The sequence below is a fragment of the Streptomyces sp. NPDC090032 genome (assembly GCF_044748025.1).
In the GTDB taxonomy this organism is placed as follows: domain Bacteria; phylum Actinomycetota; class Actinomycetes; order Streptomycetales; family Streptomycetaceae; genus Streptomyces.
Genome location: NZ_JBIVFF010000004.1, coordinates 57,672 through 115,342, shown reverse-complemented (window position 1 = coordinate 115,342; position 57,671 = coordinate 57,672). Strand labels below are relative to the sequence as shown.

Sequence of the window (57,671 nt, the reverse complement as noted above, 5' to 3'; positions counted from 1 at the left end):
AACAGTGACGCCTTCGCCCTTACTGGTACGCCACATGCTCTCCGCTTGCATGACGGTGAGGTACCACTGCTCATCGCGAGTCGAGTCCGCGAAGGCAGGCGCCGTTGCACCACCCACCAACAGCAAACCGAGGGCTGCCGAGGTGACCGCTCGGCGGCCGTACCGACTTCTGCTGGTGGGCATGTGCCTACCTCTCGCTGTTCTTCGGAGCGTTGTCGATGACCGGAGGCACAGTGCCGCGGTCGTCCGGCTGCCAGGTCTCTTCGTCCTCCACGAGGTAGTCGGGGCGCTCGCTCCTGTCTTCATCGTGGCGCCCATTGGGATGGGCTCCATGAGGTGTCATGCCGTTGCGGCCAGCCTGGCCCGCGCCGCGACTCTCCTCCGACGGAGTCCCGGCCGCGGCGGCGCCCTGGCCTCGTACCAAACCTGAGCCGCCTGAACTGAAGGAACGGGTGTTGGCACGGCCCTGCTGTTGCGGGCGACCACCGACGATGCCACCGTTCTCGCCCGTCGCTCCCGACACTCGGCGGCCCTGGGCACCACCGCGGGAACCACCGCTGGTGCCCGCGACCGTAGGCTTGGCACCCATCGGTGCCTGCCCCGGGGTGCCCCGACCACCCGTCGTGCCTTCGGTGCCCATCACCCTGCCACGAGGAATTCCCGTTGTGGGCTTGCCCGTTGTGGGCTGGGGGCGACCACCCGCCACTCCGTTACTGGTCGGCAGGCGACCCGGAGTGCCGGGGGTTCCTGCCCGCCCTGTGGCTGTAGCACTCTGACCCGGCATCATCGGCCCGCGTGCGCCCGGGAGCGTCGGGCGACCCGTGCCGCTCGTCCCGGGCGGGGTTCCGGTCCGGGACGTTCCTCCAGTGGAGCTCTGAGGCGCGGAGCCACGTGCAGTGAAGTTCGGTCCGGTGCCGCGGCCGTTGGTGAGGCCTCGTCCCCCGCCGTAGGCCGGAGGCATCCCCACGACAGGAGGCGCGCCGGAAGGGCCCGGTACATTCGGTCCAGCCTGTACGGGGCCCGTCGTGGTCGGGTGGGTCGGTGAAACCTCGGGCAGTGTCCCCACGGTGTCGATGCCCATTTGCGTGGGGGGCTCGTCAATGCTCGGGACCGCGCGCTCCGGCGTGACCGAACCCCGGTGCACCGAGGCCGTCCTGGAACCAATCGCGTGTCCGGTTGCTCCGGCCGCAGAGCCGACGCCACCGGTTCCGGACGACGCCTGAGCAGACCCTCCTCCATACCCATGCCCGGTTGACGAGTCACGCTCGAAGTGCTCCGGCACAAACGCCTGAGGCGGCGGCGGAAACTTCGGCCTGGGCAAGCTGTCCATCTGCGTGGAGGACAGCGAATACGCCTGCCCCAGCTTCCGCATCTCGCCGGCCGCTTCTTGCCGGACCTTCTCCTTGTTCGCCGCGATCGCCTGCAGCTCGCTCGATGACTTGCTCGCGACAGCGGCGGCATCCGGGTCGTTGTGGGCCGCGGTCGCCGCGTCCAGGTTCGCCTTGGCGCCAGCCTTGTCACGCGGGATGGAGGCCTGGGCGGTGCCGATCGCCTCCGATGCACGGGTCAGCCACGTCGACGAATCATGGCTGAAATCACCCAGCGCCAAAGTCGAATTGGCCAGGTCTCCCGACCAGGTGCGGAACGCCTCAGCGCCCTCGCCCTTCCACTTCACCCACTGGGGGCGGACCTTCAGGTCCTCAGCGATCGAATGGATCTCCTTGGCGGCCGCCTTGAGCCTTTCGGCAGCGGCCTACACCGATCCTGAGTTCGCTTGGTCGAGCCACTCCAGCATCGCCTCGTGGCTCATGCCTTCGAATGGGTCCATGAAGTTTCGTGGCATCAGGCAGCTCCATGCTTGTTACCAGCACTGGGCGTCGATTCGGGCTTGGGCGACGAGGTGCCCGCATCACCGGGCTTACCCTTCGTGTCCTCCGTGCCGATCTCATCCATCTTTGGCCCCTCACCGTGATGCCACAGCCGGGACTTCTCCGGGTCGTAGTCGCCCCCGTAGTGGTCCTTCGTCTCCGCGCTGATCGCCGCCATCCGGTCACGGATGTCGACGTCGATGTTCGCGTACCCCTTGTGCGAGGCCAGCACCGCGATGCCCATGCCCTCTATGGAGTCGGAGAGCACCTTCGACAGCTTCTCCAGCTCTGTGAGCACCGTCTGGTACGACGTGAACAGGCCGTCCGCCGCGCCCCAGCCGGCTGCGCCTCCGCCGAACTGGTGGCGGCTGAGCGGCTCTTGGCCGATCTTCTGGGGGCCGGCGTCGGATCCCTTCAAATCCTTGATCAGCTCATCAACCCGCTGCTGGAACTTGGTGAACGACTCCAGCTCGGTGACGACCTCCCCCACCGCCGCCTGCGCAGCCGCCACCGCGCCGAGAATGCCGAAAGATGCCCACGGCGATCCCCCGCCGCCGTCACCTGTTTCCTCTGCCATCGCGTCCTCCCCGTTCCCCCGTGCCCGCCGAAGGTCATCGGCCGCCGCCGTCGTCTGACGAAGTCTCGACAACAACTCTAGCCATGCACACTGTCAGTTCACACGCGGCCCGGTGCAGAGACCATCCACATCGCGTCACACAACGACACGTCGTGTCACAAGTTGCAACGGGCAAGGACAGTCGGTCTGTTGACGTCAGCCATGGCGGTGGCGGCCGTACTCGTCACCACCGCCACCGCCAAGCCGGTTCAGCCAGGGTCAATCCGTTGACGCCATCGCCGGAGCGGACGCGTTCGTCACCACTGCCGCCTGCGGGCGGATCGGGAGGCGGTTGACCGGGCGGCCTGTGGCCGCGCGGACCGCTGAGGCTACCGCTGCCGGGGACGCGACCACCGGGACCGCGCTTGCCGCCTTCGCTCCGAAGGGGGCCACCACGTCCCGTTCCTCGACCAGTTTCACGATGCGGATGTCGGGGGCGTCCAGGGACGTGGGGAGTGCGTAGCCCGTGAAGTCGGGGTGGCGGACCAGGCCGCGCGGGGTGCGGAGGTTCTCCGTGAGCGCCGCGCCGACGCCCTGGGTGACGCCCGCTTCGATACGGGCCGTCAGCTGGGCGGGGTTGAGGACGCGGCCCACGTCCTGGGCCACCGCGAGTTCCACGACCCGCACCGATCCCAGTTCGATGTCCACGTCCACCACCGCGCGGATCGCGCAGAACGCGAGGCCTACGAAGGCGTCGCCCTGGCCGTCCGCGTCGAGGGGTTCGGTGGGGTGCGGGCGGCACTGGGCCGTGGCCCACAGTTCCTTGCCGTCCATCGCCTCGGTGACCGTCGTCGACAGGACTCCGTCGTACGACGTGATCTTGCCGTCGGCGATCTGGAGCAGCTCCGTGGACATGCCGAACTTGTGGGCGAGGGGCTGGAGTAGCTGCGTGCGGACCATTTTCGCGGCCCGTTCGACCGCTCCGCCGGAGACCCAGGTGTGGCGGCCGCGGCAGCCGGGGCCGGCCGGCGGCTGGTCCGTGTCGACCGGGGCGACCTGGACCTCGTCGATACCGAGGGTGTCCTGGACGATCTGCCTCGCCAAGGTGGAGAAACCCTGGCCCGTCTCGACTGCCGCGCAGATGACCGTCGCGACGCCGTCGTGGACCTTCACCGTCGCCGTCGACACTTCGTCGGTGCCTTCCGCGCCGAGCATGTGCACCATGCCGATGCCGTAGCCGACACCGCGGCGCACCGCGCCGGGTTCGCCCGCACCCTCGGGGCCGCCGGGCAGCAGCCACTCGTCCTCGGGAGTGTCCCTGGGAAGCTCCGGGAGCGGGAAGTCCCTGACGGCGGACAGGAGTTCGGCGACGGGGGCCGGGCACGTCACCGTCTGGCCCGTCGGGAGTACGTCGCCCGTCGCCATGACGTTGCGCAGGCGCAGCTCCGCCGGGTCGATGCCGAGTTTCTTCGCCAGCTTGTCCATCTGCGCCTCGTACGCGGCGCAGACCTGGAGGGCACCTTCTCCGCGTACGTGGCCGGAGGGCGGGTTGTTCGTACGGACCGCCCAGCCCTCGATGAAGGCGTGCGGGACGACGTAGGGGCCGCAGGCGAAGGAGACCGCGGCGGCCAGTGCCTCCGAGGACGTGTCCGCGTACGCGCCCGCGTCGAGGAGGATCTGCGCCTCGACCTTGACCAGCTTGCCCTCGGCGTCCGCGTGGTGGCGGTAGCGCAGGAGCGTGGGGTGGCGGTGGGTGTGGCCGAGGAAGGACTCCTCGCGCGTGGCGGTGAGTTTGACCGGGCAGCCGGTCTTCAACGCGAGGAGCCCGAGCGGGAGTTGGAAGCTCTGGTCCTCGCGGTCGCCGGTCGCGCCGGGCACGCCCGTGACGACGACCTTCACGCGCTCGGGTTCGAGGCCGTAGCGGGCGGCGGCGAGGTCGCGGTCGCCGTGCGGGTCGGTGGAGGCGATGTAGAGCTCCACTCCCCCGTCGGGCCGCGGGACGGCGAGGCCGGCCTCGGCGCCGATGGGGGCCGGGTCCTGGCGGCCGATGCGGTACTGGCCCTCGACAACGACTTCGCCGACCGCGTCCTGGTCGCCGTGACGCAGGGGGATGTGGCGGATCAGGTTGCCGTCGGGGTGCAGCGGCTCGGCGGCGAAGGACTGCTCGGGGTCGGTGACCGGTTCGAGTACCTCGTACTCGACGATGACGGCCGCGGCCGCCATGCGCGCGGTGTCCGGGTGGTCGGCGGCGACGGCCGCGATGGCCTCGCCGTGGTGGCGTACGACGTCGGAGGCGAAGACCGGGCGGTCCGCGGCACGGTGGCCGGAAAGGGGCGCTCCGGGGACGTCCTCGTGCGTGATGACGGCGCGTACACCGGGCATCTCGCGCGCGTGGGTGGTGTCGATGGACAGGATGCGCGCGTGCGGGTGCGGGGAGCGCAGGACGGCCGCCCACAGCAGGCCCTCGGCCCACAGGTCGGCGGCGTACGGGAAGGTGCCCTCCGTCTTGGCGCGCGCCTCGGCGGGCGGCAGGGAGGCCCCGAGGCCGTGCGGCAGCGGCTCGGCCACGGGGGCCGGGGGCGCGACGGCTGCTGCTTCGTCACTCACGTCAGACCTCCGTCCTGAATACCTTCGGTCGCGCTGGGGCCGGCCTGGTGCGGAATGCGGGCCTCACCGCCGGGCCCGCGCACGGAAGCCGGCGGGTCCGTCGGGTTCGTCTCGTTCATCGGGTTCGGATTCGTCGGGGACGTCGCGCTGGTCGCGCTCGCCGCGGACGCCTCGCGTTCGGTGACGACCTGCTGTACGGCGTCCAGGATCCCGCGGTATCCGGAACAGCGGCACAGGTTGCCGCACAGCGCCTGGCGGGTCTCCAGCTCAGTGGGAGCCGGGTTGCCCTCCAGGAGGTCGTGCACGGTCATCGCCATGCCGGGCACGCAGAAGCCGCACTGGACGGCACAGCGGCCGGCGAGGGCGCGCTGCACGTCGGAGGGCTGTCCGTCGGCGGCCAGACCCTCGACGGTGCGTACTTCGCTGCCGGCGGCGGTGGCGCCGGGCACCAGGCAGGAGGCTACGAGGCGGCCGTCGACCTGCACGTTGCAGGCGCCGCACTCGCCCTGCGAGCAGCCGTCCTTGGCCCCGGCGAGGCCGAGGCGCTCGCGCAGGACGTAGAGCAGGGACTCGCCGATCCAGGCGCCGGTGACGGGGCGGTCGGTGCCGTTGACCCGCAGGACGTAGGAGGCGAGGGGGTGGTCGTCGTGGAGCGGCGCGACCACGGTGTCGGGGGCGGACTCGTCGGCGTCGACGGCCTCGGGGGCGAGGGCTGCGGTCTCGGGGGCCTCGGAGATCCCGGAGATCTCGGGGGCCTCGTCGGGCTCAGGAGCCTCGCGGACGTCAGCGATCCCAGCGACCTCACGGACCTCGACGACGTCACGGTCCTCAACGTCAACAGGCTCGGCGGCCGGCACCGGCACCGCCGGCTCCTCCGTCGACTCGGCAGCAACATCCTCAGCACCCGTTATGCCCGCGATGTCCGTGAACGCGTGCACCTCGTCGGCCACGGTCCCGACCGGCTCGTGCTCGCCGCGCACTCCGCGCTCGCCGCCTACGCCATGTTCACCGCCTACGCCATGTTCACCGCCTACGCCGTGCTCACCGCGTACATCCCGCGCCGGCTCCGGCGCGACCTCAGGCTCGAACGCCTCGCCCTCCGGGACCTCCTGGGCCTCCTGGACCTCAGTGGCCTCCCGCGAGGGCTCCCGCGCCCATTCCTCTGCCGCCCAGGGCGCCACCGCGCCACCCGGCAGCGTCGCCGGAGGTGTCCGGCCCCACTGCGCCGCGATGGACGACGTGGTGAACTCGCCGGACTCGTCCGGAAGATCACCCTCGGCGATGACCGGAATCGACCACTGCCCGGTCTGTCCTGCCCGACCCGTCTGCCCTGTCTGACCCGTCTGCCCAGCCGGTTCGGTCACCGCATGCCCGTGCCCGTGCTCCGGCTGGTGCCCGTGCTCCGGCTGGTGCCCGTGCTCCGGCTGGTGCTCGCGCTCCGGCTGGTGCCCGTGCTGATGCGCCGGCGCCTGCGCGTCGGAAAAGTCCCACTGCCCGGTCATCCCGGCGCCGTAGCCGTTGCCGTACGGAGGCATCGCCTCTGGGGTGCCCGGTGCGGGATGCCCCGCGTGTTCGGCCGGTTCGGGCCAGTGCACCTCGCCGGTCCCCGCGCCCGTGGGCGCCGGCTGCGCGCCCGTCACGTCGGGCGGCAGTACCCACACGCCCGTCGCCGCCGGGTCCGTGGCCGCGGGGCCGCCCGGCGCGATGGTGATCTGCGGCGGTACGTAGCCGTGCCCCGGCGCGGCCAGCGGCACGTCGGGGAGGCCGCCCTCGGGGAGCTGCACGAAGGCGGTGGCGTCCGCGTCGTAGTCGCCCTGGGGCAGCGGCTCCCAGCCGCCGCCCTGGTGGCCACCGTGGCCACCGTGGTTGTGCTCGTCAGTCACGACAGCGCCCTCCCAAGTGCACGTCGGGCCAGCGCGGCGACCGTGCGCCGCAGGTGCAGTACGGCGGGCGGCAGTTGTTCCTGGGTGCCGTCCGGGCCCGGGGCGGCGTCGGGGATGCAGGCCGCGGCGACGTACTCGCCGAACGCGGTCAGCGCCTCGGGTACGAGCATCCGCTCGCCGTCCCAGTCGATGAGCGAGGCCACCCACTGCTCGGCCTCCAGGGGCCGCAGCGGCATGGGCGCGATGGCGCCGACCGCGCACCGCACGCCGCGTCTGGCCGGGTCGAGGACGAGCGCGACGGACGCGAGGGCGCGCCCCGGGCCGGTACGCCCCGTGGCCTTGAGGAAGGTCTGCGGGGCGTGCAGGAGCGGCACGCGCACGAAGCCGATGAGCTCGCCGGGGCTGAGCATCTCCATGCCCGCGAGCAGGTGGGAGACGGGGACCTCGCGCCGCGTACCGCCGGGGCCCGCGATGACGAGGGTCGCTTCGAGGGCGGCCAGGACGGGCAGGGTGTCGCCGGTCGCCGCGGCGGAGGCGATGTTGCCGCCGAGGGTGCCCGCGTTACGGATCTGGGGCGGCCCGGCGGCGCGGGCCGCGGCCGCGAGGGCGGGGATCAGGGCGGCGAAGTCGGGGCGTCCGATGCGGGCGTGGGTGAGGCCGGCGCCGAGCAGAGCGTGACCGTCCTGGTACTGCCAGCCGCGGATCTCGCTGATGCGGCCGAGGCCGACGAGGGCGGCAGGGCGCAGCAGTCCGGCGTTGACCGAGGCCATCAGATCGGTGCCGCCCGCGACCGGGACCGCGGCGGGCATGGCGGCGAGTGCTGCCACGGCCTCGTCCAGCGAGCCCGGGAGCGTCACGGCCTGCGTTGCGTGCGTGGTCAAACCGGCTGCCCCTTCCCGATGTCCGGCACTTCGCCCGGCGGCTTCGGCCTGTGAACCGTCGTTCGCGCCGTTACGCCTGTTCCGCCGTACGGTACGTGCTGACAGGCCGGACGTGGCAACTCTGGCACATCTTCCCGGGGGCCCGGCGAGGGGGTCCGCTAGGAGGCTTTCGCCCCGAGGACCAGGGAGATGGGTCGGTTTCGCCCCTGGTCACCGGTCGGCGCGCATTGCCACTCTTCGGTGATTTTTGTAAGGCTTCTCGTGCGGTCCCACGGTCCCAGGGCCGGGGCCCCGGGGCACGCGTACGGCGGGCACCTCACACGTTCGGGGGCGCCCCCTCGATCGGGCGTCCGAGCACACCCGGTCGCTGCTGCCACGGAAGGGGTCCTGTGGGCGGGCGGTAGCTGACGCCGAGGGCGTCAAGCCGGGCGTAGTGGGCGGTCATCCGGCGCCGGAAGTCCGCGTAGTCGCGTTCGGCGGGTGCGGGCAGGGCGCTCCAGGCGACCTCGGCGAGGGCGGCCAGGCGCGGGAACACCTGGTAGTCGACGCGGGCCTGGCTCTCCATCACCTCGGTCCACACGTTGGCCTGGGTGCCGAGGACGTGCCGCGCCTCCTCCTCGGTGAGCTGCGGGGGGACGGGCTCGAAGCGGTAGACGTCCTCCAGGGTGCGGACGTAGCCGATGGGCATCGGCTCGTCGTCGCCCGGCGCCTGACGGTGGTCCAGGTACACCTGCTGCTCGGGGCACATGACGACGTCGTGTCCGGCTCGGGCGGCGGTGATGCCGCCCTGGTAGCCGCGCCAGGAGGAGACGGCGGCGCCGGGTGCCAGGCCGCCCTCCAGGATCTCGTCCCAGCCGATGAGGCGGCGGCCGCGTTCGGTGAGCCAGGTGTCGAAGTGCCGGATGAACCAGGACTGCAGCTCCTCCTCGTCCTTCAGGCCGAGTTCGGCGATCCGGGCCTGCGCGACGGGTGACTGCTTCCACTGGTCCTTGGGGCACTCGTCGCCGCCGATGTGAATGAACGGCGAGACGTCGGCGGGGAAGAGGCCGAGGAGTTCCTCGAACACGCCCTCGTAGAAGCGCAGCGTGTGGTCGGTCGGCGCGAGTACGTTCGGGGTTACTCCCCAGTTGTCCCAGACGGTGAGCGAGGCGGTGTCGACGACGTCCGTGTTGCCGAGTTCCGGATAGGCCGCGATGGCCGCCTGGGAGTGGCCGGGGACATCGATCTCGGGGACGACGCGGATATGCCGTTCGGCTGCATACGCGACGATCTCGCGGATGTCGTCCTGCGTGTAGAAGCCGCCGTGCGGACGGTCGTCCCACAGGGGTGAGGCGCGGTGGCCGAATTTCGTGCGTGCGCGCCAGGCGCCTTGCTCGGTGAGCCTGGGGTGGCGCTTGATCTCGACGCGCCATCCCTGGTCGTCGGTGAGGTGGAAGTGGAAGACGTTCAGTTTGTGCGCGGCGAGCAGGTCGAGATAGCGCAGGACTCCGTCCTTGGGCATGAAGTGGCGTGAGACGTCGAGCATCAGCCCGCGCCAGGGGAAGCGGGGTGCGTCCTCGACGGTGCCGGTGGGGACGGTCCACGTGCGGCCCGCTTCGAGGGGCGCGCGCCGGAACGCGTCCGGGCCGAGGAGCTGACGGAACGTCTGGGCCCCCCAGAAGACGCCTGCCGCGCTGCCGCCTTCGATACGGACGGCCCGTCGGTCGACGGTCATCCGGTAGGCCTCCGGGCCGAGTTCCGGATCGACGCGCAGTTCGATACGGCTGTCGCCGGCGCGCAGCTCAAGGCCGTTGTCCGCGTCGCGCAGGGCGAGGCCGGTGGCCGCGCCGACGGTCGAGCGCAGCCAGCGGGCGACGCCCTCGGTGCCCGCGCCGGCGGCGATCGCGGTGGCGTCGCCGAGTTCGTGGAGGCCGTCACCCGGCGCCGTCCGGCGGGGTGCGGGAATGAGATCTGCCGAGGTCACTGACGTCAGTCCTTAACCGCGCCGCCGAGCCCGGACACCAGGCGCCGCTGTACGAGTACGAAGAAGACCAGTACCGGAATGGTCATTACCGTCGACGCCGCCATGATGCCGCCCCAGTCGTTCTCGTCGGGTTTGAAGAAGACGAGCAGGGCCATGGGCAGGGTCGACTGAGAGGTGTCGCTGATGATGAAGGACTTCGCGAACAGGAAGTCGTTCCAGGTGGAGATGAAGGAGAAGACGCTGGTCGCCACGAGGCCGGGAAAGACCAGCGGGAAAAGGATCTGCCAGAGGAACCTGGTGCGGCTCGCGCCGTCGATGTACGCGGCTTCTTCGAGCGCTTCCGGGACGGCCTTCACAAAGCCCCGGAGCATCCACACGGCGAAGGGCAGGGAGAACGCGAGGTGCGGCAGGATCAGTGAGCCGAGTGTGTTGAGCTGCCCGAAATCCCGCATGAGGAAGAACAGCGGAATGGTGAGGGCCTCGACGGGCACCATCTGCGCCACCAGGAACATGATGAGAAGCGTCGTACGGAACCTGAAGCGGAACCTTGTCACCGCGGTCGCGGCGAGGAATGCGACGAAGGCGGAGAGTACGACGACGGTGCCCGCGACGATCAGGCTGTTGAGGAAGTACCGGCCGAATTCCTGCTGTTGGAAGACGCGCCGGAAGGAGTCGAGGGACGGCGCGAGCGTCCAGGGCCTCGGCTCGGCCGACTCGATCTCCCCGGCCGGCTTGAAGGCGCCGAGCACCATCCAGTAGAGGGGGAAGGCGACGACGAGGGCGATCAGGAGCGCGGACGCCTCGGCGGCGAGCCGCCACGGCCGCCGCACCCGGAGCCGTACGCGTACCCGTACGGAACTCACAGGGCGTACGGGACTCGCAGCACGTACGGAGCTCACAGCTCCTCCCCTCTGCGGCGCAGGATCCGCAGGTAGCCGAGCGTGACCGCGAGCAGGATCAGCAGCATGACGACGCCGATCGCCGAGCCGAGGCTGTACTGGCTGGACGCGAAGGCTTTCTGGTACGCGTAGACGTTGAGGACGAGGTTCTGGCCCGCGATACCGCCCCCGTTCGTCATGACATAGATCTGGGTGAACACCTTGAAGTCCCAGATGACCGACTGGACCGTGACGACGAGGAGGATCGGCCGGAGCATCGGTGCGAGCACCGAGCGCCAGATCCGCCACTGCGAGGCCCCGTCGAGAGCCGCCGCCTCGACGACCTCCGCCGGGACCGCTCTGATGCCCGCGTAGACGGTGACCATCACGAACGGGAAGGAGCACCACACGACTTCGAGCAGGACGAGCGCGAAGGCGCTGTAGCGGCCGTACGTCCAGGAGAAGTCGCCGAGCCCGAACACCCGGTTGACCGGGCCGAAGTCGGGGTCGAAGAGGAACATCCAGACCGTGGAGCCGGTGACGGCCGGGGTCGCCCAGGCGCCGAGCGCTGCCAGCATCAGGGCGAGCCGGGGCAGGGCGCGTACGCGGGTGAGCAGGACGGCGAGGGCGCAGCCGACGGCGAGGGTGGAGACGACGCACGCGGCGGCGAACAGGACCGTGGCGAGCAGGACCTGCCAGAACTGTTCGTCGGCGAAGAGCGTCGCGTAGTTCCCGAACCCCTGGAAAGTCGTCGGTTCGCCGCCGCTGACCTGGGCCTGGGTGTATTCGAGGAACGAGATCAGGCCGAGTTGATAGACGGGGTAGACGAGGAGTCCGCCGAGGAGGAGCAGGGCGGGGGCGAGATACAGCCACGGGGTCCAGGCGCCGGTGCGGCGGGTGGTGCGGCGGGTGGTGGCAGCGGTGGTGGCCACGTGGTCAGCCCGCTGCGCGGAAGGCGGTGTCCATCTTCTTCGCCGCGTCCCGCGAGGCGGTCGCCACGTCCTTACGTCCGCTGACGATCTCCTGGAACATGGTCGGCAGGACGAGCGAGGCGTCTATCTGGCCCCAGGCGGGCGATGCGGGCACGAACTTGGCCCCGGCGCCGAGGGTCTTGATGAAGGGCGCGACGAAGGGCTCCTTCTTCGCGACGCTCTCGCGGACGTCCGTGTACGTGGGCAGGAATCCCATCGCGTCGAAGAGTTCGCCCTGCGTCCTCTTCGAGGCGAGGCTCTTCATGAGGTCCACGGCGAGCGTGCGGTGCGAGGTGCTCTTGAGTACGCCGATGTTGTTGCCGCCCGCGAAGGCCGGGGCGATGTCGCCCTTGCCCGCGCCCGGCAGCGGCACGACGGCGTACGTGCCCTTCACCTTGCCGTCCTCCATGGCCTGGTGGCTGAAGTCGCCGCCGATGGCCATGCCGGCCTTGCCGGAGGCGAAGGCGGTGACGGTGTCGTTGCCGCCCATGCCGGCGCACTTGGCGGCGGGACAGTTGTCGCCGCCGAAGAGGGACGTGTAGGCCGCGATGCCCTTCTGCGCGGCCGGGCTGTCGATGGCGGACTCGTACGATCCGCCCTTCTTCTCGGCGAGTTCACCGCCCTGGGACCAGATGAAAGGCATCGCACCGTACGTGTACGCGCCGCCGACCGCGAGGCCGTACAGGTCCGGCCTCTCCTTGTGGATCTTCCGTGCCGTGGCGGCGAGTTGGGCCTGTGTCGTCGGGACGCCGAGCTTGAGGTCCTTGAAGACGTCGGTGCGGTAGTAGAGGGCGCGGACGCCGACGAAGTAGGGGGCTCCGTAGATCTTTCCGTCGACGGTCACGGACTCCTTGGCCGTCGGGTCGGTGTCCTTGGCCTCGGGCCAGGCGCCGAACTCCTCGGTCACGTCGGCGAGGCCGCCGTCCTTGACGTATCCGGCGGTGTCGGTGTTGCCGTACTCGATGACGTCGGGCGCGCTCTTCGGATCGTTGAAGGCGGCCTTGATCTTCTCGGCGCGGGTCTCGACGGGGATGTACTCGATCTTGACGTCGGCGCCGTCGTGGGACTTCTCGAAGGCGGCGACGGCCTCGTCGACGACCTTCTGCTTCGGCTGGTTGTTGACCTCCTGGAAGAGCCAGACGCGCAGGGTCCCGCTCTTGTCGTCCCCGGCGGAGCCGTTGTCGGAGGTCCCGGGGGCGCAGGCGGTGGCGAGGGCAAGTGCGGCCAGGGGCGCGGCCATCCGGACGGGGAGCTTCATGGGGGCAGCCTCCGAAGTGTCGTTGCAACATACGCAATAGCGGTTTTGCTGTGCACAACACAGAGGAGGCTAGGAGGTCCAGACCACTGAGCGCAACGGTTACGGAGGGGGCAGCACACGCAGCAGTCCTGGAGGCAGCACAAAGGCCCCCATGGCGCGACAGATGCGCACCTCGGGGGCCTTTCGCGGCAGACTCAGGAGTCTTTCGCGGCAGACTCAGGAACCTTCAGCGGCGGCGCGGGCCGCCGCTTCTCGCCCTCTGCGTTCCTGCCCACTACTACTTGTCCTTGCCGCCCTTGTCCTTGTCGCCGCCGGCGCCCATGGACTCGTAGATCTCTTTGCACATGGGACACACGGGGTACTTCTTCGGGTCCCGGCCCGGCACCCAGACCTTGCCGCAGAGCGCGACGACCGGCGTGCCCTCGAGGGCGCTCGCCATGATCTTGTCCTTCTGGACATAGTGGGCGTAGCGCTCGTGGTCGCCGTCACCGTGCGACGTCTGCGGCGTCGGCTCTACGAGGGTCCCCGTACCTGTCCCGCGCTCGGGCTCAAGAGTGCTCATAGAAGCCAAGGGTACTTAAGCGCCGGGGGAAAGGTCAGCGGCCTCGGGGCGAAGGGCCCGCACGCCCGGATCCCGCCGGTCACGGCACCGGCCGGCGGCCTCAGTTGAGCGACGGATCGTCCGGGTACGTCGCCACCATCGCCAGGTCGCTGCGCTGGCGCCGCAGCACAGCCCGCCACAGCCCCTCGGGGTCCGTCGACGAGACGTCACCCGGCTCCGACTCGACGACGTACCAGGCGCCGCCGGTCAGCTCGGACTCCAGCTGGCGCGGACCCCAGCCCGCGTACCCCGCGAAGATCCGCAGCGAGCCGAGCGCGGCGGCGAGCAGCTCCGGAGGGGCCTCCAGGTCGACCAGGCCGATCGCACCGTGGACGCGGCGCCAGCCGAGGGGCCCTTCGTCTCCCGGGATCACCGCGACGCCGAGCGCCGAGTCCAGCGAGACGGGGCCGCCCTGGAAGACGACCCCCGGATCCCCGGCGAGCTCGCCCCAGCCCTCCAGGATGTCCCCGACGCCGACCGGTGTGGGCCGGTTGAGGACGACGCCGAGCGAGCCCTCCTCGTCGTGGTCGAGGAGCAGCACGACCGCCCGGTCGAAATTCGGGTCCGCGAGGGCGGGTGTGGCCACGAGCAGCCGCCCTGTGAGCGAGGACACCTCGGTCATGCCAGACATGATCCCGCATCTTGCCGCCGAGCGGGGAGTCAATGGCCCTTCCGGGGTGCCCCCAGCTCAGGGACGCCTCACGCGCCCCGGGCGTGCGCCGTGAGCCCGTCCCGGAAGGTGACCCTCCGCGCCCGTTTCGGGACTTTTCGTGTTGTAGCGAAGTCATGACGTGCCCCCGGCGCCCTTGGGCTTACGGAAGGGGGGTAGGCGGCCCTTACGCTTATGCCTTGGCCCGCCCAGCGGCCCGGCCCGAAAGGCCTCGCCCGACGGCTCCGCCCTGCGGTCCTGACCATCTGTCCTGTCCATCTCATCGGAACGCGAGATTCATGACCGTCACCGACGATGTACTGCTTGTCCACGGCGGAACCCCGCTGGAGGGCGAGATCCGTGTCCGCGGCGCGAAGAACCTCGTGCCCAAGGCCATGGTCGCCGCGCTGCTCGGCAGCGAGCCGAGCCGGCTGCGCAACGTCCCGGACATCCGGGACGTCCGGGTCGTACGCGGCCTCCTCCAGCTGCACGGCGTGACGGTCCGCCCAGGTGAGGAACCTGGCGAGCTGATCATGGACCCGTCGCACGTGGAGAGCGCCAACGTCGCCGACATCGACGCGCACGCCGGCTCCTCGCGCATTCCGATCCTGCTGTGCGGGCCGCTCCTGCACCGGCTCGGCCACGCGTTCATCCCGGGTCTCGGCGGCTGCGACATCGGCGGCCGGCCGATCGACTTCCACTTCGAGGTGCTCCGCCAGTTCGGCGCGACCATCGAGAAGCGGGCGGACGGCCAGTACCTGGAGGCCCCGCAGCGGCTGCGCGGCACGAAGATCCGGCTGCCGTACCCGTCGGTCGGCGCGACCGAGCAGGTGCTCCTGACGGCCGTCCTGGCCGAGGGCGTGACCGAGCTCTCGAACGCGGCCGTGGAGCCCGAGATCGAGGACCTCATCTGCGTGCTGCAGAAGATGGGCGCGATCATCGCCATGGACACCGACCGGACCATCCGGGTCACGGGTGTCGACAAGCTCGGCGGCTACACGCACCGCGCCCTCTCGGACCGTCTGGAGGCCGCGTCGTGGGCGTCGGCCGCCCTGGCGACCGAGGGCAACATCTACGTCCGCGGCGCCCAGCAGCGCTCGATGATGACGTTCCTGAACACGTACCGGAAGGTCGGCGGCGCCTTCGAGATCGATGACGAGGGCATCCGCTTCTGGCACCCGGGCGGCTCGCTGAAGTCGATCGCCCTGGAGACGGACGTCCACCCCGGTTTCCAGACCGACTGGCAGCAGCCGCTCGTCGTGGCCCTGACGCAGGCCTCGGGCCTGTCCATCGTCCACGAGACGGTCTACGAGTCCCGGCTGGGCTTCACGTCCGCGCTGAACCAGATGGGCGCGCACATCCAGCTCTACCGCGAGTGCCTGGGCGGCTCCGACTGCCGCTTCGGCCAGCGCAACTTCCTGCACTCCGCGGTCGTGTCGGGCCCCACGAAGCTCCAGGGCGCCGATCTGGTCATCCCCGACCTGCGTGGCGGCTTCTCGTACCTGATCGCCGCCCTGGCCGCCCAGGGCACGAGCCGCGTCCACGGCATCGACCTGATCAACCGCGGCTACGAGAACTTCATGGAAAAGCTCGTGGAACTCGGCGCGAAGGTCGAGCTGCCGGGCAAGGCACTGGGCTAGCAGCCACCGCCCGCAGAACACACAGGCCCGCAGAACACACAGAAGGGGCGGCCACCCGAACCGGGTGGCCGCCCCTTCTGTTGCCTGGCTTACTTGCCCTTGGCGGCTTCCTTGAGCTTGGAGCCCGCGGACACCTTCACGCTGAAACCGGCCGGGATGTTGATCGGCTCGCCGGTCTGCGGGTTGCGGGCGGTGCGAGCGGCACGGTGCGTGCGCTCGAAGGTCAGGAAGCCGGGGATGGTGACCTTCTCGTCGCCCTTGGCAACGATCTCGCCGACGGTCTCGGCGAACGCGGCCAGCACGGCGTCGGCGTCCTTGCGGGTCACCTCGGCGCGGTCGGCCAGCGCGGCCACCAGCTCACTGCGGTTCATGTTTGTACTCCCGTGTTCTTCTTGCCGTTGAGGCGTGCCACGCGGCGGAGCCGCATGTTGGGCACAGCGAAGCCGATGCTGCCAGGGTCCTCGGTCAGGCCCCGGACCCGGGTCCGTCTTCAGACCCTCGCGCCCGAAGACGCATCCTGCCCCCACCAGCGGCGGGAAAGCCAATCCGGCGCCCTTGGGGGGCACCCGAAATGCGTCGCCGTCCCGGATTGGGGCGGGGTCGGGGCCGTGCTTCCCGGCCACCCTAGAGGGCGGCCAGGGGCCCCGCATTCCGCGACGCGCCGGGCCTCAGGAGGCCGTGGCGCCTGTCACAGCGGCGCCGGCGGCCTTCGCGGCGTTGCGCACCGCTCCGGCGACGGCGCCCGCGACCTTGTCGTTGAAGACGCTCGGAATGATGTAGTTCGGGTTGAGCTCGTCCTCGCTCACCACGTCCGCCAGGGCGGCCGCGGCGGCCAGCATCATCTCCGTGTTGACCGTACGCGACTGGGCGTCGAGCAGGCCACGGAAGACGCCCGGGAACACGAGGACGTTGTTGATCTGGTTCGGGAAGTCCGAGCGGCCCGTGGCCACAACTGCCGCCGTCTGGCGGGCGATTGCGGGGTCGACCTCGGGGTCGGGGTTCGCGAGCGCGAACACGATGGCACCCTCGGCCATGGCCGCCACGTCGTCGCCGTCGAGCACGTTCGGAGCGGAGACCCCGATGAACACGTCGGCGCCGCGCACGGCCTCCTTGAGCGTGCCCGTGAGGCCCTCGGGGTTGGTGTTGTCGGCGATCCATCGCAGCGGCGAATCGGCCTTGGCGTCGACGAGGTCGGCGCGGTCCGCGTGCACGACGCCGTGGATGTCGGCGACGACCGCGTTCTTGACGCCGGCCGCGATCAGGAGCTTGAGAATCGCCGTACCGGCCGCACCCGCACCGGACATGACGACGCGGATGTCGCCGATGGCCTTGCCCGCGACACGCAGGGCGTTCGTCAGGGCGGCGAGGACGACGATGGCCGTGCCGTGCTGGTCGTCGTGGAAGACGGGGATGTCGAGGGCCTCGCGCAGGCGGGCCTCGATCTCGAAGCAGCGCGGGGCGGAGATGTCCTCGAGGTTGATGCCGGCGAAGCCGGGGGCGATGGCCTTGACGATCTCGACGATCGCGTCGGTGTCCTGGGTGTCCAGGCAGATCGGCCAGGCATCGATGTCGGCGAAGCGCTTGAAGAGGGCCGCCTTGCCCTCCATGACCGGCATGGCGGCCATCGGGCCGATGTTGCCGAGGCCGAGCACGGCGGAGCCGTCCGTCACGACCGCAACGGTGTTGCGCTTGATCGTCAGACGCCGGGCGTCCTCGGGGTTCTCGGCGATCGCCATGCACACGCGGGCCACACCGGGCGTGTAGATCATGGACAGGTCGTCACGGTTGCGGATGGGATGCTTCGACTGCATCTCGATCTTGCCGCCGAGGTGCATCAGGAACGTACGGTCGGAGACCTTGCCGAGGACGACGCCCTCGATGCCGTTCAGGCCCTCGACGATCTCGTCGGCGTGCGAGGTGGAGCTCGCGGCGATCGTGACGTCGATCCGGAGTTTCTCGTGGCCGGACGCCGTCACGTCGAGACCGGTCACCGAGCCTCCGTGGGACTCCACGGCCGTCGTGAGTTGGGATACCGCTGTTCCGCTGGCGGGCACCTCAAGGCGGACCGTCATCGAGTAGGAGACGCTGGGCGCCGTTGCCATGGCCGACTTCCTCTGCTTTCACCGTGTGGCTGCTGCTGTTTTTCCGTCCGATCGTCGCACCTACCGCTGAGTACGTGGTAGCCGCCCCGGATTGCGAACGTTTTGTTCACCGCCCGGACAGCACCCGGGCCAGACCCAGGACGCTCACTTTCGGAAAGTTGTTTCCACCATACGAGAAGTCACGGGAAACAGAAAGAGGTCCACGTCACCAGGGTGACGTGGACCTCTTCCTACGTTAATGACACCGACCCGCCATGCTCGCCTCGCGGCAAGTGGTCGCTCGTAGCGACGAAGGTTGGGCCCGGGGGCTTGGATCGAGCCGGTGCCACGTCCAAGGTAACAAAGGATCCCCGTAAGGCAATTCCCATCCCTCGAACTCATTCACGCAGCAGGTCCGGCACCCCGTCCGCGTCCGGTTCGTCGCGGCTGCCCGAGACGACCGTCAGCTGCTGCGTGGCGCGGGTCAGCGCCACGTACAGGACGCGCAGGCCAGCCGGGGACTCGTCGGCGATCTCCGCGGGCGACACGACGACCGTCGCGTCGTACTCCAGGCCCTTGGCCTCCAGGCTGCCGAGCGCCACCACGCGGTCACCGAGCCCGGCCAGCCAGCGCGCCGCCTCGTCGCGCCGGTTCATCGCCACGACTACGCCGACCGTGCCGTCGACCTGGTCGAGCAGGCGTGCCGCCTCCTCGCGGACGGTGTGCCCGAGGCCGTCCCGTACGACCGCGAACCGCGGGCGCACCCCCGTCGAGCGGACCGCCGACGGGGACTCGGAGCCCGGCATGGCGAGCGCGAGGACCTTGGCGGCGAGCTCGGCGATCTCGGCCGGGTTGCGGTAGTTCACGGTGAGCGTGAAGCGGCGGCGCGGGCGGGAGCCCAGGGCCTCGTCGCGGGCCTCGGCCGCCTCGTCGGGGTCCGACCAGGACGACTGGGCGGGGTCGCCGACCACCGTCCAGGTCGCGTGCCGGCCGCGGCGGCCGACCATCCGCCACTGCATGGGCGTGAGGTCCTGCGCCTCGTCGACGATGACGTGCGCGTACTCCGTGCGCTCCTGGGCCAGGCGCTCGGCGCGCTCGCGCTGGGTCTCGTGGCGCTCGGGCATCAGCTCCTCGAGGCCGGTGAGCTGGTCAAGGGGGTCGTACTCGCGCTTCTTCTTCGGCCGCAACGGGGTGCCGAGTACCGCGTTCAGCTCGTCGAGGAGCGCCACGTCGTGCACCGACAGGGCGTCGCGGCGCAGCGAGCGGGCGACCTTGCGGACCTCGCCGGGGTTGAGGATCCGGCGCGCCCAGCGGCCGAGGCGGCGCTCGTCGCCCATCGCGGCGAGGACCCCGCGCGGGGTCAGCTCGGGCCACCACGCGTCGAGGAAGCGGATGAAGTCGTCCTCGGAGGTGATGTCGTCGTCGAACGACGAGCGCAGCTCCGCGGCGAGCTCCGGGTCGCTGTGCCGGGTGCCCGCGCCGGACTGCGACCACAGGGCGTCCAACAGGAGCTTGCGGGCGCGCGGGCGCAGGAGGTTGACGGGGGCGGTGCCGCTCAGCGCGTTCTGGCGGATCCTCGCCAGTTCGGCGGCCTCCAGTTCGAGGCGGCGGCCGAAGGCGACGACGCGCAGGCGCGTGGGCTGCTCGGCGGGGGCCTGTGCCTCGTCCGCGTCGTCGTCGGAGTCGTCGCCGAAGGCCAGCTGGCCCTGCTTCTGCTGCGGCGCTGCCACGGTCCCCATTTCCAGGGCTCCGCGCGCGGCCTTGCGCAGGACGCGCAGCATCCGCGAGGAGCCCTTGACGCGGGCCACCGCCGGGGAGTCGTAGACCGTGGCCTCCGCGCCGGAGACGTCGTCGGCCAGTGCGCCGACCGCGCGGATCGCGACCTGGCCCTCCTCGCCGAGCGAGGGCAGCACGCCCTCGGTGTAGGCGACGAGGAGCGGGGTCGGGGAGACGATCAGGATGCCGCCCGCGTACCGGCGGCGGTCCTGGTAGAGCAGGTACGCGGCGCGGTGCAGTGCGACGGCCGTCTTGCCGGTGCCGGGGCCGCCCTCCACGTACGTCACCGAGGCGGCGGGCGCCCGGATCACCAGGTCCTGCTCGGCCTGGATGGACGCCACGATGTCGCGCATGGTGTGGCTGCGGGCCTGGCCGAGGGCGGCCATCAGGGCGCCGTCACCGATGACGGGCAGCTGCTCGCCGTCGAGGCGCGCGGTCAGCTCGGGGCGCATCAGGTCGTCCTCGACGCCGAGCACCTTGCGGCCCTTGGAGCGGATGACCCGGCGGCGTACGACCCGTCCCGGGTCGACCGGGGTCGAGCGGTAGAAGGGCGCGGCGGCCGGCGCGCGCCAGTCGATGACCAGGGGCGAGTAGTCGGCGTCCAGGACGCCGATCCGGCCGATGTGGAGCGTCTCGGCGATGTCGGCGGTCCGCTGCCCGTCCGCGTCCTCGCGTACGGCCCCCTCGGCGGGCTCCACGGCCGTGTACGCGCCGTCGGGGCCCTTCTTGCCGTCCTTGCCGGGCAGCAGGTCGATCCGGCCGAAGAGGAAGTCCTCGAACTCGTTGTTGAGACGGTTGAGGTGGATCCCCGCGCGGAACACCTGGGCGTCGCGCTCGGCGAGGGCGCCGGGGGTACCGACCTGCCCCCGCTTGGCCGCGTCGTTCATCAGGAACTCGGCCTCGTGGATCTTTTCCTCGAGCCGGCGGTACACCTGGTCGAGGTGTTCCTGTTCGACGCCGATCTCGCGATCCCGTACGGAATCGCGGTCCTGGTCGAGCGCGGTTTGCTGATGAGCCTGAGCGGCCACCGGGCCCCCTTCTGACGTGCTGGGCAGCCGTCAAAGGTACGCGAAGGGAGGCCCGGGAGGCTACGCGTCCGGCTGCCGGGGCTACGCGTCGACCTCCACGAGGCGTTTGCCGTCGAGCGTCTCGACCTCGAAGTGGTCGATGGCGTTGCGCTCGAAAGCGGCGCCCCCGTGCACGTACAAGGGGTACTTCGACGCCATGTGCTTGCTGTCGGGAATGCCGTAACCCCACTTCGGGACCGCCCAGGTGGTGACCGTCTCGCGCTCGCCGTTCTTCCCGACCGCGATCAGGGAGCACTTCAGCGGGCCCTTGACGTTCTTCAGCTGCAGGACCGTGTGGGTGCCCCAGGCCTTCTTCTCCATGCCGATGGTGGCGGTGACCTTGGTGTTCGCATCGGTCGCCGTGACCTTCTCGAGCATGTGGTTGAAGAAGGCGTCCTCGGCGGGGCTGGTGGGGTGGGCTTCCCCGGCGACGTTGTCCGTACCGCCGTCGTTCACGGCGAGCACGGTCAGCGGGCCGCCGACGATCAGTGCGGCGGCCGCGGCCACCAGGTACATCCCGCGCCGGCGCTTGCGTGCCCGCTTCTGCGCCACCTCGGCGAAGAACCGGTCGGCGAGCTGGTCGCTCGGGCGGGCGCCGAGCTGCGCGCCGAGGCGCTGTCTGCCGGGGCTGCCCTGCGGCTCGGGGATGTCCGCGAGGGCGGCGAGCATCGGCTCCATGCCGGCGAACTCCTCCAGCTGGCGCGCGCACAGCTCGCAGCCCGCCAGATGCGCCTCGAAGGCGCTCGCCTCGGCGTCGTCGAGGACACCGAGCACGTAGGCGCCGACCGTCTCGTGAACGTCACCGGACCCATGCGGTCCGTAGTCGTCGTACGAGGCACTCATGCCGTCACCCCCCGCTCCTCCAGCGCCAGCTTCATGGAACGCAGCGCGTAGAACACCCGTGAGCGCACCGTTCCGCTGGGTATACCGAGCGTCTCGGCGGCCTCATTGACCGTACGCCCCTTGAAGTACGTCTCCACCAGCACCTCGCGGTGGGCGGGGGTCAGGTCCTCGAGCGCGTCCGAAAGGGTCATCAGCCACAGCGCCTTGTCGATCTCGTCCTCCGCGGGGATGACCTCCAGCGGCGACGGATCGACCTCCTGCGGCCGGGCCTGCCGGCTGCGGTGGCCGTCGATGACGATGCGCCGGGCGACCGTCACCAGCCAGGGGCGTACCGAACCGGTCGCTCGGTTGAGCTGACCGGCGTTCTTCCAGGCACGGATGAGCGTTTCCTGTACGACATCTTCGGCACGCTGCCGGTCTCCCGCCACCAGCCTGAGCACATAGGCCAGAAGGGGACCCGCGTGCTCGCGGTAGAGCGCGCGCATCAGCTCCTCGTCGGGCTCGGGAGGCTGCGGCGCGCGATGTCGTGCCCTCGTAGGGCGTTCATCGGCCACGGCGGAATCCTTGCGCACGCCTACCTCCGCTGTCCCCTGGTTGAGCGTTCCGGCTGGGTCGCCGCTCGGCTGGACGCTCCCCAATACGTAAGCGGTGCGCGATGTGTTCAATCGATCTACGGGGACATGCCAAAGCAGCGCGCGGGGGCTCCGGCGGCTCGTCAGGCCCGGGCGTGTGCCGCTCTGCGCCGGTGCCTCGCGACCCGCTCCCGGTTGCCGCACACCTCACTGGAGCACCAGCGGCGGCGCCGCCCCCGGGACGTGTCGAGATAGATGATCGGGCAGCTGTCGCCCTCGCAGCGGCGCAGGCAGGAGCGGGCGACCGGGTCCGTGAGGAGCTCCACGGCGTCCCGGGCGACGGCCGCGAGCAGCTCGCGGCAGCCGGGGTCGGCGTGCAGGGCCCTGGCGAGGGTGCCGTCGGTGCGGCGGGTGGCGCGGGGTGCGGGCGGCGCCGCGCGGGCGATCGCGTTGACCCGCTCCAGGGCGCCGGACGCGGGCCTGCCGTCGAGCTCACCGCGCACCAGCTGGCCGATGTGGCCGCGCAGTTCGCGCACCTCGGCGAGCCAGGCGTCGTCGGCGCCTCGCAGCGGCGTGTCCGCGGGCACCAGCCCCGAGCCGACCAGCCAGGCCCGCAACCGCCCCACCGAGTCGAGCCGTTCACCGGGATGCGCCGTGGCCAGCAGATCCAGCGAACTGCGCCCGGAGTCGAAACGCAGCTCGCACGAAGGCGAGGGCGGGGACGGGGGCGGGGACGGGGGCGAAGACGGTGGCGAGGACGAGGACGATGGCAATGCCATGCCCCTACAGTGCCCGCCCGCACGCACCGCCGGAACCCCCAGTGCCGGGCCCCTCACGAAGGGTTCACGGACGACGGGGTCACGCAAGCAGGTTCAGCCCGTCGCGTACTTCGAGTCCGCCGCCGGGTCCAGGGCCAGGCGGTAGCCGCGCTTGACCACTGTCTGGATCAGCTTCGGGGCCCCAAGTGCCGTACGCAGTCTGGCCATCGCCGTTTCCACCGCGTGCTCGTCGCTGCCCGCGCCGGGGAGTGCGCGCAGGAGTTCGGCGCGGGGGACCACCCAGCCGGGGCGGCGCGCGAGGGAGCGCAGGAGCGACATTCCGGCGGGCGGCACCGGGCGCAGTTCGCCGTCGACCAGGACCGCCTGGCCGCGGATCTCCACGCGGTGGCCCGCGACCGGCAACGTACGGGCCCTGGCCGGGAGTTCGGTGCACAGGAGCTGGACGAGCGGGCCGAGGCGGAAGCGTTCGGGCTGCACCGTGTCGACGCCGTGGGCCTGGAGGGGCAGCGCGGTCACGGGGCCGACGCAGGCGGGCAGGACGTCGTGGTGCAGGGCGGCCAGCAACTCCGGTAGCTGGCCCCGCAGTTCGGCCCGGGAGAGCAGGGACGCGGCCGCGGGCGCGCTGGTGAACGTCAGCGCGTCGACGCCCCGCGTGAGGGTCGCGTCGAGCAGCCGGTCGACGGGCCCGATGTCCTCCGGCGGCATCCACCGGTACACGGGCACACCCACGACGTCGGCGCCCGCTTCGCGCAGCGCCTCGACGAAGCCGGGCAGCGGCTCGCCGTGCAGCTGGACGGCGACCCGGCGGCCGTCGACGCCTTCGTCGAGGAGCCGTTCGAGGACTTCGGCCATCGACTCGGACGACGGGGACCACTCCTCGGTGAGCCCGGCGGCCCGGACGGCGCCCTTGACCTTGGGCCCGCGGGCGAGCAGTTCCACGTCGCGCAGCCGGGCGACGAGCGCCTCCCCGAGGCCCCAGCCGTCGGCGGCCTCGACCCAGCCGCGGAACCCGATGGCGGTGGTCGCGACCACGATGTCGGGCGCGTGGTCGACGATCTCCTTCGTCGCCGCGAGCAGCTCGCTGTCGTCGGCGAGGGGGACGATGCGCAGCGCGGGCGCGTGCAGGACGGCGGCGCCGCGCCGCTGGAGGAGCGCGCCCAGTTCGTCGGCGCGGCGGGCCGCGGTCACGCCGACGGTGAAGCCCGCCAGGGGGCCGTGCTGCCCCGCCGGGGGGCCCTGCTGTGCGTCGTACATGTGGCTCTCGTCCCGCTCGGGTGGTTCTGCCGGGGTCGACCGAGCCTGTCAACATCCCGTGACGGGCTCGGTTCCCCATGATGTCAGCGGTGTTACGTCACACCTCCGCGTAGCTGAGCCGGGGCTCCGTCTCCGCGGCCCGCACGGGGGCCTGCGCGGCGGCCGGGCGGCGAAGGTATACGGCCCAGGTGAGGGCGAAGCACACCGCGTAGAAGACGAGGAACCCGACGAAGGCCGCCGTGCCGGTGCCGGCCGTCTGGAAGGACTGGCGGAAGGCGAGGTTGATGCCGAGCCCGCCGAGCGCGCCCACGGCCCCGATCAGGCCCATCGACGCCCCGGACAGGCGCCGCCCGTACGCCGCCGCCTCCTCCCCCGTGAGCCCCTTGACGACGGCCTTGGCGTGGAAGATGCCGGGGATCATCTTGTACGTCGACCCGTTGCCGAGCCCGGTGAGCACGAACAGGGCGATGAACGCCGTGGTGAACAGCGCCGGCGACTTCTGCGACGACGCGAGGACGACCACGGCGGTGGCTGCGGCCATCGCGACGAAGTTCCACAGCGTGATGCGCGCCCCGCCGAACCGGTCGGCGAGCCGGCCGCCCACGGGCCGGATCAGGGAGCCGAGCAGCGGCCCGATGAACGTGATCGACGCGGCCTGGAGCGGCGTCCTGCCGAACTGCGTCTGCAGGACGAGCCCGAACGCGAAGCTGTAGCCGATGAACGACCCGAACGTCCCGATGTACAGGAACGACATGATCCACGTGTGCGGGTCCCGCACGGCCTCCTTGGCCGCGCCGGTGTCGTTCTTCACGGTCGCGAGGTTGTCCATGAACAACGCGGCGCAGACCGCCGACACCACGATGAGCGGGAGGTAGATCCCGAGCAGCACGCGCGGGCCGCCGCCCGCGCCGATCACGGCGAGCCCGGCCAGCTGCACGACGGGGACGCCGATGTTGCCGCCGCCCGCGTTCAGGCCGAGCGCCCAGCCCTTCTTCCGCAGCGGGAAGAAGGAGTTGATGTTCGTCATCGACGAGGCGAAGTTGCCGCCGCCGACACCGGTGAGCAGCGCGCACACCATGAACGTCGTGTACGAGGTCCCCGGCTCCATCACGACGAACGCGGCGGCCGTCGGAATCAGCAGCAGGCTCGCCGCGAGGATCGTCCAGTTCCGGCCGCCGAAGCGGGCGACGGCGAACGTGTAGGGCACCCGTGCGACCGCCCCGACCAGCGTGGCCATCGAGACCAGGAAGAACTTGCCGGCCGGGTCGATGCCGTACTCGGGTCCCATGAAGAGCACCATCACGGACCACAGGGTCCAGATCGAGAACCCGATGTGCTCGGACAGGACGGAGAACGCGAGATTGCGCCGCGCGACCTTCTCGCCACCCTCGCGCGACCAGAACGTCTCGTCCTCCGGATCCCACCGCTGGATCCAACTCCGGGCTGCCATCACACGCCTCCAGGGTCACGGTTCTGGGCTGATGACCCCGAACGTAGGGAGGCGGGATTACCGCGCTGTGCCGCACCGTGACCGCCGGGGAACGTTGCTCTCACCGGGCGCACGGCCCGGCGGTGAGCTTCGCTCCCCGGCGTGGTTCAGGTCCCGGGCGTGGGTCAGGTCGTGGTGCCCGCCCACTTGAGGCTCGCCGAGCCGCCCTTGTCCCACTTCAGCGTGACCACGTCGTCGGCCTGCGTCAGGTTCGCGCCGAAGACCTCGTCGCCCGTGTCCTTGCCCATGCACTTGACGGCTATCCGGAACGCCCCGCCGCTGCGGTTCTCCCCGATGCCGGTGCAGATGCCCTTACCGCCCGCGTCGATGTAGGACACGCTGTACTTGCCCTTGGCCGTGCCGGACGCGACCTTGTCGCCGACCGTGAGGGTCCTGGCCTGCTCGTCCTGCCACTGGCCCTGATAGCCGGTGGACCCGGCGGGCCGCTCCTCCGCCGTCCCCGCGGGATCACTCGGCTCCTCGACGGGGTCCTCGGTCGCGGGGTCCTCGGTCGTGGGCTCGTCGGAGGGCTCGTCCGACGTGCTGGGCGACGCAGACACGGACTCCTTCGCCTGCGGCTTGTCGTCGTCGCCGCCGCTGCTCGTGGCGAGGAAGATCCCGCCGACGATCACGACGAGCGCGACGACCGCGGCCCCGACGATGACGGCCGTCCGGCGCTTGCCACCACTGCCCTGCGGGGGCGGCGGATAGGCGCCTCCGCCGTAGGGCGGCTGCGCGCCGTACGGGGGCTGACCGTACGGGGGTTGGCCCTGCGGCGGTCCCTGCGGGGGCTGACCGTAGGGAGGCTGGGCGCCGTAGCCGGACTGGTCGCCGCCGTAGCCGGGCTGATTGCTGTAGCCGGACTGGTCTCCGTAAGCGGGCAGGTCCCCGTATCCGGGCTGGCCCTGAGGGGCCGGTGCCGGTGGCGGGGTTTGCGGTGTCTGCGGTGTCTGCGGTGTCTGCGGCGGAGCCGGTGGCGGGGTCGGCGCCCCGGCGTACGGGTTGTCCTGCCCGCCGCCGGACGGCGCCTGCGGCGGGGTGGGCGGCGGCCCGTACGCCGGGTGGTGCCCGGATCCGTCCTGCGGCGGCTGGCCGGGAGGCTGAGTCATGTCGGTCCGGGTTCCCCTCGTGGTCCTGCGGTCACTGGTCGCTCACGCCCAACCTCCCCCACCCTCACGCGCCGCACAACCCCAACTAACGGCTGTGTGCACGCTTCTTGACGCCGTTCGGCCACAGCCGCGGACGCCGCTTGGCGGCCAGGTCCTCGATCCAGCCCGTCCCGAGGACCGCGAGCGCGATCAGCGGCCAGGTCAGCACGAACATCCAGAGCATGTACGTCGAGTCGAGGGCGCCGCTCCATCTCGCGTCCTCCATGAACGGCAGGTTGTACGCGAGGTCGATGATCGGCACCGTCGCCATGATCAGCATGTTGTGCCAGAGATAGATGGTGACCGCGCGGTTGTTGGACAGCGTGATGAGCTTGTCCCACTTGGCGAGCCTGCCCGGCAGCTCCTGCCAGGACGGCGAGTACTGGAGCAGGATGACGACGAAGCCGAAGGACCAGGCCGCCTGGGCCAGCGGGATGTCGTTCAAGTCCCAGCCGTCCGGTCCGAGATGGCCCGAGGCCCACCACAGTCCGAACGCCATCACGATCGCCGAGCAGGACACCGCGAGATAGCGCGGCACCTTCGCCAGGACACCCTCGTGGTGGGCGAAGCCGAGGACCCAGCAGCCGCCGTAGACCGCGAAGTCGGTGACCGCGTTCCCCGCCTCGCCGGGGATGGTGACGATGCCCGTACCGACGACGGCCGTCAGCGCGAGCGGCGCGAGCAGCGTCGCCCACGGCACCTTGCGGAACGCCCGGAGGAGCAGCGGCGAGGCGATGACGAACCACAGGTAGGCCCGCAGGTACCAGAGCGGGCCCGCGGCCTGCGCCGGCCAGGTGTCCTCCAGGAGGCCCGCCTTGTCGCCGAGGTGCCAGGGGAACGACGGCGCGCCGACGGGCACGAAGTAGTTGACCAGGCTGATCCAGCCCCAGGTCCCGCCGCTGTCCGGGTCCTTGCCGGGGTTCCAGCCGCCCAGGAAGAGCAGGGCGAGGACGACGACGCTGAACGCCCACATGGGCGGCAGGAGCCGGCGGATTCGGCCCTTGATCACGCCGATCGCGGGGCGGCTCAGGGAGCGCGCCATCAGCGATCCGGCGAGCGCGAACATCACACCCATGGACGGGAAGAGGACCGTCAGCCAGGCCCACCCGAAGAGGTGGTAGGCGACGACGCGGACGAGCGCGATGGAGCGCAGCAGATCGAGATAGCGGTCGCGGCCCGGCTTCTTGGGCGCGGCAGCCTGCGCGGGCGGGGCCGGCGGCGCGGGCGTGGGCGCGGGTGCCCGTTCCGGTGTGAACGGGACCTGCGGGAACGGCACTTGCGGCATGGGCCGCGTCTGCCGGAACCCGCTCTGGCCGCCGGTGGCGGGAGTGGGATACGTCATGCGACGGGCCTCCGATCGTTGCCGTGCGACGCCCGCTGCCGCGGAATCGCGCCCGGCGCCCCCACCGCTCCGGTACGCCGCAGCTTCTGCCAGCGCAGCCGGCCGCCGGTGAGCGCGGTGATCCAGGACTGGAGCAGCACGACGTACATCAGCTGCCGGTAGAGGAGTTGCTGGAGCGGGAGTGAGATGAGATGGGTCATGCGCTCGCGGTCGAGCCGGAAGGCGTAGGCCGCGCAGACGGCCTGGATGGCGAGGACGCCGAGCCAGGCGACGATCGTCTTCTCCGTCGGGCCGAAGACGAGGCCGTAGAGCAGGAAGACGTCGATGAGGGGCGCCAGAAGCGGCGCGAGGACCATGAAGAGGGCGACGAAGGGCAGCCCGATGCGGCCGAAGCGCCCGGAGGGGCCCGACTCGATCACGGAGCGGCGGTGCTTCCAGATCGCCTGCATCGTGCCGTACGACCACCGGTAGCGCTGGGACCAGAGCTGCTGGACCGACTCCGGGGCCTCGGTCCAGGCACGGGCCTTCTCGGCGTAGACCACGCGCCAGCCGTCCCGGTGCAGGGCCATGGTGACGTCGGTGTCCTCGGCGAGCGTGTCGTCGCTCATGCCTCCGATGCGCTCCAGGGCGCTGCGGCGGAAGGCGCCCACGGCCCCGGGGATCGTGGGCATGCAGCGCAGCATGTCGTACATGCGCCGGTCGAGGTTGAAGCCCATCACGTACTCGATGTGCTGCCAGGCCCCGATCAGGGAGTCCTTGTTGCCGACCTTCGCGTTGCCCGCGACCGCGCCGACTCGGTGGTCGCCGAACGGCTGGACCAGTTCGCGCACGGTCGCCGGCTCGAAGACCGTGTCGCCGTCCATCATCACGATCAGGTCGAACCGGGCGTTGGCCAGGCCTCTGTTGAGCGCCGCCGGCTTGCCCGCGTTGTGCTGGCGGACCACCCGGACGCCCGGCAGGCGCAGGTCCTCGACGATGCGGGCCGTGCCGTCGGTCGAGCCGTCGTCGATGACGATGATCTCGATGGGGTGCTCGCTCGACATGAGTGAACGCACGGTGTTCTCGATGCACTTGGCCTCGTTGAACGCCGGGACCAGGACCGACACCGGTTCGATGACGGGCTGCCCCCAGGAGAACCCGCGGCGCCGCACGCGCCGGGCGTGCGCCCCCGACAACAGGAGCATCAGGCCGAAGCGGGTGAAGACGAGGACGCCGATGACCGCGAGCCCGACGACGAGCACGCCCGTCACGTTGTCCGAGGCCTCGACGGCGTAGATCCAGGCCTTGCCCTTCGCCAGCTCCAGGCCGTGGACGGGTGTGTGGGCGCTGGTGGTGTGGGCGCCGGGCTTGTCGAGCGCCTCGGTGAGATTGACGAAGTCGTAGCCCTGGCCCTGGAGTTGGGGCAGGAAGCGGTCGAGGGCGGCGACGGTCTGCGAGCGGTCGCCACCGGAGTCGTGCATGAGGACGATCGCGCCCTTGCCGCCCTGGGGCGTGGCACGGCGGATGATCTCGTCGACGCCGGGGCGCTTCCAGTCCTCGCTGTCGGTGTTGTTGACGACGGTGAGGTACCCGCGGCTGCCGATGTACTCGGTGACCGGCCAGGATTTGTCGTCCATGGCGTCGGCGAACGAGGAGTACGGCGGCCGGAAGAGCGAGGTGCGGATGCCAGCGGCGCCCGCGAGCGCCGTCTGGTTCTGCGTGAGCTCCCAGTCGATACGGCTCTTGGACTGGTACGAGAGGTCGGGGTGGTTGAAGGTGTGCAGGCCGACCTCGTGACCCTCGTCGACCATGCGTTTGACCAGGTCCGGGTAGCGGGAGGCCATGGTGCCGGTGACGAAGAAGACGCCGTGCGCGTGGTGTTCCTTCAGGACGTCGAGGACCTTCGGGGTCCACTCCGGGTCGGGGCCGTCGTCGAAGGTGAGGACGAGCCGGTGGTCGGGCACGCTCATGCTGGTCTCGCGCCCGCCGCGCGTGTCGATGACGGGTCCGCCCTCGAGGATCTTCTCGGGGACGTGGTCAGTGGCGGCGGGCGGCTGGATGCGGTGGTCGGCGAGGATCTCGCTGTGCACGTACCCGCGGAGCATGAGCATCGCGAGCAGGGCGACCAGGAGCAGCGACGGCAGCAGATAGCGCATGGGCAGGCGGCGGCGACGCGGCGCCCTGCGGTTGCTGCGGGGGCGGGAGGACATTTACAGGATGCCGCTTTCCGGGGACGAGGCCGTTGGCGGTCCGGCCGGACTCTGACTCGGGTCTGCGGGCGACGTGACGGGCGACTCGACGGGCGGCGCCGCGACGGTCTCGGTGCCGCCCTGGACCGGGGTCTGTGACGGCTCGACGGGCGGCCCGCTGTCCGACGGGGACGGCTCGCCGGGACCGGGTGAGCTGGGCTCCTCAGGATTGCCCGAGGGGCCGGGGCCCGGGTCGGGTGAATGACCGGGGTCGGGCTTGCCGGGGCCGCCGGACGGCTTCGGGTCCGGCGACTTGCCGGGTTGGCCGCCCGGCTTCGCGCTCGCACTGCCGTCGGGCCCGGTCGACGAGCCGGCGCCCGGCTCGCTGGACGCCGCTCCGGTGCCGGAGGCGCTGGGACCGGCCGTGGCGCCCGTCGACGAGGACGGCCTGGCCGCCGGGTCGGCGGGCAGCGGCGGCGTGTCCACCTTGCCCGCGGGCTTGTCGTCGTTCTGGCCCGTGATGGGCAGCCAGGGCGCGTTCGAGTTTCCGGAGAGCAGCGTCGCCACGATGACCACGGCATAGACCGCGCAGATCATTCCGACGATCGCGCCGAAGCGGCGGTACCTGCGGTTACGCCGGCCCGAGTCGTCGACGAAGACCGGGACTTCTTTGTCGGCCGCGCCCGCACCCTCGTGCCGCGCAGCGATGAGTTCGTCCAACTGGCGCCCTGCGCCGTCGAGTTGGACCGTCACTTCATTAGGATCATGAGTCTGCCCGGAACGGGCATTTTCTCGCCAGTGTTCCACCGTACGCACATCCCCCCAAGGACATGAACATGGGTGCGCGCACGACGTACCGAGCACTCGTCGTCCGGACCGGGCCCCCACCCGATCCGAGCGCCCCCCTTATCACAATGCGCTCGGAGGACGAATGTAGCGCACGCGAGTGACAGCCGCGTCCAACCCTCAGTCCCGACTCATCATGATGAGTGCATCTATGGCCGGTATCCAGGTACCTGGGGGCTTACGGAGCCAGTCGTTCTCCTCCGCGAGCGTGGCCGCCGCCGCACGGAGCGCGTCGATCCCGGGGTGCACGAGCCCCGTCGGCCACACCAGTGACACCGGCGACAGGGGTACGGGGTCGGTCAGGGGCCTCACGACCGATCCGGGCATGGCCGGAAAGTCCCCCGCGGCGAGCACCGGCGTCCCCGTCTTGGCCATGATCCGCCGGAACTCCTCGACGCCCACGGCGAGCGGCGCGGGCGGCGCGACCGCTATGCCACGCCCTTCGAAGAGCCGCCCGGCCAGGTCGGTCCACTCCGGTGTACGGGGATTGCCCGCGCCCGCGTACACCGTCTCGCCCGCGAGCCGCGCGAGCGGCACGGCGTCCAGGGCGGCGAGGGGATGGTCCTCGGGCAGGACCACCGTCATCGGCTCGTACCGCACGGGCTGTTGCGAAAGGCGCGCCCGCACCGCCGCGTCGAGCCCCGCGTACCGCCCGAACGACGCGTCCAGGCGCCCCGCGGTCATCTCGGCGGCGGCGCCGGTCAGGCCGCTCTCGTAGCGGGCCATCAGCTCGCACTCGGGGGCCAGCTCGCGTGCTCGCTCCAGGATGCGTTCGAAGACGAGGCCCGGACTGTTCACGTCGACGAGCAGCGGCCGCACCGTCCCCGCGGCCGGGCGGCGCGCGAAGGCGGCGAGCAGCTCGTCCTGCGCATCGAGGACCCGCCGCGCGTACGGCAGCAGCCGCGCCCCGTCGGCGGTCAGGGCGACCTGGCGGGTGCTCCGCGCGAACAGCTCGACGCCCAGCTCGCGTTCGAGCCGGCGGATGTCCCGGCTGAGGGCCTGCTGCGCGACGTAGAGCCGGGCGGCGGCGCGGGTGAAGTGCAGCTCCTCGGCGACGGCGAGGAAGGCGCGCAGCAGCCGGGGCTCCAAGTGGGCGGGGGCAGGCGTGCCGGGCGCGGGTGGTGGGACGGGCACGGGTGGTGGGACGGGCGCGGCCGGCTGGACTGGCGCGGGTGGTGGGACGGGCGCGGGTGGTGGGACGGGCGCGGGTGGTGGGACGGGCGCGGGTGGTGGGACGGGCGCGGGTGGTGGGACGGGCGCGGCTGGTGGGACGGGCGCGGCTGGTGGGACGGGCGCGGCTGGCTGGTCGGGCATCCGGCGAACTTACAACGCGGGCGCGTGAATCGGCACGGAGAAGGTGTTGGACCGGGCAAGCGGCCCACGACGACGCTGATCACATGCCCGATGCCATATCCGAGCCCGCCATCGCTCCCCCGACCTCCACCGCCCCGCCACGGCCCAGCCGCTCCCCGTACGTGCGTCTCCTCTCCACCCCCGGCGCCCTCGCCTTCACGCTCGGGAACCTCCTCGCCCGGCTTCCCATGGGCATGTTCAGCGTCAGCGCCGTCATCATGATCGCCGGGTCGCGCGGCTCGTACGCGCTCGCCGGGGCCGTCACCGCGACCGGGATGGCCGCGACTGCGGTCGTCGCCCCGTGGACGGCACGTCTGGTGGACCGTTACGGGCAGGCCAGGATCGCCGTACCCGCCACGGCGGTCGCGGTCTGCGGATCGCTCGCGCTCCTCCTCTGCGTGCACTTCGAAGCGCCCGGCTGGACCCTCTTCGCCGCCTACGCCGCGACGGCCACCACGCCGAACACGGGCGGCATGTCACGCGCCCGCTGGGCCCACCTCCTCAAGGGCGACCCCACCGCCCTGCACACCGCGAACTCCTTCGAGCAGGCGGCGGACGAGCTGTGTTTCATGCTGGGCCCGGTCGTCGCCGCCTTCCTGTGCGGGTCGCTCTTCCCTGAGGCGGGCACCCTGATCGGCGCGGTCCTGCTCCTCACGGGCGTGCTCGTCTTCACCGCGCAGCGCGCCACGGAACCGCCCACCCATCGGCGCACGGCCACGAAATCGCCCCTCCACGCGCGCGGGATGCCCGTTCTCCTCGCGTCGTTCCTCGCCACCGGCGCCGTGTTCGGATCGATGGAGGTGGTCACGATCGCGTTCGCGGACGAGGCGGGCCACAAGGCGGCGGCCGGCGCGGTCCTCGCACTCCAGGCGGCCGGTTCCTGTGTGGCGGGCCTGGTCTACGGGGCGGTGCGGCCGGCCGGTCCCGTCGCGCGGCGCCACCCGGTGTGCGTCGCCGCGATGACCGTCCTGCTGGCCCTCCCGCTGCTCGCGGCGCTCACCGGCTCTCTTCTCGCGGTCGCCGGGGCTCTCCTCGTGGCCGGTATGGCGACGGCCCCGACGATGGTCACGGGCATGACACTGGTCCAGGCCCGCACCCCCGAGGGTCAGTTGAACGAGGGCATGACTCTCGCCGTGACCGGCCTGCTCGGGGGCATCGCCTGCGGCGCGGCGGCGGGCGGCTCCGCGGTGGAGCGCCTCGGCCCCACCGCGGGTTACGCGGTCCCGGTCACCGCGTCGGCCTGCGCGCTCGCACTCGCGCTCATCGGTTACGTACGCGGCGACTACGTACGCCGCGACGCGCGCGACCGTACGTAGTCACCCGTAGCCGTCAGCACACGGCCGGCTTGCGCCACGAGCACTCCAGGTCGCCCTTGCGCTCGGAGACCGGCACGGAGCGCAGCGTGCGCGGTCTGACCGCCACCGCCGCGTCCGCATCCGACTTCGCGAGCGTCACCACGATCGCGTCCTCAAGAGGCTTCACCGAGTCGACCAGATAGTTGTTCTGGACGATGCTGTAGACGAGTTCGCGTCCGCCGGCGTCCTTGACGTAGCCGGAGAGCGCGGACGCACCGGTCAACGACCCTGTCTTGCCGCGGGCGTTGAGCGCGGCCGGGGTCTTGCACATCCGCGAGCGCAGCGTCCCGCCGACGAACCGGTCCGGGTCGCAGGCCACCGGCAGCGCCTTGTACCAGTCGCCGAACCACGGCTCGGCGCGCACCGCGAGCAGCAGCTTCGCGATCTGGCCCGCGGGGACGTTGTCCATCCGCGAGAGCCCGGACCCGTCGACCTGGCGCAGCCGCCCGGTGTCGACACCGATGCCCTTCAGATAGCCGCTGATCGCCACGAGCCCGTCGTCCCAGTTCCCCGGGCGGCCGGTCGCCTTCGCGCCCATGGCCTTGGTGAGGATCTCGGCGTGCATGTTGTTGCTGAGCTTCATGAAGGGGATCAGCAGGTCCTTCAGGGGCATGGAGTCGTGTGTGGCGAGCCGTACGGCGCCCTTCGGGGTGGCGCGCCCGAGCTTCGTGCCGCCCGACACCTTCACGCCGTGCGCGGCGAGCGCGTCACGGAAGACGGAGGCCGCGTATCCGGTGGGCTCCCAGACGGTGACCCACTCCTTGGTGGTAGCCCCGCCGACGGGGACCGTGCCGCTGACGGTGACGGTGTTCGTGCCGTGCTGCCGCTCGACGGTGAGGCTGTCGTCGCCGCCGGCCGCGACGGTCGTGGCGCGTACGTCGATGTCGACGTAGTGCGTCTTCGGCGTGACGGTGATCTTCGGCTTGTCCCCGGCCTCCGCTCCCGGCGAGGCTTCGACGATCACCGTCCCGGTGTCGTAGTCGGTGTCGGGCGCGACGCTCAGGGCGGAGATCTGCGCCGCGTAGTACGAGGACTCGTCGTCGGCGGCCCAGGAGCGGCCGATCCGCTGACGGTCGAACGCGGTGTCGTCGGCGACGAGGCGCCCGCTGACCGACCTCACGCCCGACGCGGCGACCTTCGCGGCGAGTGCGTCGTAGTCCTTGGCGAGGGCGGTCGGGTCGCCCGTGCCGCGCAGATACAGATCGCCGTCGAGGACACTCCCCCGCCGCCGCCCGTCACCGAGCACGTCGGTGGTGAACCGGTAGCCGGTACCGAGGAGTTCCGTCGCGGCGGTCGAGGTGAGCAGCTTGGTGTTGGACGCGGGCATCAGGCGCCCGGTGGGATTGTGCGCGTAAAGGACATCGCCGCTCTGGGCGTCGGCGACGACGACGCTCGCCGCGCCGCCCTCCATGGACGGGTCTCCGAGGATGGTGTCGATGGCCTCGGGGAGGCCGGTGCGGTCGCCTTCGGCACCGGCCGGTGAGCCCCAGGTCAGGCCCGCCGCGAGCGCGACGAGGGCGGGCCAGACGAGGTAACGCCGTTGACGTGCAAGGGGATTGAGGAGTCGTCTCACGGGTCCGTCGGGTCTACTCATGCCTCAGGAGCATCCCCGATCGCGGCGCCCGCGGACAGGGTGCGTCAGCCGAGCCCCCACGAGTGACCCATCGCGTAGGCCGCGCACAGGTTCACGTCGAGGATGTAGGCCCCCGCGGTCCCGCACTGCGCGGCCCCGCTCCCCGGATCGACGGGCTGCCCGTGCCCCATCCCCGTCATGCTGTACGTCTCCACGGCGGCGCTCCCGTCCGCCCGGCGGAAGACCTGATGCGGATACCCGCCCACGCTGTCGCTGACGTCGGCGACCTGATCGGCGCCCTGGACATCGGTCCACTGCTTCATCAGGTCGGTCATGTTCACGGGCTTGACGGTGTAGTCGGCGCTGCCCTGGAAGACGGTGAGCCGCGGCCAGGGCCCAGCGTACCCGGGCCGCGCGGCCCGCACCCGGTCACCCCACTGCGCCGCGGTCTGCGTGGCGCCCACGTACATGCACACGTACGGCGACCCGGCGGCGGCCGCGCACCCGTACGGCAGCCCGGCGACGACGCCTCCGGCGGCGAACTTCTCGGGGTACGCGGCCATCATCACGGAGGTCATGGCGCCCCCGGCGCTCAGCCCGGTGACGTAGACCTTCGCGGGGTCGCCGGAGGCGTCGGTGAGCTGGCGGTCGACCATCTGCGCGACGGAGGCGGCCTCGCCCTGGCCGCGTTCGATGTCGCCGGCCTGGAACCAGTTGAAGCAGGAGGACGCGTTGTTCCCGGCCTGCTGCTGCGGCAGCACGACGGAGAATCCCCACCGGTCGGCGAGCTCGGTCCAGCCGCTGCCGGTGCCGTAGCCGGAGGCGTTCTGCGTGCACCCGTGCAGGGCGACGACGACGGGCCGCCCGGCGGGCAGCCCGTCGGGCACGTAGCGGTACATCTTGAGGGCGCCGGGGTTGGTCCCGAAGCCGGTGACTTCCTGGATCGCCCCGGCGGCAGCGGCGGCGCCGGCGCGGGGCGCGGGCAGGAAGACGGACAGGAGGGCGGCCAGGAGGGCCACGAACGCGAGACGTGGGGGTGTTGCGGCTCTGGTCGGTGTCATGGGGAGGGACCGTAGAGGCGGTCCGGGGCCCCCGATATGGAGCCGGGCCACACAACGACAAAGGCCCGGCTGTGTGCCAGCCGGGCCTTTGTCTCACATGGGGTTTGTGGAGATGGCGGGAATCGAACCCGCGTCCAACGGTGCAGAATCAGGGCTTCTCCGAGCGCAGTTCGCTTCGATTTTCTCAGCCCCGGAGATCACGCGAACAAGTCTCCGACGGGCTCAGCCACTGTTTGATTTCCCACCGAACCCCGTGACCGGGCTCGGCGGTTTAGTTCCCTAGATTATGCCAGGATCCGGGTCGGGAACACCCCCGGGCTGACACCCTTTTAGGGTCCTTCAGTCACTGCTTATTAGGCAGCGAGGGCGAAGGACTGGGAATCGCTCTTGGAATTGGCGATTATTGGTTGCGACATATGGTTTACGAGATCATTGCCGCTTCCTCGGCTCGCTTCCCCTGCTTCGACAGCCGCTGTCGAAACCGATCATCCCCATGTTGATTTTTCAAAACGTGTCCCGTCACCAGCGGGACATGACCCATCGTACGTGACTAACGGGCGGCGGTGCCAGCCTATTCCAGGCAGACCACCAGCGGACTGGCCTACCGGCGGAGCCGGGCGTCAGCGCTCGCGCGCCCGCTGCCTCCGCTTGGCCGCCGCGATCGCGCGGTCCGAGTCCCTCCGGTCCTGCTGCTCGCGCAGCGTCTGCCGCTTGTCGTACTCCTTCTTGCCCTTGGCGAGCGCGATCTCGGCCTTGGCGCGACCGTCCTTGAAGTAGATCGCGAGGGTCACGATCGTGTGACCCGACTCCTGGGACTTCGACTCCAGCTTGTCGATCTCGTCGCGGTGCAGGAGCAGCTTGCGCTTGCGGCGCACGGCGTGGTTGGTCCAGGTGCCCTGGCTGTACTCGGGGATGTGGGCGTTGTGCAGCCACGCCTCGCCCCCGTCGATCTGGACGAAGGCGTCGGCCAGGGAGGTCCGCCCCTGGCGCAGCGACTTGACCTCGGTGCCGGACAGCACGATGCCGGCCTCGTAGGTGTCCATGATCAAGTAGTCGTGCCGGGCCTTCTTGTTCTGCGCGACGATCTTGCGCTTGCCGTCCTTCTGGTCGGACGCCTTCCCCTTGCCCTGCTTGGGCTGTGATTCCTTCGGTACGAACATTCCCTTAGCCATAGTGCGGCCATTTTCGCACTACGAGGGGTCCCCGAGGCCACTCAATACTGTCTCGGCCCGCTGCCGGGCGCCCTCGTCGGCCTCCAGGTCGGGGGTGATGCCCCGGCCGTCGACGCCGCGGCCGGTGGGGGTGCGGTAGTGGCCGACGGTCAGCTCGGCGACGGAGCCGTCGGGGAGCCGGCTCGGCATCTGGACCGAGCCCTTGCCGAAGGTCTTCGAGCCCACGACGACCGCGCGGCCGCGGTCCTGGAGGGCCCCGGTGAGCAGCTCGGCCGCGCTCATCGTGCCGCTGTCGACGAGCGCGACCACCGGTCTGGAGGTGTCGCCGCCGCGCTCGGCGTGCAGGGCGCGCTGGCGTCCGCGCACGTCGTACGTCGCCACGAGCCCGCCGTCGAAGAACGCCGACGCCGCCGTGACCGCCTCCGTGACCAGGCCGCCCGAGTTGCCGCGCAGGTCGAGGAGGACACCGTCGCCGCGGGGGGCGTCGCGCACGGCGGACCGTACGCGCTCGCCCGATCCCCTGGTGAAGGCGGCGACCTTGATCAGGACGGTGCCGCCGGGGAGGCGGGAGACGGTGACGGACTCGGTGGCGAGGTTCGCCCGGCGCAGGGTCTCGGTCCACGCGCGCGTGCCGCGCGCCAGGCCGAGCCGGACCGTCGTCCCCGCGTGCTCGCCGCGCAGCAGGGAGACGACCTCGGTGACGGGGCGGCCCGTGACGGGGCGGCCGTCGACAGTGCGGAGCCGGTCGCCGGGACGCACGCCCGCGTGCGCCGCGGGGGACCCGGAACCGACCTTGGAGACCTCGATGCGGCCGTCGGCGGTGCGCCTGGCCCAGAGGCCGACGCCCGTGTACTGGCCGTCGAGTTCCTGCTCGAACTCCTTGTACTCGCCCTGCGAGTAGACCGCGCCCCAGCGGTCGCCGCTGCGGCTGACGGCCTCTTCGGCGGCCTGCGTGGGGGACTTGCCGTCGGCCATCGCCTCGGCGGCCGCGTCCGCCACGTCCTCGTGTCCGGCACCTGTGGCCGAACCGACGGGACGCTCCTCGGAGTTGCTGCCCTCGGCGCTCCACGAACCTGTCGCGACGCCGGTCGCGAGGACGCTCGCGAAGACCAATGTCAGGGCCGCCCCGCGGCCGAAGCGGCGGGGCCGGGAGAACAGTTCGGGGCCCGACATGACGGTGAGTCTAGGACAACGCGAAGCGCCGTACGGCTCGTTGAACCGTACGGCGCTCTGTAACTCAGGGGAGCCTTGTCACACCTTCAGGTACTTGCGCAACGCGAAGAAAGCGGCGATCGCGGGCATCAGCAAGCCGATCGCGAGGACGAGCGGCAGCTTGGCCAGGACCGCGTCCCAGCCGATGAAGTTGATCAGGTTCAGCTTCTCGGAGAGTGCCAGACCGTGGTCGATCATGAAGTAACGGCCCACGAGGAGCATGCCGCAGGCGACCACACCGCCGATGACTCCGGCGACGGCGGCCTCCATGATGAACGGCATCTGGATGTAGAAGCTGGACGCGCCGACCAGGCGCATGATGCCGGTCTCTCTGCGGCGGCTGAACGCCGAGACGCGCACCGTGTTGACGATCAGCATCAGCGCGACGACGAGCATCAGCGCCATCACGGCGAGCGCCGCCCAGTTCATGCCGTTGAGGAGTCCGAAGAGGTTGTCCAGGATGCCCTTCTGGTCCTGCACGGACTGGACCCCGTCACGCCCGTCGAAGGCGGTCGCGACGACCTGGTACTTCTCCGGGTCCTTGAGCTTGATCCGGTACGACTCCTGGAGCTGGTCCGGCGTCAGCGAGCTGGCCAGCGGGGAGTCGCCGAACTGCTCCTTGTAGTGCTTGTACGCCTGGTCCGCCGACTCGTGGGAGACCTTCTCGACGACCGGCATCTTCTTCAGGTCGGAGACGATCTGCTGCTTCTGCTCGGCGGTGACGGCTCCCTTGGCACACTTCGGGTCCGACTCGGCATCGCCCTTGTTGCACAGGAAGATCGAGACGTTGACCTTGTCGTACCAGTAGCCCTTCATCGTGCTCACCTGGTCACGCATGAGCAGCGAGCCGCCGAACAGGGCGAGCGAGAGGGCGACCGAGACGATGACCGCGAAGGTCATCGTGAGATTTCGGCGGAGACCGACGCCGATCTCCGACAGGACGAATTGGGCGCGCATGGCGTCTGCTCAGGCCTTTCTCAGTGCTCTGGTGCTCACGGGGCTCAGTGCTGGTAGCCGTAGACGCCGCGCGACTGGTCGCGGACGAGACGGCCCTTCTCCAGCTCGATGACGCGCTTGCGCATCTGGTCCACGATCTGCTGATCGTGGGTGGCCATCACGACGGTCGTCCCGGTGCGGTTGATCCGGTCGAGCAGCTTCATGATGCCGACCGAGGTCTGCGGGTCGAGGTTGCCGGTCGGCTCGTCGGCGATCAGGAGCTTGGGGCGGTTCACGAAGGCGCGGGCGATGGCCACACGCTGCTGCTCACCACCGGAGAGCTCGCCGGGCATCCGGTCCTCCTTGCCGCCAAGACCGACGAGGTCGAGCACCTGGGGCACGGACTTGCGGATCTCGCCACGGGACTTGCCGATGACTTCCTGCGCGAAGGCGACGTTCTCGCCGACGGTCTTGTTGGGCAGGAGCCGGAAGTCCTGGAAGACCGTGCCGAGCTGGCGGCGCATCTGCGGCACCTTCCAGTTGGACAGTCGGGCCAGGTCCTTGCCCAGGACGTGCACCTGGCCGTGGCTGGTGCGCTCCTCGCGCAGGACCAGCCGCAGGAAGGTGGACTTTCCGGAGCCGGAAGATCCCACAAGGAAGACGAATTCACCGCGCTCGACCTCGAGGGACACATCCCTGAGAGCGGGCCGGGTCTGCTTGGGGTAGGCCTTGGAGACGTTGTCGAATCGGATCACGGGTGCGCCTCGGTGCATCGTGGGCGTCGGGGGTAGGTGAGCGTGACCATACGCGAACCCGGCTCCGCGGCGCAGTCCGCGTCCTGGGTTGAGTGTTTTGTCCCGATGATTGCCTGGTCGCGGGCGGGTTCTGGCGGGAACGGAACGGGTCCAAAGGGGCAGCATCCGGGGAGGCGCGCCGAAATCCCCGGAAGCTGGCACAGTGGTAGGGGGAACGGTTGCGTTCCCCGGAGCGTTGTGCGGAGAGAATGATGCTGTGGCGGCTCCGCCGCGCGGGAGGAGGAAGAGCGCATGACCTATGACCGACTGGTGTGCGCGAACTGCGCGGCGCCCGTGAGCGAGGGCCGCTGCCCCGTGTGCCGGGCGAACCGCGAGCGACTTCAGCAGGAGGGCCCGTTCGCGGGGCTTCACCCGATGGCTCTGATAGCTCTGGTGGCTGTGCTCATCACGGCGGTCGCGCTCCTCGCGCACCAGACCGTCTGAACCACCTGAAGCGCCTGAAGCATCCAAGACGCCGAGAAGGGCCCGGAGCGACGCTCCGGGCCCTTCTCTCGTTACGTACGGACGTACGTGCCGTACGTGACGTACGTACCTACGGCTGCCTAGGCGACCGTGCGGCCACCGCCGGCGAGGCGGGGCAGCAGGCGGAAGCCGATGCCGCCGGCGATCATCGTCGCGGCGCCGATCAGCAGGAACGTGGTCTCGGCGGCGCCGGTCTCGGCCAGCTCACCGCCCTTGCCCTTCTGAGCCGGCTGGGCGACCGGCACGGAGCCGGTGTCCTGCAGGCCGTCCTTGCCCTGGCCCTGCTCGACCGGGTTGTTGCCGCCGTCGGGGTCGGTGTTGCCGTTCCCGCCGCCGTTGCTGCCGCCCCCGTTGTCACCCGGCGAGGTCGGGTCCTCGGTCGGTGCGGTCGGGTCCTCGGTGGGCTCGGTGGGCTCCTCGGTCGGGTCCGTGGGCTCCGAGGTCGGCGGAACCGTCGGCTCCTCGGTCGGCGGAACCGTCGGCGGCTCCGTCGGAACCTCGGTGGGCGGGTCCGTCGGGTCCTCGTCGCCGCCGATACCGACGCCGACCCCGACACCGTCCTCGCCCGCGTGCACGTTCACGCCGGCGCCCGGAAGGTTGACGCCGATGTCGAGGGCCGAAGCGGCGCCCGCGGCGGTCAGCGACGCACCGGCCGCGATCACCGCACCGGCTGCTATCCGCGCCACACGGATGCGCGTCTTCTTGGTCATCTGCCTGCTACCCCCAGTAGCTAATGGTTGATGGAGCAGCGCGCGGGACGTGGGCCGTCCGGAGGTGTCGGCGAATACTGGCCCCTCCCCCGGTGCACACGCGTCCCACTGATACGCATGCCGCGCGTCAGCCTTCCCACTTTTCATGTCAGCGTCAAGGTCGTTGCGTACGCGATGCCCGAAATCTGGGGAGTTGGCCGTCGTAAGTACATGTGACTGTGACGTAAAAGGCAACTGCCGCCCGGTGGGCGGCAGTTGCCTTGTCGACAAAGGTGGAAAAGACCGGTGGTTACTTCTCCTGCTGCTTGCGCCAGCGAATTCCCGCCTCGAGGAAACCGTCGATCTCGCCGTCGAGCACCGACTGCGGGTTACCGACCTCGAATTCCGTACGGAGGTCCTTGACCATCTGGTACGGGTGCAGGACGTACGAACGCATCTGGTTGCCCCACGAGCTGCCGCCGTCGCCCTTGAGGGCGTCCATCTTGGCCCGCTCCTCCTGGCGCTGACGCTCGAGGAGCTTCGCCTGGAGGACGTTCATCGCGGTCGCCTTGTTCTGGATCTGCGAGCGCTCGTTCTGACAGGAGACGACGATGCCGGTCGGCAGGTGCGTCAGGCGGACCGCGGAGTCCGTCGTGTTCACGCCCTGGCCGCCGGGGCCCGAGGAGCGGTAGACGTCGACGCGCAGCTCGGACTCGTCGATCTCGACGTGGTCGGTCGTCTCGACGACCGGGAGGACCTCGACGCCCGCGAAGGACGTCTGGCGACGGCCCTGGTTGTCGAAGGGCGAGATACGGACGAGGCGGTGCGTGCCCTGCTCGACCGAGAGCGTGCCGTAGGCGTACGGGATCTGCACGGCGAAGGTGGTCGACTTGATGCCGGCCTCTTCCGCGTACGACGTCTCGTAGACCTCGGTCTTGTAGCCGTGGCGCTCGGCCCAGCGCAGGTACATGCGCTGGAGCTGCTCGGCGAAGTCCGCGGCGTCGACGCCGCCCGCCTCGGCGCGGATGTTGACCAGCGCCTCGCGGGAGTCGTACTCACCGGACAGGAGGGTGCGGACCTCCATCTCGTCCAGCGCCTTCTTGACGGAGGTCAGCTCGGACTCGGCCTCGGCACGGGTGTCCGGGTCGTCCTCCTCCTCGGCCATCTCGAAGAGCACGCTCAGATCGTCGATCCTGCCGCGCAGGGCCTCCGCCTTGCGGACCTCGGCCTGGAGGTGGCTCAGCTTGCTGGTGATCTTCTGTGCCGCGTCGGGGTCGTCCCACAGGGACGGTGCGGCCGCCTGCTCCTCGAGCACGGCGATATCTGCCCTCAACTTGTCGAGGTCCAGGACGGCCTCGATCGACTCCATGGTCGAGGAGAGGGACTTGAGCTCTTCGGAAACGTCGACGACTGCCACGACACCAGCGTAACGGCTGGGGCAAGTGCTCCGGTCCTGGTGGCCGCTGGACCGGGTCCGGACCGGGCGGGACGGTCCCGCGGGGCCTGACCCGGCGTCCGAACCGGAGGTCCGGCGGGACGGGTCAGGGGGACGCCGGCGCCGACTGTCCGGGGTTCTTGCCCGGGGTCGCGTCCGCGTCGTCGCCGCTCACGGCCGCCCACGTGCCGACGCCGGCCGCCGCCACCAGGACGGCTCCGGCCACGCCGAGCGTGATCCGGCGGCGCCGGGCGGAGGCGCGGTGGCGGGCGGAGCCGGGGCGGGGCGCGCCGGCCGCGCGCGGGGCGCGGGCGGTGCCGCGGGCGCCGCCGGCCAGCTCGTCGGGGGCCGGTACGCGCATCGACGTGTGGGTGTCCCTGTTCGAGTCGGCCGGGGTCGCGCCGGGGACCAGCGGGACGGCGCCACGGCGGGCGGCGGGCGCTTCGGGCGCGGCCGGGGCGGCCTGCGGCTCCGGGTCGGGCTCGGTGTCCGGCTCGTCCACGTCGAGGGGCGCCATCCCGGCGAGCTGGGGCAGTTGCTCGCGCAGGCGGTCCCCCAGCTCGGAGGCGCGCAGGCGGGACGCGGGCGCCTTGGCCAGGCACTGGACGAGGAGCTGCCACAGCTCGTCCGGGATGCCGGGAAGCGGGACGACCGTCTCCGTGACGTGCCGGCGCAGGATCGCGCCGGGGTGGCCGCCACCGAAGGGCGTGAAGCCGGCGAGCAGCTCGTACAGGACCGTCGCCAGGGCGTAGATGTCGACGGCGGCGCGCGGCGGGAGGCCCTCGATGAGTTCGGGGGCGAGGTAGTCCGGGGTGCCGATGATCTTCGTGGCGCGGGTGCGGCGCGGGGAGTCGATGAGCTTGGCGACGCCGAAGTCGGTCAGGAGCGCCGGGTGGGAGCCGCCGGGCCCGAGGGGGCCCTGCATGTCCAGGAGCACGTTCTCCGGCTTCACGTCGCGGTGCACGATCCCGGCGGCGTGCGCGGCGGCGAGCCCGTCCGCGATGTCGGCGACGATGGCGACCGCGGCCTCGGGGGCAAGCCGCCGTTCGCGGTCGAGACGGGTGCGCAGGTCGGTGCCGCGTACGAGGTCCATGACCAGGGCCAGGTCGTTCCCGTCGACCACCAGGTCGCGGACGCCGACCACGCGCGGGTGGTCCAGGCTGAGCAGGGCCGTGCGCTCCTGGACGAAGCGGCCGACAAGCTCCTGATCGGAGGCCAGGTCCTCACGCAACAGCTTGATGGCGACGGGCCCCTCGGGTCCCTCGCCCAGCCACACCGTGCCGGCGCTGCCGCGTCCCAGGATCTGGTTCGCGGTGTACCGGCTGCCGATCTTCCGTGCCAAGACTGCTCCTACAGACGCGTGTTGGCGCCCAAGCTACGCGGCTCGGGCGCCAACCATCACATCCACGGGGGAAATCACCCTCCGGAAGTCGACAAATCTCCAACATCACGCCCAACGCCGGGCGCGCGTGGCTCACTTCAGTTGCCGGAGCCCCCGCCGCCGCTTCCCAGGTCGCCGATCCAGCCGGTGACCGTGTCGTACCAGTCCGACAGCTGGGCCCAGTAGCCCTTGCCCGTGCCGATCCAGTCCTGGAGCGGGGTGAACTCCCAGACGAGCCAGCTCACCACGAACAGCATGACGATCATGAAGAGGCAGCCCTTGAGGCAACCGAGCCCCGGGATCTTCATCCGGTTCGCACTGCGCTGCCTCGGCTGTCGCGGCTCGCGCTGCGGCGCCTGCGGCTGAGGCTGGCGGGGCTGCTGCGGCGGCGCGTACTGCTGCTGCTGAGGCTGCGGCGCGTACTGCTGCTGCTGAGGCTGCGGCTGCTGCCGGCGGGGCTGCTGGGGCGCGTACTGCTGCTGCTGGGGCTGCTGGGGCTGCTGCTGGCGTCCCTGCGGGCGCTGGGGGCGGCGGCGCAGCGGGTCGTCGTTCGGGTCCAGGTACTGGACCTGCGTCTGCTCGTTGCGGTCGCGGGCCGCCCGCATCTGGTTCTGCCAGGGGTGCGGGTCGTCCGGGTTCGCACCCGGCTGGTGCGGCGGGACCGGCGGCATGACGGCCGTCGGGTCGGGCGCGCCCCGGTTCGGCAGGACCGAGGTGGGGTCGGCGTCGCCGGTGCCGGTGGACTGCATGACGCTCGTCGCCGCGTTCGGGTCGTACGAGCCGGCGTTGCTGGGCAGGACCTGCGTCGGGTCGGCCGCGCCGGGCACCTGCGCGGGCGCCGGGTCCGGCATGAGGAGGGCGCCGACGCCCTCGGCGGCCGCGATCTGCGCGGAGTTCGCGTGCACGCCGATGCCCTCGGCGACGGCGCGCAGGCCGCGGGCGAGGTTCTCGGCGCTGGGGCGCTCGTCGGGGTTCTTGCGCAGGCAGCGCTCTATGACCGTCCACAGGGGGTCGGGCACCGTGGACGGGCGGCGCGGTTCGGCGCTCAGGTGCTGGTGCAGGACCTCGAGCGCGGAGCCGCCGGAGAACGGGGGCCGGCCCGTGACCAGCTCGTACAGCAGGATTCCGGCGCCGTAGATGTCCACCGCGCTGGTCTGCGGGCGGCCCTCGGCGGACTCCGGCGCGACGTACGCGGGCGTGCCGACGAACTCGTGGGTGCGTGTCAGACCCGGGGAGTCGGCCAGGCGGGCGATGCCGAAGTCGGTGAGCATCGGGTGCATCTCGCCGCCGTCCTGCTTCAGCAGGACGTTCGCCGGCTTCAGGTCGCGGTGCACGACGCCGTCCGCGTGGCTCGCCGCGAGCGCGTCCGCGACCTGGGCGGTCAGCAGGGACGCGGCGACCGGGGAGAAGGGGCCGTTCTCGCGGAGGTAGCGGTGCAGGTCGGGGCCGTCGACCAGGTCCATGACGAGGGCGAGGAGCTCGCCCTCGACGACCAGGTCGCGGGTGCGCACGATGTTGGGGTGCGTCAGGCGGAGCAGCACGGAGCGCTCGCGCAGGAAGCGCATCACCACATCCGCGTCGTTGGCGAGCTCCTCCTTGAGGACCTTGATCGCCACGGTCTCGCCGGGCTGCCCGGCGACGGCCGCCTCGGCCCCCGCGGTCTCCCGCTGGCGGGCCCGCCAGACGGTGCCCGTGGCGCCGCGTCCGAGCGGCTCCTCGAGCAGGTATTTACTGCCTACCGGCCGCACGTCATGCGCTCCCTGCTTGCTGCGTACTGGCGTACTGCTTGGTCTTGCTCGTCCTTGGGTGTTCCGACCCACTGTAGTGCCGTCGAACAACCCACTGTCTGTTGATCTTCCGCGACGGTCCCGCCCGTGGTCTTCCGCGGCTCCCCGCCCGCCGCGGCCGTGTTCGACGGGAAGACGCCCGGGGCGGTCGGTTGGTTGCCACCGGTGGGGCGTGAGTGGTCCGAGCGGTCCCAAGCGGCATCATGCAGGCACTTTTGCGGGCAGAGCCGACCAATCAAGATCACTTACGGGTGGCCGACGGGCGTGTTGTCGGTGGCAAGTGCGAGGATGCCTCTCGTACTGGCCTACGTGCCCGTTGTGCGGTGGGGGATCTGCGGTGAGGTGACCGCTGTGCAGCCCCTTCCCGGGCGCCCGCGCAGAAGGGACCGCTGACGCGATGCAGATCCGGCTGACCGTCGTAGACCCCCTGGGGACGCGCCCCGACCCGCAAGACCGCGCGACGTCGTGCGACGTGCTGGTGACCGCCCCGGCGGGCACCGCGCTCGCCGCGGTGGCCTCTGCCCTGGTGACGGCCGTCGCGGGCGGCGAGGGCACGGCGATTCTCTACGCGGGACCCGAGCGCCTCGACGGGCAGCGCTGCACGCTGGGCGAGCCGCCGCTGACCGACGGGGCCGTGCTGTCCCTGGGCGTTCCCGCCGAGCCGGGGCCCGAGATCGAGGGTGCGGCGGCGCAGCTCCAGGTGGTCGCGGGGCCCGACGCCGGCGGTGTGCATCTGCTGCACGGCGGCGAGATCCGCGTGGGGCGCTCCGCGGACGCCGACGTCGCGCTCGACGACCCCGATGTGTCCCGGATGCACTGCGCTGTGACGCTCGGCACGGACGGCCGGGTGACGGTCACGGACCTGGGCTCGACGAACGGGACGACGGTCGACGGCAGTCCTGTCGGGGACCGCCCCGCCCGGCTCGCCCCCGGCGCGCTCCTGCGGCTCGGCGAGTCCACGCTGCGGCTGGCCCCCGAGGCCACCGCGAGTTCGGCGGGCTCCTCAGGTCTCACCGGATTCTCAGGTTTCTCGGGGCCCGTGCTGCGGACGGCGCCCGACGGCGAGGGCCACGTGCGCGTGACGGCCCCGGACGCGGGCGCTTTCGAAGACCCCTTCTCCCGGCCCGGTCTCGCGGGCGAGACCCGGCACACGTACGGGCCCGCCGCGCTCGCCGCCGGTGCCGCCCCCGTCGTGCCCGAGCAGGGCGGGCCGCCCGACGCCGAGAGCATGCCGACCATCACCCCGGCGCGCGGGACGCCCGTGCCGCGCGAGCAGCGCAGGCGCGGCGGACTCGGCGCCTGGGCACGGCGTCTGGCCGGCGGACGCACCGGCGAGGACGTGTCCCCGTACGACAGCGGCGCCTACGACGTCGGGCCGGGGACGCACGACCCCGAGACCTTCGCCGCCGCCTCCCCCTCCTCCAGGGGATCATCCGAGTCCTGGCCCGACGCTGCCGCGCTGCTGCTCACCGCGCTCGGCCCGGGGCCCCGGCTCTGGGAGCGCGGTCCCGAGCACCCCGAGGCGCTGGCGGTGCGGCTCGGCACGGACGACCGGACGTCCCCGGACCGCTCGGGCCTGCTGCCCGGCGTGCCGGTGACGGTGGGGCTGCGGGAGGCCGGCGCCCTCGGGCTGGCCGGGCCGCGGGCGCGGCTGTCGGGCGTGGCCCGCTCCGTCGTCGCGCAGCTCGCGGCACTGCACTCGCCGGACGTGCTGGAGATCGTCCTGGTCAGCACGGACCGGTCGCGCAGCGTCCAGGACCGCGCGGCCGAGTGGTCCTGGCTCGGCTGGCTCCCCCATCTGCGCCCCGCGCACGGCCAGGACTGCCGACTCCTCCTGGCGTACGACCGCGAGCAGGCGGTGGCCCGCACCGGTGAGCTCGTGCGCCGCCTCGACGACCACATCGCGGACGCGTCACGCCGCGCGGACGCCGGGCCCGGCGCCGCCCGCGCGGGGCAGCGGGCCGGCCTCGGGCCGATGGTGCCGAGGTCCCGTTCGGGTGAGGCGGCCGACGCCGGGGAGCGCGGTGGCCGTATGTCCGCCCCTGGGCCGTACGGGCACGAGGGGGCGGGAGGCCGGCCGGGCGAGGCGCCGGCGGACGGCCACCGCGGTGCCGGTCCCGCCACGGACCGGGACGGGCGCGGGACGGAGCACCCCACGGGGCATCCCGCCGCCGAGGAGACCTGGCCGCCCCCGGGCCCCGACGCCGGGCACCGCTGGTCGGGCCCGCTGACCGTGCTCGTCGTCGACGGGGACCCGGGATCGGCCGGGCTGCGCGAAGCCACCGTGCGCCTCGCGACGGAAGGGGGCCGGGCCGGGATCCATGTCATCTGTCTCGCCGAGGCCCCCGCGTCCTCGCCCGCCTCGCCGGTGACCCAGACCTATGAGATGGCGTGCGCCGTGTCGCCCGCGTTCAAGTCGTGCGGCGCCGTCGCGCTGCTCAGCGGGGACGTGGCGACGGCACTGCGGCTACTGCGCACGTCGCACGGCCAGGTCGTCGGCCACGGCACGGTCGCCGCGATCGACGCCGTGTCGGCGGCCTGGGCCGAGCGCTTCGCGCGGGCCCTCGCCCCCTTGCGCACCGACAGCGGCCCGAGCGAGCCGCACCCTAGAGCCTCCGCCCCCCTGCCCCAAATCGCCCGCCTCCTGGACGAGTTGGGGCTCGCCCGGGCCACGCCGGCTTCCCTGATGGCCCGCTGGGCCGCCGCCGGGGACGACACGGAGGCGCTCGGCGGGCGCGCCTGGGCCGTGCTCGGCGCCGGGCCGCGCGGCCCGGTCGTCGTGGATCTGGCCGCCGAGGGCCCTCATCTGCTGATCGAGGGCCCGGCGGGCAGCGGCCGTACGGAGCTGCTGCGCGCGATCGCCGCCTCGCTCGCGGCGGCGGAGCGTCCTGACCGGCTCGGCCTCGTCCTCGTCGACGGCCGGGACGGCACCGGGGGCGCCGACCGGGGAGACGGGCTGCGCGTCTGCACGGACCTGCCGCACGTCACGACCCATCTGGCGGCCAACGACCCCGTGCGCATGCGGGAGTTCGCCCAGTCGCTCGCCGCCGAGCTGAAGCGCCGGGCCGAGCTGCTCGGGCGCCAGCACTTCGCCGAGTGGCACACGCAGCGCGAGGTGTCCGGCCGGATGGTCGCGCAGCGCCCCGCGCCGCCCCGCGGGGCCGACCAGGGAGCCGGGGACCTGGACACGCCGCCCAGTTCGACGATGCGCCTGCGGCCCGCCGCCGCCCGCAAGGAGGCCGATGCGGCCCCACCCCTGCCCCGGCTCGTGGTCCTGGTCGACGACCTGGACGCGCTGCTCTCACCGCCGCTCGGCTCGCCGGGCCGGCCCGCCGCAGGTTCGGTCGTACGGGCCCTGGAGGCCGTCGTCCGGGACGGCGAGCGCCTCGGGGTACATCTGGTCACGGCCCGCGCGTCCGGTGCCGAGCCGGCGTGGGGTGTGACGCTGCGGGTCGCGCTCGACGCCCCGTCGGCAGGTCCCGACGACCCGGCGCCCGGCCGGGGCCGGCTCTCCGGCGCCGACGGACGCGACCTGGCGTTCCAGGCGGGCCGGGTCACGGGGCGCATCCCCCGCACGGCCACGCAGCGGCCCACGGTGGTGCCGCTCGACTGGACCCGGATGGGTGATCCCCCGACCCGGCGCCCCGTGCGGGAGCTGGGGAACGGGCCGACCGATCTCGCCCTGCTGGCCAGCGCGTTGGAGCGGGCGGCCCGTTCCGTCGCCGCGCGGGAGGTGCCGTCGCTCCTGTGACGGAACCTCCGGCGGGACGGCCCGGAAATTCCCGGCTCCCCAGGTTCGGGGCCGACATCACGACCCCGTCACGATCTTGGAGTTGACACCGCAGGCGCCCTTGCCTGTTCTCCCTGGCCGGGCGTAGAACCAGTGCCCACGGGACAGCGCACACACGTACGTTCAGCGTTCGGGACGTACGTTCAGCGTTCGGGACGAGAACGGGGCAGCGATGCGCAGCATTCGTACACGCACGACATCAAGGGCGTCCAGGACGTCCGGGGCCGCGAAAGCCGCAGCGGCAGCTCTGACCGCGGGAGCCCTCGCGCTGACGCTGACCGCCTGTGGCGGCGGCGGGGACAAGAAGGACGGCAACGACACGGGCAGCGGTGAAACGGGCAGCGCCTCCTCCGTGAAGCTGCCCAAGCTCGACGGCCAGACCCTGGAGGTCGCGGCCGTCTGGACCGGGCCGGAGCAGGAGAACTTCACCAAGGTCCTCGCCGAGTTCGAGAAGCGCACCGGCGCCAAGGTCAACTTCGTGCCGACGGGCAACAACACCGCCACGTTCCTCAGTACGAAGATCGAGGGCGGCAAGCCGCCGGACGTGGCGTTCCTGCCGCAGGTCGGCGTGCTGCACCAGTTCGCCGACAAGGGCTGGATCAAGCCGCTGGGCAGCGAGGCGCAGGCGCAGGTCGACAAGAACTTCTCGGCCGGCTGGAAGAGCCTCGGGGCGTACAAGGGCAAGCAGTACGGCGTCTATGTGAAGGCCGCCAACAAGTCGCTGGTCTGGTACAACACCGCCGCGTTCGAGGCCGCCGGGATCAAGAAGACGCCGGCGACGTGGGACGACTTCCTGTCCACGGCGCAGACCCTGTCCGACGCGGGCTCCCCCGCCGTCTCCATCGGCGGCGCGGACGGCTGGACGCTCACCGACTGGTTCGAGAACATCTACCTCTCCCAGGCGGGCCCGGAGAAGTACGACCAGCTCGCCACCCACAAGATCAAGTGGACGGACCCCTCCGTGAAGGAGGCCCTGACCACGCTCGCCGAGCTGTGGGGCAAGGACGAACTGATCGCGGGCGGCCGCAAGGGCGCGCTCTCCACGGAGTTCCCGAAGTCCGTCACGCAGACGTTCTCCGGTGACACCCCCGCGGCGATGGTCTACGAGGGCGACTTCGTGACCGCCAACATCAACGCGGACACCAAGGCCAAGGTCGGCACGGACGCCAAGGTGTTCCCGTTCCCGGCGGTCGGCGACAAGGCCCCCGTGGTCAGCGGCGGCGACGTGGCCGTGGCGCTCAAGGGCGGCAAGGGCGCCCAGGCGCTCGTCACGTTCCTCTCCTCGACCGACGCGGCCGAGATCTGGGCGGCGCAGGGCGGCTACATCTCCCCCAACAAGGAGATGGACACCGCCAAGTACAAGGACGCGGTGACCAGGGACATCGCGAAGGCGCTGCTCGCGGCGGGCGACGACTTCCGCTTCGACATGTCCGACCAGGCGCCCGCGGCGTTCGGCGGCACGCAGGGCGTCGGCGAGTGGAAGGGCCTCCAGGACTTCCTGAAGAACCCGAAGGACGTCGCCGGGACCCAGCGCCAACTCGAGGCCGACGCCGCCAAGGCGTACAAGAACGGCTGACGGCGCGGTATGCCGTCCTCCGTGGCGAAGGCGGGGGGCGCCGGCGCACTGCCGCCGGCGCCGCCCGCGATACCGCGCAAGAGCGTGATCGGGACCAGGCCGTGGGTGGCGGGGCTGTTCCTGCTCCCCGCGCTCGTCCTGCTCGGCGCGCTCGTGGTCTACCCGATCGGGTACTCGGTCTGGCGCAGCCTCTACGACTCCGGCGGCTCGGACTTCGTCGGCCTCGACAACTACGGCGACATCTTCCGCGACCACCAGACGCTGATCGCGGTCAGGAACACCGCGATCTGGGTGGCGGTGGCGCCGGCCCTGTGCACGGCGCTCGGCCTGATCTTCGCCGTACTGACCGAACGGGTGCGCTGGGGCACGGCGTTCAAGCTGATCGTCTTCATGCCGATGGCGATCTCGATGCTGGCGGCGGGCATCATCTTCCGCCTGGTCTACGAGCAGGACCCGAACCAGGGCGCGGCCAACGCGATCGTGACGTCCGTGCACGACGCGTTCACCGACGCCTCCGTCTATCCGAAGGCGCGCCCCGCCATCGGCAGCGACCTCAAGGCCTCCAGCGGCGGGTCGTTCACGACCGAGCGGACCGCGAAGGCCGGCACCCCGGCGTTCCTGCCGCTCGTCGGCATCGCGCCCGACAAGGTGCCCGGCAGCCCGCAGAACGCCAAGCCGGCGAGTGCCGCGGGCGACAAGGTCACCGGGACGGTCTGGCTGGACTTCAAGCTCGGCGGGGGCGGCACGAAGGGCGCCGTCGACGCGGGCGAGAAAGCCCTGAAGGGCGTCAAGGTGGAGGCCGTGAAGGGCGGGAAGGTCGTCGCGTCCACCACCAGTGGCGACGACGGCACCTTCACCCTGCCCAAGTCGGCCGACGGGGCCCAACTCCGGCTCCCGGGCTCGAACTTCGCGACCGCCTACAACGGCGTCGAGTGGCTCGGCCCGGCCCTGGTGACGCCGTCGATCATCGGCGCGTACGCCTGGATGTGGGCGGGCTTCGCGATGGTCCTGATCGCGGCCGGGCTCGCGGGCATCGACCGTAACCTCCTGGAGGCGGCGCGCGTCGACGGGGCGAACGAGTGGCAGGTGTTCCGCAAGGTCACCGTGCCGCTCCTCGCGCCGGTCCTCACCGTCGTCCTGGTCACGCTGATGATCAACGTGATGAAGATCTTCGACCTGATCTACATCATCGCCCCGCAGCCGTCCCAGGACGACGCCAACGTCCTGGCCCTCCAGCTGTTCCTGTCCGCGTTCGGCGGCCAGGGGAACTTCGGCGCGGGCAGCGCGATCGGCGTGCTGCTCCTGCTGCTCGTCCTCCCGGTGATGTGGGTCAACATCCGCCGGCTGCGGAAGGAGCGTCAGCGGTGACCGCACTCGACACGTCCGTGCGCGCCAAGCGTTCGCTCGCCGCCCGGATCGCGAGCGGCGCGGCGGGCGGGGCGCTGCGCGCCTTCCTGCTCGTGGTCGGCCTGTTCTGGCTGGTGCCGACCTTCGGGCTGCTGGTCTCCTCGTTCCGCGATCCGACGGACATCGCCGCGTCGGGCTGGTGGAAGGTCTTCACCACCCCGGCCCAGCTGACGACCAAGAGCTACCAGTCGCTCCTGGAGAAGGACGAGATCACCCACGCCCTGTTCAACACGATCTGGATCACGGTCCCGGCGACGCTCCTCGTCGTCATCATCGGGTCGATGGCCGGATACGCGTTCGCCTGCATGGACTTCAAGGGCCGCGACGGCTGGTTCATGGCGGTCGTCGGGCTGCTCGTGGTGCCGGTGCAGGTGGCGCTGATCCCGCTGTCCGAACTCTTCGGGAAGATCGGCATCTTCGGCAGCATCATCGGCGTCATCCTGTTCCACGTCGGCTTCGGGCTGCCTTTCGCGATCTTCCTGCTGCGCAACTTCTTCGCGGAGATCCCCCGTGAACTCCTGGAGGCGGCGCGGCTCGACGGCGCGGGAGAGGTGCGGCTCTTCGCGACGGTGGTCCTGCCGCTCGGCGGCCCGGCCATCGCGTCGCTCGGCATCTTCCAGTTCCTGTGGGTGTGGAACGACATGCTGGTCGCGCTGATCTTCTCCGACTCCGGCTCGCAGCCGCTGACGGTCGCGCTCCAGCAGCAGGTACGGCAGTTCAGCGGGAACATCGAGATCCTGGCGCCCGGCGCCTTCATCTCGATGGTGATCCCGCTGGCCGTGTTCTTCGCCTTCCAGCGGCAGTTCGTGTCCGGTGTGATGGCAGGAGCGGTGAAATAGCCGCATCCGCAGGCGAATTGAGGGGCGGACCGGTCACGGTTCGCCCCTCTTCGGCTACCGAGAGGTCCCTCGTCTGCCACATCTGGCGTAACCGGATCACTCCATCGGCCGTTGCCGGGCAGTACGCCCGTGCCGACCCATGGATGCACCTTGCCCCGGTTCAGTGTCATCGTCCCCGTGTACCAGGTGCAGGCCTACCTGCACGCGTGCCTCGAATCCGTCCTGGAACAGTCGTGTTCCGACCTTGAGGTGATCGCGGTCGACGACTGCTCGCCGGACGCGAGCGGGGCGATCGCCGACGAGTTCGCGGCGCGGGACAACCGGGTGCGGACGGTGCATCTGCGGGAGAACGTGGGCCTCGGCCGCGCCCGCAACGCCGGTCTCGAACACGCCACCGGGGACTACGTCCTCTTCCTCGACAGCGATGACACCCTCACGCCGGGCGCGCTTGAGGCGATCAAGGACCGTATCGAGGAGACCGGCGGCCCCGACGTCCTGGTCTACGACTACGCCCGCACGTACTGGACGGGCGAGGCCGTGCGCAACCAGTACGCGGACCGCCTCACCCAGGAAGGTCCGGCGCCGTTCGCGCTCGCCGACAGGCCCGAGATCCTCCAACTCCTCATGGTGGTCTGGAACAAGGCGTACCGGCGCGCCTTCGTCGAGGAGCAGGGCTTCGCCTTCCCTCCCGGCTACTACGAGGACACTCCCTGGACCTATCCGGTCCTGATGTCGGCGCGGACGATCGTCACCCTCGACCGGGTCTGCGTCCACTACCGCCAGCGCCGCCGGGGCAACATCCTGGGCACCACGTCCCCCGCGCACTTCGACGTCTTCGACCAGTACGACCGTGTCTTCGCGTTCCTGGACTCGCGACCCGAACTCTCCGCCGCATGGCGCCCGTTGCTGTTCCGGCGGATGGTCGAGCACTTCGCCACGGTGTTCACGAACCCGGACCGGCTCCCGCGCGGCACCCGCCCCGACTTCCTGCGCAGGGCCCGCGCGCACTACCGGCGTCACCGCGTGCCCGGCGCGCCCGTCGCCGCCCGCGACCGGCTCCGGCACGGCCTGGTGCGGCTCGGCTCGCACCGCACATACCGGTCGCTGGCCGCGGCGATGCGCGTCGTGCGGCGCGTCCGGGGATTCACTGGCCGGCTGCGGCGCGCGGCCCGGTCGGCCGCCCTCCAGGCGCACTACCGCGTCCAGCTGCGGTTCCCGGTGCGCGCGGACCGGGCCGTCTTCTCCAGCTACGGGGGGCGCGGCTACGGCTGCAACCCGGGCGCCCTGGAAGCCGCGTTCCGCGCGTACGCGCCGCACGTCGCCACCGCGTGGATCGCACACCCCGAGCACCACCACACCCTGCCGTCCGGCACCCGCGCCCTGCGCCCCGGGACCGCCGCCTACTGGACGGCCCTGGCCCGCTCCAAATACCTGGTCAACAACGTCAACTTCGAACGCCGGCTGGTCAAGCGCCCCGGACAGGTGATGATCCAGACCCAGCACGGCACGCCCCTGAAGAAGATGGGCCTCGACCTCCAGGACCACCCGGCGGCGGCCCGCGGCGAGGACTTCGACCGGCTCCTGCGCTCCGTCGACACCTGGGACTACGTCCTGTCCGCCAACCGGCACTCCACCCTCGTCTGGGAGCGCGTCTACCCGTCCGCGTACACGACGCTGGAGTACGGGTATCCGCGCAACGACGCCTTCCACCGGGCGAGTTCGCGGGACGTGGCCCACATCCGCGAGAGCCTCGGCATCCCGAAGGGCGCGACGGCGATCCTGTACGCGCCCACCCACCGCGACTACCGCCGCACCCAGCGCTGCGCCCTCGACCCGGAGCGGGTGGCGCGCCGACTGGGCCCGGACTTCGTCGTCCTGGCCCGCACCCACCCGCTGCACCGCGCGCCTCTCGCGCGAAGCACCGGCCGCGTCATCGACGTCTGCGGCCACCCGAGCGTCGAGGCACTGTGCCTGGCGGCGGACGCGCTGGTCACCGACTACTCGTCCCTGATGTTCGACTACGCCAACCTCGACCGGCCCATCGTGATCCACGCCGACGACTGGGAGGCGTACGAGGCGTCGCGCGGCACGTACTTCGACCTGCGCGCGTCCCCGCCCGGCGCCGTCGCCCGCAGCGAGGACGAGCTGATCGACATCTTCGCGAGCGGGCACTGGCGCGGCTCGCGCTCGGCGCAGCTGCGGGGCGCGTTCCGCGAGCGGTTCTGCCCGTACGACGACGGGCGGGCGGCCGAGCGGGTCGTGCGGCACGTCGTGCTCGGCGAGTACGGGGACGAGGAGGCGGCTGCGGCGCCGTCCGTGCGCGAGGTGCCGCTCGCCGGGCCGCGCCCGGCGCCCGCGGGTGAGCGGGTCGGCCCGCGCTCCTGAATTCGGCAGGCGCGGGGCCGGGCCTCACCGCTCCAAGAGGTCGAACAGCTCCTCCCAGCGTTCCAGGACGCGCTCCTCGGAGAACCGCTGCACATTGACCCTGGCCCGCTCCCCCATGGCGTCCCGCAGCCGCGGGTTGCCGGTGAGGCGCAGGAGGCGGTCGGCGAGCGCGGCGGTGTCGCCGGGAGGTGCGAGGAGCCCGTCCTCGCCGTCGCGCACGATCTCCCTTACGCCGGGCGCGCAGTCGAACGCGGCGCACGGCACGGCGCTCGCCATGGCCTCCATCAGCGCGAGGGGGAAACCCTCGCCGCGCGACGACTGGACGAACACGGAGCTCCCGGCGAGCGCCCCCGCCACGTCGTCCGTGCGGCCCATCCACTCCACCGAGCCGTCGAGGCCCAGCTCGGTGCACTGGCGGCGCAGGTCCGGCTCGTCGGCTCCGGCGCCGTAGATCCGCAGGGTCCAGCCGGGCCGGCGCGGGGCGACCCCGGCCCAGGTGTCGACGAGCATGTCGATGCCCTTCTGGTCGGCGAGGCGGCCGATGCTGCACACGACCTTCGCGGTGCGCGGCGAGGGGATCTCGGGGAGGTGGGCGAGTGCGTTCGGCATGGCGCCGACGTTGTGCATGCCGTCGGCGATCCAGTCGTCGGCGTCCTCCTGGGTGAGGGCGAGCCAGCGGTCGGCGGACGGGTAGTTCCGCTTGACGGAGCGATAGCGGTGGCAGGCCCGCGTGTAGGCGTACGACTCGTGGCTCATGCCGATGATCCGCAGGCCCGCGGTGTCCGCCTCGCGCAGCCACTCCATGGGCCACACCTGGGTGACGACGGCGACGGCGCCGGGGCGGGCGGCGCGGAAGAGTTCCGAGAGACGGGCGACGGCGCGCCCGCGGTCCGCGAGGCGGGCGGCTTCGCGGCGGCGCGCGGCGGGGCTGAGGCGGGCGAGGCCACGCACGGGACGCGGGGTCGGCGGGTGGGCTCGGTAGAGGCTGGTCACGTCGTAGCCGAGGTCGGCGGGGAGGGTGAGCTTGAGCTCCGCCTCGTGGACGCCGATGACGTGCACGCGGTGGCCCGCGCGCTGGAAGAGGCGGGCCATCTGGTGGGTCCAGGCGGTGACGCCGCCCAGTTCGTCGACGGTGTTGGCGACGAGGAAGAGGTCGCGGCCCGTGCGCGGGGCGGCCGGGACGGTCGATGCGGTCATGCTCAGCCCTTCGTCCATTGGATGAGGTCGGCCGCCGCGCGGGCCGCGCCGCCGCCGTCGTACGCGCCGAAGTCGGCGGCGAACGCGCGGCGGGCGGCCTGCCAGTCGCCGTCGGCCTCCTTGAGC

General features: G+C 71.4%; 44 protein-coding genes and 1 other RNA gene (2 of these 45 cut by a window edge). 8 read left to right on the top strand and 37 right to left on the bottom strand.

All coding sequences use genetic code 11. The annotated features are described in order from the left end of the window. The 11 genes from mycP to ACIPWY_RS10335 all read right to left on the bottom strand — a co-directional run. On the bottom strand, positions 1 to 183 hold the start of the coding sequence (gene mycP / locus ACIPWY_RS10385; RefSeq protein WP_393704594.1) for a type VII secretion-associated serine protease mycosin. Its footprint begins 1,200 nt before the window's first position; 183 of the gene's 1,383 nt are visible here — the first part of the coding sequence; the start codon lies at positions 181 to 183; its stop codon lies beyond the left edge, outside the window. A 1,659-nt stretch (positions 184 to 1,842) separates the two neighbouring features. After that, positions 1,843 to 2,445, bottom strand: a complete 603-nt coding sequence (locus ACIPWY_RS10380) for a hypothetical protein (RefSeq protein ID WP_393704598.1) — start codon at positions 2,443 to 2,445, stop codon at positions 1,843 to 1,845. Between the two features lie 258 nt (positions 2,446 to 2,703). Then, the gene (locus ACIPWY_RS10375; protein WP_362906284.1) at positions 2,704 to 5,031 is read right to left on the bottom strand and encodes a molybdopterin cofactor-binding domain-containing protein; all 2,328 of its coding nucleotides are present in this window, start codon (positions 5,029 to 5,031) and stop codon (positions 2,704 to 2,706) included. After that, entirely contained in the window at positions 5,028 to 6,914 is a 1,887-nt protein-coding gene (locus tag ACIPWY_RS10370; protein ID WP_401532744.1) for a 2Fe-2S iron-sulfur cluster-binding protein, read from the bottom strand. Before ACIPWY_RS10370 ends, ACIPWY_RS10375 begins: the two co-directional genes overlap by 4 nt. Next, positions 6,911 to 7,795: an FAD binding domain-containing protein gene (locus ACIPWY_RS10365; protein ID WP_362906288.1), complete on the bottom strand. Its 885-nt coding sequence runs from the start codon at positions 7,793 to 7,795 to the stop codon at positions 6,911 to 6,913. The genes ACIPWY_RS10370 and ACIPWY_RS10365 overlap by 4 nt, the downstream gene beginning before the upstream one ends. A 316-nt stretch (positions 7,796 to 8,111) precedes the next feature. After that, complete coding sequence (locus tag ACIPWY_RS10360; protein WP_393704603.1) at positions 8,112 to 9,758, bottom strand: beta-N-acetylhexosaminidase; 1,647 nt, start codon at positions 9,756 to 9,758, stop codon at positions 8,112 to 8,114. Between the two features lie 5 nt (positions 9,759 to 9,763). Then, on the bottom strand, positions 9,764 to 10,621 hold the full coding sequence (locus tag ACIPWY_RS10355) for a carbohydrate ABC transporter permease (protein WP_393704605.1): 858 nt from the start codon (positions 10,619 to 10,621) through the stop codon (positions 9,764 to 9,766). A 32-nt stretch (positions 10,622 to 10,653) separates the two neighbouring features. After that, positions 10,654 to 11,568 carry a carbohydrate ABC transporter permease gene (locus ACIPWY_RS10350; protein ID WP_401532740.1) on the bottom strand — a complete coding sequence of 305 codons (915 nt, stop codon included), beginning with the start codon at positions 11,566 to 11,568 and terminating at the stop codon, positions 10,654 to 10,656. Positions 11,569 to 11,572: 4 nt separating this feature from the next. Continuing rightward, positions 11,573 to 12,865, bottom strand: a complete 1,293-nt coding sequence (locus ACIPWY_RS10345; protein ID WP_362906292.1) for an extracellular solute-binding protein — start codon at positions 12,863 to 12,865, stop codon at positions 11,573 to 11,575. 277 nt (positions 12,866 to 13,142) lie between these two features. Then, positions 13,143 to 13,427: a DUF3039 domain-containing protein gene (locus tag ACIPWY_RS10340; protein ID WP_362906294.1), complete on the bottom strand. Its 285-nt coding sequence runs from the start codon at positions 13,425 to 13,427 to the stop codon at positions 13,143 to 13,145. A 100-nt stretch (positions 13,428 to 13,527) separates the two neighbouring features. Then, complete coding sequence (locus tag ACIPWY_RS10335) at positions 13,528 to 14,088, bottom strand: YqgE/AlgH family protein (protein WP_362906438.1); 561 nt, start codon at positions 14,086 to 14,088, stop codon at positions 13,528 to 13,530. A gap of 326 nt (positions 14,089 to 14,414) precedes the next feature. On the opposite strand from ACIPWY_RS10335, the gene murA reads away from it, so the two are divergent. Continuing rightward, positions 14,415 to 15,755, top strand: coding sequence for a UDP-N-acetylglucosamine 1-carboxyvinyltransferase (gene murA, locus ACIPWY_RS10330; RefSeq protein WP_100593927.1), 1,341 nt, complete (start codon positions 14,415 to 14,417; stop codon positions 15,753 to 15,755). Between the two features lie 89 nt (positions 15,756 to 15,844). Here murA and ACIPWY_RS10325 read toward each other — a convergent pair whose 3' ends face one another. The 13 genes from ACIPWY_RS10325 to ACIPWY_RS10265 form a co-directional block, all read right to left on the bottom strand. After that, complete coding sequence (locus ACIPWY_RS10325; protein WP_030680681.1) at positions 15,845 to 16,126, bottom strand: HU family DNA-binding protein; 282 nt, start codon at positions 16,124 to 16,126, stop codon at positions 15,845 to 15,847. Between the two features lie 297 nt (positions 16,127 to 16,423). Further along, entirely contained in the window at positions 16,424 to 17,857 is a 1,434-nt protein-coding gene (locus tag ACIPWY_RS10320; RefSeq protein WP_100593926.1) for an NAD-dependent malic enzyme, read from the bottom strand. 377 nt (positions 17,858 to 18,234) lie between these two features. Next, a complete protein-coding gene (locus ACIPWY_RS10315; RefSeq protein WP_362906297.1) occupies positions 18,235 to 20,640 on the bottom strand; it encodes a UvrD-helicase domain-containing protein in 2,406 nt (801 codons plus the stop codon). A gap of 81 nt (positions 20,641 to 20,721) precedes the next feature. After that, positions 20,722 to 21,522, bottom strand: coding sequence for a zf-HC2 domain-containing protein (locus tag ACIPWY_RS10310; RefSeq protein WP_362906298.1), 801 nt, complete (start codon positions 21,520 to 21,522; stop codon positions 20,722 to 20,724). After that, on the bottom strand, positions 21,519 to 22,094 hold the full coding sequence (locus tag ACIPWY_RS10305; protein WP_362906300.1) for a sigma-70 family RNA polymerase sigma factor: 576 nt from the start codon (positions 22,092 to 22,094) through the stop codon (positions 21,519 to 21,521). Before ACIPWY_RS10305 ends, ACIPWY_RS10310 begins: the two co-directional genes overlap by 4 nt. A gap of 143 nt (positions 22,095 to 22,237) precedes the next feature. Then, complete coding sequence (locus ACIPWY_RS10300) at positions 22,238 to 22,873, bottom strand: CGNR zinc finger domain-containing protein (protein ID WP_401532735.1); 636 nt, start codon at positions 22,871 to 22,873, stop codon at positions 22,238 to 22,240. Positions 22,874 to 22,966: 93 nt separating this feature from the next. Continuing rightward, positions 22,967 to 24,127 carry a uroporphyrinogen-III synthase gene (locus tag ACIPWY_RS10295; RefSeq protein ID WP_393704614.1) on the bottom strand — a complete coding sequence of 387 codons (1,161 nt, stop codon included), beginning with the start codon at positions 24,125 to 24,127 and terminating at the stop codon, positions 22,967 to 22,969. Positions 24,128 to 24,224: 97 nt separating this feature from the next. Next, positions 24,225 to 25,577: a nitrate/nitrite transporter gene (locus ACIPWY_RS10290; RefSeq protein ID WP_393704616.1), complete on the bottom strand. Its 1,353-nt coding sequence runs from the start codon at positions 25,575 to 25,577 to the stop codon at positions 24,225 to 24,227. A gap of 164 nt (positions 25,578 to 25,741) precedes the next feature. Continuing rightward, the gene (locus tag ACIPWY_RS10285) at positions 25,742 to 26,725 is read right to left on the bottom strand and encodes a hypothetical protein (RefSeq protein ID WP_393704618.1); all 984 of its coding nucleotides are present in this window, start codon (positions 26,723 to 26,725) and stop codon (positions 25,742 to 25,744) included. 85 nt (positions 26,726 to 26,810) lie between these two features. After that, positions 26,811 to 28,049, bottom strand: a complete 1,239-nt coding sequence (locus ACIPWY_RS10280; RefSeq protein ID WP_393704697.1) for an acyltransferase — start codon at positions 28,047 to 28,049, stop codon at positions 26,811 to 26,813. A gap of 53 nt (positions 28,050 to 28,102) precedes the next feature. After that, on the bottom strand, positions 28,103 to 30,295 hold the full coding sequence (locus tag ACIPWY_RS10275) for a glycosyltransferase (protein ID WP_401532732.1): 2,193 nt from the start codon (positions 30,293 to 30,295) through the stop codon (positions 28,103 to 28,105). Further along, positions 30,296 to 31,027 carry a hypothetical protein gene (locus tag ACIPWY_RS10270; RefSeq protein WP_362906311.1) on the bottom strand — a complete coding sequence of 244 codons (732 nt, stop codon included), beginning with the start codon at positions 31,025 to 31,027 and terminating at the stop codon, positions 30,296 to 30,298. It lies immediately after the preceding gene. A gap of 213 nt (positions 31,028 to 31,240) precedes the next feature. Beyond that, on the bottom strand, positions 31,241 to 32,254 hold the full coding sequence (locus tag ACIPWY_RS10265; protein WP_393704622.1) for a LysR family transcriptional regulator: 1,014 nt from the start codon (positions 32,252 to 32,254) through the stop codon (positions 31,241 to 31,243). A gap of 263 nt (positions 32,255 to 32,517) precedes the next feature. On the opposite strand from ACIPWY_RS10265, the gene ACIPWY_RS10260 reads away from it, so the two are divergent. Then, entirely contained in the window at positions 32,518 to 33,789 is a 1,272-nt protein-coding gene (locus ACIPWY_RS10260) for an MFS transporter (RefSeq protein ID WP_393704624.1), read from the top strand. A 13-nt stretch (positions 33,790 to 33,802) separates the two neighbouring features. Here the strand turns inward: ACIPWY_RS10260 and dacB are convergent, their stop codons facing one another. The 7 genes from dacB to ftsE form a co-directional block, all read right to left on the bottom strand. Next, positions 33,803 to 35,422, bottom strand: a complete 1,620-nt coding sequence (dacB, locus tag ACIPWY_RS10255) for a D-alanyl-D-alanine carboxypeptidase/D-alanyl-D-alanine-endopeptidase (protein ID WP_401532729.1) — start codon at positions 35,420 to 35,422, stop codon at positions 33,803 to 33,805. Between the two features lie 44 nt (positions 35,423 to 35,466). Continuing rightward, complete coding sequence (locus tag ACIPWY_RS10250) at positions 35,467 to 36,462, bottom strand: PHB depolymerase family esterase (RefSeq protein WP_362906318.1); 996 nt, start codon at positions 36,460 to 36,462, stop codon at positions 35,467 to 35,469. Positions 36,463 to 36,566: 104 nt separating this feature from the next. Then, positions 36,567 to 36,955, bottom strand: a transfer-messenger RNA (tmRNA) gene (gene ssrA, locus ACIPWY_RS10245). A gap of 127 nt (positions 36,956 to 37,082) precedes the next feature. After that, complete coding sequence (smpB, locus tag ACIPWY_RS10240) at positions 37,083 to 37,622, bottom strand: SsrA-binding protein SmpB (protein ID WP_362906320.1); 540 nt, start codon at positions 37,620 to 37,622, stop codon at positions 37,083 to 37,085. Between the two features lie 30 nt (positions 37,623 to 37,652). Continuing rightward, positions 37,653 to 38,807, bottom strand: a complete 1,155-nt coding sequence (locus tag ACIPWY_RS10235; protein ID WP_362906322.1) for a S41 family peptidase — start codon at positions 38,805 to 38,807, stop codon at positions 37,653 to 37,655. A gap of 78 nt (positions 38,808 to 38,885) precedes the next feature. Further along, the gene (ftsX, locus tag ACIPWY_RS10230) at positions 38,886 to 39,803 is read right to left on the bottom strand and encodes a permease-like cell division protein FtsX (RefSeq protein WP_362906324.1); all 918 of its coding nucleotides are present in this window, start codon (positions 39,801 to 39,803) and stop codon (positions 38,886 to 38,888) included. A gap of 44 nt (positions 39,804 to 39,847) precedes the next feature. Then, a complete protein-coding gene (ftsE, locus tag ACIPWY_RS10225; protein ID WP_116512695.1) occupies positions 39,848 to 40,537 on the bottom strand; it encodes a cell division ATP-binding protein FtsE in 690 nt (229 codons plus the stop codon). Positions 40,538 to 40,828: 291 nt separating this feature from the next. Here ftsE and ACIPWY_RS10220 point away from each other — a divergent pair, with 291 nt between their 5' ends. Then, the gene (locus ACIPWY_RS10220) at positions 40,829 to 41,020 is read left to right on the top strand and encodes a hypothetical protein (RefSeq protein ID WP_362906326.1); all 192 of its coding nucleotides are present in this window, start codon (positions 40,829 to 40,831) and stop codon (positions 41,018 to 41,020) included. A gap of 119 nt (positions 41,021 to 41,139) precedes the next feature. Here the strand turns inward: ACIPWY_RS10220 and ACIPWY_RS10215 are convergent, their stop codons facing one another. The 4 genes from ACIPWY_RS10215 to ACIPWY_RS10200 form a co-directional block, all read right to left on the bottom strand. After that, entirely contained in the window at positions 41,140 to 41,769 is a 630-nt protein-coding gene (locus tag ACIPWY_RS10215; protein ID WP_401532724.1) for an LPXTG cell wall anchor domain-containing protein, read from the bottom strand. Between the two features lie 289 nt (positions 41,770 to 42,058). Beyond that, entirely contained in the window at positions 42,059 to 43,165 is a 1,107-nt protein-coding gene (prfB, locus tag ACIPWY_RS10210) for a peptide chain release factor 2 (protein ID WP_362906330.1), read from the bottom strand. A 124-nt stretch (positions 43,166 to 43,289) separates the two neighbouring features. Beyond that, positions 43,290 to 44,525 (bottom strand): serine/threonine-protein kinase, encoded by a 1,236-nt coding sequence (locus ACIPWY_RS10205; RefSeq protein ID WP_362906332.1) that lies wholly within the window; start codon positions 44,523 to 44,525, stop codon positions 43,290 to 43,292. 137 nt (positions 44,526 to 44,662) lie between these two features. Continuing rightward, entirely contained in the window at positions 44,663 to 46,312 is a 1,650-nt protein-coding gene (locus ACIPWY_RS10200) for a protein kinase domain-containing protein (RefSeq protein ID WP_393704632.1), read from the bottom strand. Positions 46,313 to 46,748: 436 nt separating this feature from the next. Here ACIPWY_RS10200 and ACIPWY_RS10195 point away from each other — a divergent pair, with 436 nt between their 5' ends. From ACIPWY_RS10195 to ACIPWY_RS10175, 5 genes are all read left to right on the top strand, one after another. Further along, positions 46,749 to 50,102, top strand: a complete 3,354-nt coding sequence (locus ACIPWY_RS10195; protein WP_401532721.1) for an FHA domain-containing protein — start codon at positions 46,749 to 46,751, stop codon at positions 50,100 to 50,102. Between the two features lie 211 nt (positions 50,103 to 50,313). Then, entirely contained in the window at positions 50,314 to 51,717 is a 1,404-nt protein-coding gene (locus tag ACIPWY_RS10190; protein WP_393704636.1) for an ABC transporter substrate-binding protein, read from the top strand. Between the two features lie 9 nt (positions 51,718 to 51,726). After that, positions 51,727 to 53,085: a carbohydrate ABC transporter permease gene (locus tag ACIPWY_RS10185; protein WP_401532719.1), complete on the top strand. Its 1,359-nt coding sequence runs from the start codon at positions 51,727 to 51,729 to the stop codon at positions 53,083 to 53,085. Then, positions 53,082 to 53,963, top strand: coding sequence for a carbohydrate ABC transporter permease (locus ACIPWY_RS10180; RefSeq protein ID WP_362906342.1), 882 nt, complete (start codon positions 53,082 to 53,084; stop codon positions 53,961 to 53,963). The genes ACIPWY_RS10185 and ACIPWY_RS10180 overlap by 4 nt, the downstream gene beginning before the upstream one ends. Positions 53,964 to 54,113: 150 nt before the next feature. Further along, positions 54,114 to 56,348 carry a CDP-glycerol glycerophosphotransferase family protein gene (locus ACIPWY_RS10175; RefSeq protein WP_401532715.1) on the top strand — a complete coding sequence of 745 codons (2,235 nt, stop codon included), beginning with the start codon at positions 54,114 to 54,116 and terminating at the stop codon, positions 56,346 to 56,348. A 24-nt stretch (positions 56,349 to 56,372) separates the two neighbouring features. Here the strand turns inward: ACIPWY_RS10175 and ACIPWY_RS10170 are convergent, their stop codons facing one another. Further along, complete coding sequence (locus ACIPWY_RS10170; protein WP_362906346.1) at positions 56,373 to 57,545, bottom strand: glycosyltransferase; 1,173 nt, start codon at positions 57,543 to 57,545, stop codon at positions 56,373 to 56,375. Between the two features lie 2 nt (positions 57,546 to 57,547). Then, positions 57,548 to 57,671 carry the 3' portion of a CDP-glycerol glycerophosphotransferase family protein gene (locus ACIPWY_RS10165; RefSeq protein WP_393704642.1) on the bottom strand. The gene runs 2,639 nt beyond the window's last position, so 124 of the gene's 2,763 nt are visible here — the last part of the coding sequence; its start codon lies beyond the right edge, outside the window; the stop codon is at positions 57,548 to 57,550.

Excerpts from the sequence above, each read along its gene's own strand:
- ACIPWY_RS10310 (WP_362906298.1), bottom strand. The coding sequence starts at position 21,522 with ATGAGTGCCTCGTACGACGACTACGGACCGCATGGGTCCGGTGACGTT.
- ftsX (WP_362906324.1), bottom strand. The coding sequence starts at position 39,803 with ATGCGCGCCCAATTCGTCCTGTCGGAGATCGGCGTCGGTCTCCGCCGA.
- ACIPWY_RS10170 (WP_362906346.1), bottom strand. The coding sequence starts at position 57,545 with ATGACCGCATCGACCGTCCCGGCCGCCCCGCGCACGGGCCGCGACCTC.
- ACIPWY_RS10260 (WP_393704624.1), top strand. The coding sequence starts at position 32,518 with ATGCCCGATGCCATATCCGAGCCCGCCATCGCTCCCCCGACCTCCACC.
- ACIPWY_RS10185 (WP_401532719.1), top strand. The coding sequence starts at position 51,727 with ATGCCGTCCTCCGTGGCGAAGGCGGGGGGCGCCGGCGCACTGCCGCCG.
- ACIPWY_RS10190 (WP_393704636.1), top strand. The coding sequence starts at position 50,314 with ATGCGCAGCATTCGTACACGCACGACATCAAGGGCGTCCAGGACGTCC.
- ACIPWY_RS10295 (WP_393704614.1), bottom strand. The coding sequence starts at position 24,127 with ATGTACGACGCACAGCAGGGCCCCCCGGCGGGGCAGCACGGCCCCCTG.
- ACIPWY_RS10250 (WP_362906318.1), bottom strand. The coding sequence starts at position 36,462 with ATGACACCGACCAGAGCCGCAACACCCCCACGTCTCGCGTTCGTGGCC.
- ACIPWY_RS10300 (WP_401532735.1), bottom strand. The coding sequence starts at position 22,873 with ATGGCATTGCCATCGTCCTCGTCCTCGCCACCGTCTTCGCCCCCGTCC.
- murA (WP_100593927.1), top strand. The coding sequence starts at position 14,415 with ATGACCGTCACCGACGATGTACTGCTTGTCCACGGCGGAACCCCGCTG.
- ACIPWY_RS10340 (WP_362906294.1), bottom strand. The coding sequence starts at position 13,427 with ATGAGCACTCTTGAGCCCGAGCGCGGGACAGGTACGGGGACCCTCGTA.
- ACIPWY_RS10325 (WP_030680681.1), bottom strand. The coding sequence starts at position 16,126 with ATGAACCGCAGTGAGCTGGTGGCCGCGCTGGCCGACCGCGCCGAGGTG.
- ACIPWY_RS10220 (WP_362906326.1), top strand. The coding sequence starts at position 40,829 with ATGACCTATGACCGACTGGTGTGCGCGAACTGCGCGGCGCCCGTGAGC.
- ACIPWY_RS10320 (WP_100593926.1), bottom strand. The coding sequence starts at position 17,857 with ATGGCAACGGCGCCCAGCGTCTCCTACTCGATGACGGTCCGCCTTGAG.
- ACIPWY_RS10280 (WP_393704697.1), bottom strand. The coding sequence starts at position 28,049 with ATGCCGCAAGTGCCGTTCCCGCAGGTCCCGTTCACACCGGAACGGGCA.
- ACIPWY_RS10345 (WP_362906292.1), bottom strand. The coding sequence starts at position 12,865 with ATGAAGCTCCCCGTCCGGATGGCCGCGCCCCTGGCCGCACTTGCCCTC.
- smpB (WP_362906320.1), bottom strand. The coding sequence starts at position 37,622 with ATGTTCGTACCGAAGGAATCACAGCCCAAGCAGGGCAAGGGGAAGGCG.
- ACIPWY_RS10235 (WP_362906322.1), bottom strand. The coding sequence starts at position 38,807 with ATGTCGGGCCCCGAACTGTTCTCCCGGCCCCGCCGCTTCGGCCGCGGG.
- ACIPWY_RS10290 (WP_393704616.1), bottom strand. The coding sequence starts at position 25,577 with ATGGCAGCCCGGAGTTGGATCCAGCGGTGGGATCCGGAGGACGAGACG.
- ACIPWY_RS10335 (WP_362906438.1), bottom strand. The coding sequence starts at position 14,088 with ATGACCGAGGTGTCCTCGCTCACAGGGCGGCTGCTCGTGGCCACACCC.
- ACIPWY_RS10380 (WP_393704598.1), bottom strand. The coding sequence starts at position 2,445 with ATGGCAGAGGAAACAGGTGACGGCGGCGGGGGATCGCCGTGGGCATCT.
- ACIPWY_RS10215 (WP_401532724.1), bottom strand. The coding sequence starts at position 41,769 with ATGACCAAGAAGACGCGCATCCGTGTGGCGCGGATAGCAGCCGGTGCG.
- ACIPWY_RS10195 (WP_401532721.1), top strand. The coding sequence starts at position 46,749 with ATGCAGATCCGGCTGACCGTCGTAGACCCCCTGGGGACGCGCCCCGAC.
- ACIPWY_RS10275 (WP_401532732.1), bottom strand. The coding sequence starts at position 30,295 with ATGTCCTCCCGCCCCCGCAGCAACCGCAGGGCGCCGCGTCGCCGCCGC.
- ACIPWY_RS10285 (WP_393704618.1), bottom strand. The coding sequence starts at position 26,725 with ATGACTCAGCCTCCCGGCCAGCCGCCGCAGGACGGATCCGGGCACCAC.
- dacB (WP_401532729.1), bottom strand. The coding sequence starts at position 35,422 with ATGAGTAGACCCGACGGACCCGTGAGACGACTCCTCAATCCCCTTGCA.